The sequence below is a fragment of the Nocardioides albus genome, assembly GCF_014648255.1.
Lineage (GTDB): Bacteria > Actinomycetota > Actinomycetes > Propionibacteriales > Nocardioidaceae > Nocardioides > Nocardioides albus.
The window spans coordinates 232,862-290,532 of record NZ_BMQT01000007.1 but is presented as its reverse complement, the minus strand read 5'-3'; the positions used below and the strand labels follow the sequence as shown (position 1 = coordinate 290,532).

The window sequence follows — 57,671 nt, the reverse complement described above, 5'->3', positions numbered from 1 at the left end:
CCTTATCAAGATCAAGTCGACCCACGTGGGCCATGACGATCGAAGCGGAACCGGCTCACAGGCCCTAGCCGGGAGGCAGAACGCCATGGGATCCGCCCTTCCGCATCGTGTCGTCCGTGTTTCTGTTCACTGCAGACTCGTCGACGCCCCGCGATGACTTTCTCACCGACTGCCACACGACCGCGCCGACGATCACGACGCCTACAGCAATCAGAAACCAGGTGAACGGGCCCATTGGCCGCTCACTCCCTCACTGGGTGACGCGGTAGGCGTCGAAGACACCGGGGACGGTGCGTACCTGCTTCAAGACGGTGTCGAGGTGCTTGGAGTCGGCCATCTCGAAGGAGAAGCGGGACTTCGCGACCCGGTCGCGGGTGGTGGTCAGCTGTGCGCTGAGGATGTTCACGTGGGCATCCGAGAGGGCCATGGTGATGTCGGACAGCAGCCGGGCCCGGTCAAGTGCCTCGACCTGGATGTTGACCAGGAAGACGGAGTTGGACGTGGAGCCCCACTCGACCTCGAGCAGGCGCTCAGGGTGGGCGCGGAGCTCGGCGGCGTTGGTGCAGTCGGTGCGGTGGACGGAGACTCCCCCGCCCTTGGTGACGAACCCGAGGATGTCGTCGCCGGGCACCGGGGTGCAGCACTTGGCGAGCTTGACCCACACGTCCGGTGACCCCTTGACGATCACCCCGGCGTCGGAGCCGGCGGCGGAGACCTTGCCGTGACGCCGGCGACCGATGTTGATGGCCTCGGCGAGATCCTCGGCGGCACCGTCGTCGCCGCCGTGGTCCTCGATGACGCGGCGTACGACCGCCTGGGCGGAGAGGTGGCTCTCGCCGACCGCGGCGTAGAGCGACTCGACATCGCCGACGTCGAAGTGGTTGGCGGCCAGCATGAGCGACTCGCGCGACATCAGCCGTTTGAGGGGCAGACCCTCCTTACGCATGAGCCGGGCGATCGCGTCCTGGCCCTTCTCGATGGCCTCGTCGCGACGCTCGCGCGTGTGCCACTGCCGGATCTTGGCCTTGGCCCGGTTGGACTTGACGAAGGAGGCCCAGTCGCGCGACGGGCCCGCGTTGGGCGACTTGGAGGTGAAGACCTCGACGACGTCGCCGCTCTCCAGGGTCGACTCCAGCGGCACCAGACGGCCGTTGACGCGGGCACCGATGGTCTTGTTTCCGACCTCGGTGTGGACGGCGTAGGCGAAGTCGACGGGGGTCGCGTCAGCCGGCAGCGCGATCACGTCGCCCTTGGGGGTGAAGACGTAGACCTCGGTGCGCTTCATCTCGAAGCGCAGCGACTCCAGGAACTCGCCGGGGTCGTTGACCTCCGACTGCCAGTCCATGAGCTGCTTGACCCAGCTCATGTCGTTGTCCATCGGTCGGTCGGTGTCGACCCCGGCGCGGCCGTCCTCCTTGTATTTCCAGTGTGCGGCAACGCCGAACTCGGCACGTCGGTGCATCGCGAAGGTGCGGATCTGCAGCTCGACCGGCTTGCCCTGCGGGCCGATGACGGTGGTGTGCAGCGACTGGTACATGTTGAACTTCGGCATCGCGACGTAGTCCTTGAAGCGCCCCAGGACGGGGTTCCAGCGCGAGTGCAGGATGCCGAGGACGGAGTAGCAGTCACGCTCGTCCTCGACCAGGATCCGGATGCCGACCAGGTCGTTGATGTCGGAGAAGTCCTTACCGCCGACGATCATCTTCTGGTAGATCGAGTAGTAGTGCTTGGGTCGCCCGGTGACCGTCGCCTTGATCCGGGCCTCGTGCAGGTCGCGCTCGACCTGGTCGATGACCTGGGCCAGGAACTTCTCGCGCGACGGGTTGCGGTCCGCGACCAGGCGGACCAGCTCGTCGTACATCTTCGGGTAGAGGGTCGCGAAGGCGAGGTCCTCGAGCTCGAACTTGATGGTGTTCATGCCGAGCCGGTGGGCCAGCGGCGCGTAGATGTCGAGGGTCTCGCGGGCGCTGCGCTCCTGGCTCTTCTGCGGGACGTAGCGCAGCGTACGCATGTTGTGCAGACGGTCGGCGAGCTTGATGACCAGCACCCGGATGTCGCGCGACATCGCGACGACCATCTTGCGGATCGTCTCGGCCTGCGCGGAGTCGCCGTAGGTGACCTTGTCGAGCTTGGTGACGCCGTCGACGAGGTGGGCGACCTCCTCACCGAAGTCGCGGGTGAGCTCCTTGAGCGTGTAGGGCGTGTCCTCGACGGTGTCGTGCAGCAGCGCCGCCACCAGGGTCGGCTCAGTCATGCCGAGCTCGGCGAGGATCGTGGTCACCGCGAGCGGGTGGGTGATGTAGGGATCACCGCTCTTACGCATCTGAGTGCCGTGAAGGCGCTCCGCGGTGACGTAGGCGCGCTCCAGCAGCGTCAGGTCGGCCTTCGGGTGGTTGGACCGCACCGCCCGGAACAGCGGCTCGAGCACAGGGTTGCCCGGGTTTCCTCGGCCGCCCATCCGGGCCAGACGCGCACGTACGCTGCGGCCCGAGGGCGCGGGGCCGCTGCTCTCCCGCGCCTCGATGTTGTGCGCACGAGGTTGCGCGACGATGCGATCCTCTGCCATAGCCAGAGTCTACCGGCCGCACCCGGAGCATTGGCTAGGACGGCACCTGCATGCTGGACCTGTCAACTGACCAACAGCGAGTGCACCTGCGTGCCCGGGAGCTTGCTGCGCGGGTCGAGGAAACCCAGCTCGAGCAGCACCGAGACGCCGGCGACGATGCCGCCACAGCGCTCGACCAGCTCGATCGTGGCCGCAGCGGTGCCGCCGGTGGCGAGCACGTCGTCGATGACGAGCACCCGCTCCCCCGGCGCGACCGCGTCGGTGTGGATCTCCAGGATCGCCTCGCCGTACTCCAGCGAGTAGGAGACCGCATGGGTCTCGCGCGGGAGCTTGCCGGCCTTGCGTACGGGGACAAAGCCGACCCCGAGGTGCAGAGCGGCGGGCGCGCCGAGGATGAAACCGCGCGACTCCATGCCGAGCACCTTGGTGACGGTCGGGTTGCCGTCGGCGTCGCGGCCCGGCGCGGCCAGCGCCTCGACCACCTGGGTGAAGCCCGCGTGATCGGCCAGGAGCGGGGTGATGTCCTTGAACCCGACACCCGGCTCGGGGAAGTCGGGCACGTCGGCGACCAGCCGCTCGAGAGTCTCCTCGAGCGACCGGCCGCCTGCGCCTGTCTCAGCGAGAGTCACTTGCGCTTCGACCTGGACTCGCGCTTCGGCTGCGGGCGTCCGGCAGCACCGCTGTCGGAGACCGACCGCTGCTGGTTGGGTACGTTGCGCCCTCGGCCGGTCGGAGACGTGTTGGGGCTGGTGCCCCGGGCCACGCCCGCCTCGTGAAGGTCCTCCGACCCGGACTCGGACTCGCGCAGCTCGTCCGGCTCCTCGTCGGCCGCCACCGGCATGCCCTCGTCGAAGACGGGCACTGCGGCGTACTTGTCGGCTTCCTTCATCCGCGCCGCGGCACGCTTGTCGGCGTCGACGATGTCCTTCTCCTTCGACTTCAGGTGCACCAGCAGCGGGGTGGCGATGAAGATCGAGGAGTAGGTGCCGACGGCCATACCGACGAAGAGGACCAGCGAGATGTCCTTCAGCGAGGAGGTGCCGAGCTGGACCGCGCTGACATAGAGGATCGCGACGACCGGCAGCAGACCGATGATCGAGGTGTTCACCGAACGGACCAGGGTCTGGTTGATCGCCAGGTTGGCCGCCGAGGCGTAGGTCTGCTTCTTCTGCGACAGGTTTCGGGTGTTCTCCTTGACCTTGTCGAAGACCACCACGGTGTCGTAGAGCGAGTAACCGAGGATGGTCAGGAAGCCTGTGACCGTCGCCGGCGTCACCTCGAAGCCGATGATGGCGTAGACGCCCACCGTGATCACCACGTCGTGGAGCAGAGCGACGACGGCCGCGACCGACATCTTCCACTCCCTGAAGTAGATCCAGATGAACAGGACCACGCCGACGAGGAAGATGCCCAGCGCGAGCGCCGCCTTGGAGGCGACCCGCTGGCCCCAGCTGGGACCGATGCCGGTGCGGCTGACGTCGTCCTCGGCCACGTCGGCGGTCGTGGTGATCGCCTCCATGATCGAGTCGTCGGCCTCGGAGTTGTCCGAGATCGCCTTGGTCTCGATCACGATCGACTTGCCACCGGCCGTGCGCACGGTGGCGCCGTCGGCAGCTTCGACGTCGGTCTCACCGACGGCCGTACGCAGGTCGTCGGCCAGCTCCTGGTCGGCCTGCGCCACGGTGACGGTGTAGCGCGTGCCGCCGGTGAAGTCGATGCCGAGGTTGATGCCCTGGAGCCAGACGCCGAGGACGACCGCGACGAGCACGACAGCGGAGACGGCGTACCAGAGCATCCGACGGCCGACGAAGTCGAAGGACTTCTCGCCGGTGTAGAGCTCCTTGCCGAGCCGCGAGATGGAGAGCTTGCTCATCAGGCCTTGCCTCCGACCAGAGTGGTGCCCTTGGGGCTGGTGCCCGTGGGGACGTCGACGGTGCCGATAGCGCGCTTGTCCATGCCGGAGAGCACGTGGCCCTTGTTGAAGAAGCCCCAGGTCGCCATGAGCTTCGTCATCGGGTGGGTGAACCAGAAGAACACCAGCACGTCGATGATCGTGGTCAGCCCGAGCATGAACGCGAAGCCCTTGACCTCGTTGGTCGCGAAGACGTAGAGCACGAACGCGGCCAGGAACGAGACACCGTCGGAGGCCAGACACGTGTTACGAGCCCGCGGCCAGGCGGTGTCGACGGCCACCCGCATCGAGCGGCCCTCGCGCATGTCGTCACGCATCCTCTCGTAGAGGATGATGAAGGAGTCGGCGGTGATGCCGATACCGACGATCAGACCGGCCACACCCGGGAGGTCCAGGGTGACGCCGGCGGTCTCGCTGAGCAGCAGGATCATGCCGTACGTCATCGCACCCGCGACGATCAGCGACCCGATCACCACGATGCTCATCGCGCGGTAGTAGAGGATCGAGAAGATCACCACGAGGATCAGACCCACCAGGCCGGCCCAGAGTCCTGCGGTGAGCTGGTTGCCGGCCAGGCTCGGGCCGATGACCTTGGTCTGGATCCCGTCCTCGGGGAAGTCCAGCGGCAGCGAGCCGTACTTCAGGTTGTTGGCGAGCGCAGCCGCGGACTCCTGGGTGAAGTCACCGCTGATCTGGGCGCCACCGCTGATCCGCGAGTCGGCGGTCGGGGCGGAGATGACCTTGCCGTCGAGGGTGATCGCGAACTGCTCGCCGGTGCCGGCGATCGCGCCGGTGGTCTCGGCGAAGGCCTTGTTGCCGTCGGACTTGAAGTCCAGGGTCACGACGTAGTTGGCCTGCTGCTGCGGGATGCCGTAGGAGGCTTCCTTGATCTCGGTGCCCTCGATGACCGCAGGGGTCAGCAGGTAGGGGACGCCGTCGTCATCACAGGTCAGCAGGGGCTCGCCGGGCAGGTCCTCGACCGGGTCGGCGCCGGGCGCCGGGCAGGTGAAGCTGTTGTATCGGGTAGCCCACTCCGCCGGGGGGTTGCGCATGAAGTCGACGGCCTCGTCGACGGGGACCGTCGAGTTGGGGTCGTCCTTCTTCTCGGCGTCCTTCGACTCGGGCTTGGTGCTCGCCGAGGCGCTCGGGCTGCCCGAGGCCTTCTCGCCGGAGGCGGGCTCGACGGTCTCGCCGCCGAACGGCGCACGGGGCGACGTGCCGGGCGCGGTGCCGGCCGAGGGGTCCTGGATCATCGAGCCCGGGTCGGAGCCCGCGGCGGCGCCGCAGGGCTTCTGCGGGCTGCACGCGACCAGCCGGAAGCGGAGCTTCGCGGTCTGCCGAACGCGCTCGGCGGTCTCCTGCTGCACCTTGCCGGTGCCGGGGATGGAGACCTTGATGACGTCGTTGCCCTCGGTGGTCACCCGACCACCGGTGACGCCGCTGCCGTTGACCCGCTGGTCGATGATCGACTTGGCCTCGTCGAGGCTCTCCCTCGGGACCGATCCGCCCTCGGAGTTCTCCGCGGTCATCGAGATCTCGGTGCCGCCGCGCAGGTCGAGGCCCAGCTCGGGCTTCCAGGTGCCGGCGAACGCGATGCCGCCGAACATGATCGCGATCGCCAGGAAAAGCAGTGCGAGTGTCCGGCCGGGGCGCGCTGTCTTGCGTGCCATGTGTTGGTCAGTCCTTCTTGTCGAGGTCCACGATGACGTTGTCGGCGTCGGCCGAGGTGTCGTCGGCCGCAGCCTCGACCTCGGTCTCCTCGCCGGCCTCCTCGGCAGGCGCCTCGACGACCTTCTGGGCCACCGCCTGGCGCACCACCTGGATGACGACGCCGTCAGCGATCTCGACCTTGATGTTCGCCGTGGACTCCTCGACCTCGGCCACGGTGCCGAACAGACCGGCGGTCAGCATCACCCTGTCACCCGGCTGGAGGTTGAGCTGCAGCTCACGAGCCTGCTTGGCGCGCTTCTGCTGCGGCCTGATCAGCAGGAAGTAGAACAGGACGATGATGACGATAAAAGGCAGGAATTCCACGGGGGTTCGGCTCCGACAGTCTCAGGGGTCACCGGCAGTCGCACGGCGACGTGCAAGTCTAACCAGGGACCTGGTTGAGACTGTGACTCAGGGCTCATCCCAGAGTGTGTCCACCGACCAGGCAGCGGCCTCGGTGTTGGCGGGCACCGGCAGCCCCAGGTGGGCCCAGGCGGCAGGGGTGGCTACACGGCCCCGCGGCGTACGAGCAAGGAAGCCGGAGCGAACCAGGAACGGTTCGGCCACTTCCTCGACCGTCTCACGCTCCTCCGCGACCGCGACGGCGAGGGTGGAGATGCCCACCGGTCCCCCGCCGAAGCGGCGGCACAGCGCGTCGAGGACGGCCAGGTCGAGGCGGTCCAGGCCGAGCGGGTCGACCTCGTAGAGGTCCAGCGCCTTCTGGGCGACCTGCTGGGTGACCGTGCCGTCGGCCTTGACCTGGGCATAGTCGCGTACGCGGCGCAGCAGCCGGTTGGCGATCCGGGGCGTGCCGCGGGAGCGGCCGGCGATCTCGGCGGCGCCGTCGTCCTTGAGGGGGACGTCGAGCAGCCCGGCCGAGCGGCGCACGATCAGCTCGAGGTCGGCCGGGTCGTACAGCTCGAGATGGCCGGTGAAGCCGAACCTGTCTCTGAGGGGTCCCGGGAGCAGACCGGCTCGCGTGGTCGCGCCGACCAGCGTGAACGACGGCAGGTCGATCGGGATCGCGGTCGCGCCCGGTCCCTTGCCGATGACCACGTCGACCCGGAAGTCCTCCATCGCCAGGTAGAGCATCTCCTCGGCAGGGCGGCTCATCCGGTGGATCTCGTCGACGAAGAGCACCTCGCCCTCGTTGAGGCCGCTCAGGATCGCGGCCAGGTCTCCGGCGTGGGTGATCGCGGGACCGCTCGTGATCCGCAGCGGCGCCGACATCTCGGCGGCGATGATCATCGCGAGGGTGGTCTTGCCGAGACCGGGCGGCCCGGACAGGAGTACGTGGTCCGGGGCTCGCTCACGCTGCCGCGCCGCCTCCAGGACGAGGCTGAGCTGTTCCCGGACGCGTTGCTGGCCGATCAGCTCGTCGAGGCTCTTGGGGCGCAGCGCCGCCTCGACGGCTCGGTCGTCGCCGTCGGCCTCGGCGATCGTGAGGGACGAGAAGTAGTCCTCCTCGGCCCGGTCCAGGTCGTCCTCGTGCATGGGTCCTTATGCCTTCGAAAGAGTGCGCAGGGCCGCCCGGAGCAGCACCGAGATGTTGGCCTGGTCGCCGGCCTCGGGCTCGATCGCGGTGACCGCCTTGTCGGCGTCGCGGGCGTTGTAGCCCAGGCCGACGAGGGCCTCGGCGACCTGGTCGCGCCACGGGGCCGCTGCGGTGGCGGGCGCCGGGGCGGAGGCGGTGCCGGTCGGTGCGCCGATCCTGTCCTTGAGCTCCAGGATGATCCGCTGGGCGCCCTTCTGGCCGATGCCGGGGACCTTGGTGAGGGTCTTGGCGTCCTCGCCCGCGATGGCCAGACGGATGCCGTCGGGAGAGAGGACCGCGAGCATCGCCTGGGCGAGCTTCGGGCCGACGCCGGAGGCGGTCTGGAGCAGCTCGAACAGGGTGCGCTCGTCGGTGTCGGTGAACCCGAACAGGGTCAGCGAGTCCTCCCGCACGACCAGGCTGGCCGCGAGATCGGCCTCCTCGCCGGCGCGGAGCGTGGCCAGCGTGTTGGGGGTGCAGAGCAGCTCGATGCCGATGCCGCCGACCTCGACGACGGCGGTGGAGAGACTCACGGCGGCGACCTTGCCGCGTACGGACGCGATCATCTACGGACCCTTCCGGCCGCGGCGACCGCGGCTTCGATGCGGTTCTGGGCGCCTCCGCGCCACTGGTGGGTGATGGCCAGCGCGAGCGCGTCGGCGGCGTCGGCCGGCTTCGGCGGGGTCGGGAGGCGCAGGATCCGGGTCACCATGGCGGTGACCTGGGCCTTGTCGGCGCGGCCGTTGCCGGAGACGGCCGCCTTGACCTCGGACGGGGTGTGCAGGGCAACCGGGATCCCGCGTCGCGCGGCGCAGACCATGGCCAGACCACTGGCCTGAGCGGTGCCCATGATGGTCGAGACGTTCGAGCGCGCGAAGATCCGCTCGATCGCGACCGCGTCGGGCCGGTGCTCCTCGATCCAGGCGTCGATCCCTGTCTCGATGCTCACCAGCCGCTCCCAGACGGGAAGATCTGAGGACGTACGGATCACGCCGACGTCCACCATCGACAGCGGCCGGCCGAGCGACCCGTCGACCACGCCCATCCCGCACCGGGTCAGACCGGGGTCGATCCCAAGCACCCGCATCAGAACCTCCATCGAACGTCTGTTCGTAGCGTACCGGCATCGCTGGTCGAGCCGCCGGAGCCCCTGGGCGGAGGCGTGTCGAGCGTTGTATCGAGCTTGTCGAGATGACCAACACAGTCCTCTGTCCGCTCGACAGAACCGTGTTGGTCTCGACACGGATTCGCTCGTTCCTCACGAATCCGGCTCGACCAGCGAGGAGGTCAGGCGTCGACGGTCTCCATGACCTCGTCGGGGACGTCGGCGTTGGAGAAGACGTTCTGTACGTCGTCGAGGTCGTCGACGGCGTCGATCAGCTTGAAGACCTTCTCCGCGGCCGAGGCGTCGGCGACCGGGATGTCCATGGAGGCCACGAACTGGACCTCGGCGGAGTCGTAGTCGATCCCGGCCTCCTGCAGCGCGGTGCGGACCGCGACCACGTCGGAGGGGTCGGAGACGATCTCGAAGGACTCACCGAGGTCGTTGACGTCCTCAGCACCCGCGTCGAGGGTGGCCTCGAGGAGGTCGTCCTCGGAGACCGTCTTGCCCTCCTGCGCCTTGGCCACGACGACGATGCCCTTGCGGTCGAAGAGCCGGCTCACCGAGCCTGGGTCGGCCATGGTCCCACCGTTGCGGGTGACCGCGGTGCGCACTTCCATGGCCGCCCGGTTGCGGTTGTCGGTCAGACACTCGATGAGGAGCGCGACGCCCTGGGGGCCGTAGACCTCGTACATGATCGTGTCGTAGCTGACGCCGCCACCGTCGAGCCCACCACCGCGCTTGACCGCGCGGTCGATGTTGTCGTTGGGGACCGACTGCTTCTTGGCCTTCTGGATCGCGTCGTAGAGGGTCGGGTTGCCGGACGGGTCAGGACCGCCGGTCTTGGCCGCGATCTCGATCGTCTTGATGAGCTTGGCGAAGAGCTTGCCGCGCTTGGCGTCGATCGCCGCCTTCTTGTGCTTCGTCGTTGCCCACTTGGAGTGGCCGCTCATCTGGAAACCGTCCTTTGCCCCGCGTCGTCGCTGATGCTTGTCGTGCCGCCTCCGGAGTCGTCACAGGGCAGCAGGTGCCCATTCTAACTACGTGCGGTGCGTCACCGTCAGCAGCAGGTGTCGACGAAGAGCCGATGCAGCCGGTCGTCGGCGTTGACCTCGGGATGGAACGAGGTCGCCATGAGCTGGTTCTGGCGTACGGCGACGGGGTGCTCCCCCACGCTCGCCAGCACCTCGACACCTGGGCCGATCTCCTCGACCCAGGGCGCCCGGATGAAGACGCCGTGGACCGTCTCGGCCAGCCCGGTGACCTCCAGGTCGGTCTCGAACGACTCCGTCTGGCGCCCGAAGGCGTTGCGCCGGACCGTGATGTCGAGCCCGCCGATGGTCTCCTGGCCCTGGGCCGCATCGAGCAGCCGGTCGGCCAGGAGCACCATGCCGGCGCAGGTGCCGAGCGCCGGCATCCCGCCGCGGACCCGCTCGCGGAGCGGGTCGAGCAGCTCGAACGTACGCGCCAGGCGCCACATCGTCGTCGACTCACCGCCGGGGATGACGAGCGCGTCGCACGCGTCGAGCTCCTCCCGGCGGCGTACGGACATCCCCTTCACCCCCAGGCGGTCGAGAGCGGCGAGGTGCTCGCGGACGTCGCCTTGGAGGGCGAGTACGCCGACGGTGGTCACCAGCCGCGCTCCGCGAACTGGATCGACCTGGCGGGCTCGTCGACGTTGATGCCGACCATCGCCTCGCCGAGGCCGCGGGAGACCTTGGCGACGACGTCGGGGTCGTCGTGGAAGGTGGTCGCCTTGACGATCGCCTCGGCACGCTGGGCCGGGTTGCCGGACTTGAAGATGCCGGAGCCGACGAAGACGCCCTCGGCGCCGAGCTGCATCATCATCGCGGCGTCGGCGGGGGTCGCGATGCCGCCGGCGGTGAAGAGGACGACCGGGAGCTTGCCGTTCTCGGCGACCTCCTTGACCAGCTCGTAGGGAGCCTGGAGCTCCTTGGCCGCCACGTAGAGCTCGTCCTCGGCGAGCGCGCCGAGGCGGCGGATCTCGCGGCGGATCGTACGCATGTGGGTGACCGCGTTGGAGACGTCGCCGGTGCCGGCCTCGCCCTTGGAGCGGATCATCGCCGCGCCCTCGGTGATACGGCGCAGTGCCTCACCGAGGTTGGTCGCGCCGCACACGAACGGCACTGTGTAAGCCCACTTGTCGATGTGGTTCTCGTAGTCGGCCGGGGTGAGCACCTCGGACTCGTCGATGTAGTCGACACCCAGGGACTGCAGCACCTGGGCCTCGGCGAAGTGACCGATCCGGGCCTTGGCCATGACCGGGATGGAGACGGCCTCGATGATGCCGTCGATCATGTCGGGGTCGGACATCCGGCTCACGCCACCCTGGGCGCGGATGTCGGCGGGGACGCGCTCGAGCGCCATCACCGCCACCGCCCCGGCGTCCTCGGCGATCTTCGCCTGCTCGGCGGTGACCACGTCCATGATCACGCCGCCCTTGAGCATCTCCGCCATCCCGCGCTTGACCCGCGAGGTTCCCGTCTCGTTCATGCTTGTTGCCATGACGTGATCGTAGGTCGGGATCCGACCTACGCCATCCTCGGAAACCCCTGGTCAGGCCACTGTTCCCCAAGTGGACTGATGCCGAGTCGGCGCATCTGTCCCAGGCCGTGGGGCAGATGCGCCGGGTCGGCGGCTATTCCTGGGGCAGTTGCGCCGGGTCGGCCGTGAGGGCTTCAGCGGCCTCGGCTACCGCGCTCGGCGCGCCGGCGAGGGACCAGAGGACTCCGCCTGCCTCGACCTGGGTCGTGGTGCCGCCGGCCCCGAGGACGAGGGCGGCGCCGGGGAGGCGGTCCCAGTCGGGGACTGAATGCTGACAGAAGAGGTGGAGCCGGCCCTGGGCGATGGCGGTGAGGTCCATCGAACCGGAGCCGAGGATCCGGATCGAGGCGGCCTTGGCTGCGACACGGACGTACGCCTCGCCGGAGGGGTGCCTCAGCTTGGCCGGGTGGAGGTAGGTGGTCAGGCAGGCGAGGGCGAGCGGCGTGTCCGGCATCGCGTCGAGCCGGACTCCGTTGCGAGTGGTGGGCAGCTCGGGTCCGCCGACGTAGACCGCGTCCTCCGCCGGTGAGTAGATCGCGCCCAGGACGATGCCGTCCTCGTCAGTCAGCGCCAGAGCCGAGCACCACCAGTCGAGGCCGCGTACGAAGTTGTAGGTGCCATCCACCGGGTCGATGGTCCACACCCGGCCGGTAGCCGACTCGCGAGCGGAGCCCTCCTCCCCCAGGATGCCGTCGCCGGGGTGCTCGGTGGCGAGGCGGTCGACGATCGCCTTCTCGGCGGCCTTGTCGGCCGCGGTGACCACGTCGGAGACCGAGGTCTTGGTCTCGATCGAGTCGCCGATGCCGGCACTGCGCATCTTCGCCGCCAGCGAGCCGGCGCCGCGGACGAGCTCGGCCGCCAGGCGTACGTCTGCTTCGACCGGCGCGCTCATGCGGCTGCCTCCTCGGCGATTGCCTGCTTACGGACCGTCCAGACACGCTGGACGACGGTGATCGTCGAGGCGACCGCGAGGATCCAGAGCGCGATGTAGATGAGCAGGTCGAGGGAGAAGATGCCGGCGAAGCCGGTCAGCACGAGGACCAGGACGAGCCGGTCGGCCCGCTCGGCGATGCCGACGTTGGCGGTGAAGCCCAGAGACTCGGCGCGGGCGCGGGCGTAGGAGGTGACTGCTCCCGTCACGAGGCACCACAGGGTCAGGGCGAGATAGAGGTCGGAGTCGCCCGGACCGGCGAAGTAGAGCGCCAGGCCACCGAAGACGGCACCGTCGCCGAACCGGTCAAGGGTGGAGTCCCAGAAGGCACCGAACTTCGAGGTACGTCCCACCGCGCGTGCCATCGCCCCGTCGATCAGGTCGCTGAATACGAAGCAGGTGATGAAGATCGTGCCGGCGAGCAGCTCGCCGCGAGGGTAGAAGGCCAGCGCCCCGACCGCGACTCCGATGGTGCCGACGAGAGTCACGAGGTCGGGGCTGATCTTCAGCGCCACGAACAGCCGGACGATGGGCGCGAGGACGACTCCCTGAACGAAGCCTTTGATGTGATCCAACATGGCGCGGCCACGCTATCGGATCCCGCCGAAGCGTCACTCCCGCGCACCGAAACGTCACTCACATTCTGCCGAAGCGTCACCCCCGTCGGCCGAAACGTCAAGCCCGTCGGCCGAGGCGTCGCTCCCGTCGGCCGAAACGTCATCAACTGACGGTTCGCCCGACGGGAGTGACCTCTCGGCCGACGCGAGTGACGCTTCGCCCGACGTACCTGACGCCTCGCCCGACGTACCTGACGCCTCGATCGACGGGGGTGACGTCTCGGGCGACGGGGGTGACGTCTCGGGCGACGGGGGTGACGTCTCGGGCGACGTGCGTGACGTCTCGGCTAGGTTCCTTCGGTCAGATCGCGGACCTCGGCGTAGCGGGAGCGGACGGCGGGGTCGGGGGTGGCTTCGTACGTCTGGGTGCCCGCTAGCTCCCAGGTCGGGGGCTCCGCGCCGCCGGCGTGGGCCCAGGCGGCCTGGCGGGCGGCGCCGTCGGCAACGTACTCCCCCGGCTCGGGGACGAGGACGGGGTGGCCGAGGACGACAGGGGCGAGGCGGCGTACGGCCTCGGAGCGGGCGCCGCCGCCGACGAGGAGTACGCGGTTGACCGCGACGCCCTGGGCCTTCAGAGCGTCGATGCCGTCGGCGAGGCCGCAGAGCAGACCCTCGACGGCCGCACGCGCAAGATAGGCGGGCTCGGCGGTGGACAGCGTCAGACCGTGGATCACGCCCCGAGCCGAGGGACGGTCGGGGGTGCGCTCGCCCTCCAGGTAGGGGACGAGGACCAGGCCACCAGAGCCCGAGGGGGCCTCGAGTGCCAGCCGGGAGAGCTCCTCGTGGCTCACCCCGAGCAGCCGGGTGGTGGCGTCGAGGACCCGTGCTGCGTTGAGGGTGGCGACCAGCGGCAGGTAGCGACCGGTGGCGTCGGCGAAGCCCGCGACGGCACCCGAGGCGTCGAAGGTGGGCGTCTCCGATACCGCGCAGGCGACCCCGGACGTGCCGATGGAGACGACCACGTCGCCGGGCCGGGCGCCGACGCCGAGGGACGCACCGGCGTTGTCGCCGCAACCCGGACCGAGCAGCGCCCCGGCCGGTGTCCGCCCCGCCGACGAAGACGGCCCGAGCACCTCCGGCAGCACGACATCGTCACGTCCGAGAGCTCGTTTGAGCAGGTCGCGACGGTATTCACCGGTCACCGCCGAGTAGTAGCCGGTGCCGCTGGCATCGCTCCGATCCGTACGCAGCGCCTCCAGCCCCGGCGCACCCGCGAGCTTCCAGGTCAGCCAGTCGTGGGGCAGGCACACCGCCGCGACCCGGGCCGCGGCGTCCGGCTCGTGCTCGGCGAGCCAGCGCAGCTTGGTGGCCGTGAAACTGGCCACCTGCACCGACCCGACGGCCTCGGCCCAGGCCGCGGCACCCAGCTCGGTGTTGAGCGCGCTGGCCGCGCCGGCGGAGCGGGTGTCGTTCCACAGCAGCGCGGGACGTACGACTTCTCCGGCCTCGTCCAGGCAGACCATCCCGTGCTGCTGCCCACCGACGGAGATCGCGGCGACGTCATCGAGCCCGCCGGCCGCCTCGGCGGCCGACTCGAGCGAGATCCACCACGCCGCCGGGTCCACCTCCGTCCCCTCGGGGTGCGGCGCGGACCCGGAGCGCACCAGCGCCCCGGTCTCCGCGTCCCGGACGACGACCTTGCAGGACTGGGTCGAGGAGTCGACCCCGGCGACGAGTGGCATGCTCGGCAACCTAACCCTCTACCTAACGCAGGCCGAGGAGGTGGTCCATGGCCAGCTGGTCGAGGTGCTCGAACGCGTAGCCGTGGTCCAGCTTCTCGATGTCGTAGGTCGCCTTGCGGATGTCATCGAGCGTCTCCCCCTCGGCGAGGGTCGGCACAGACAGCTCCTCGACCTGCGAGGCCTCGAGCGCGGCCTTGACCTCCGGGTCCGCCCGGAACGCCTTGGCCCGCTCACGCAGCACGAGGTAGTTGCGCATGCAGCCCGCGGCCGAGGCCCACACGCCGTCCTCGTCCTCGGTGCGCGGCGGCTTGAAGTCGAAGTGGCGCGGGCCGTCGTAACCCTTGGTCTCCAGCAGGTCGACCAGGTTGAACGCGCCGCGTAGGTTGCCGGCGCCGAAGCGGAGGTCCTGGTCGAAGCGCGGGCCGTGCTGGCCGTTGAGGTCGATGTGGAAGAGCTTGCCGTGCCACAGCGCCTGGGCGACACCGGAGGCGAAGTTGAGCCCGGCCATCTCCTCGTGACCGACCTCCGGGTTGAGGCCGACCATCTCGGGACGGTCGAGAGAGTTGATGAAGGCGAGCGCGTGGCCGATCGTCGGCAGCAGGATGTCGCCGCGGGGCTCGTTGGGCTTCGGCTCGATGGCGAACCGGATGTCGTAACCCTGCTCGGTCACGTAGTCGCCGAGCAGGTTGACCGCCTCGCGGTAGCGGTCCAGCGCGGACGCGATGTCCTTGGCGGCGTGGGACTCCCCACCCTCACGGCCACCCCACATGACGTACGTCGTGGCGCCGAGCTCGGCGGCGAGGTCGATGTTGCGCGCGACCTTGGCGATCGAGTAGCGGCGCACCTCGCGGTCGTTCGAGGTGAAGCCACCATCACGGAAGACCGGGTGACCGAAGAGGTTGGTGGTGGCCATCGGCACCTTGAGGCCGGTCTCGTCCAGCGCAGCCTTGAGCTTGTCGATCTCCGCCTGACGCTCGGCGTCGCTCGCGTCGATCGCGAAGACGTCGTTGTCGTGGAAGGTGATGCCGTAGGCGCCGAGCTCGGCCAGCTTGTGCACCGAGTGGGCGACGTCGAGGTGAGGCCGGCTCGCCGATCCGAACACGTCCTGTCCGTTCCAGCCCACGGTCCACAGCCCGAAGGTGAACTTGTCCTCGGCGGTGGGGGTGTAATCCGTCATAGCCTTGCTTCCTCACATTAGTTCATGACTCGGACTATATGGCCACAGTGAAGCGCGACGGACGTCACATTGTCAACCCTCTCTTAGTCCATCGACGAGTCGCTTGACCCAAAGTTCATAACTTGGTCTAATCCCGTGCATGACCGCCAGAACCGAGCCCGCCCAGCATGCCGGGATGCGGGCGAGCAACCTCGCGCTCGTGCTCGGCGAGGTAGCCCGCACCAGCCCGGTCTCGCGGGCCCAGGTCGCTGCGCGCACCGGCCTGACGAAGTCGTCGGTATCCGGGCTGGTGTCCGATCTGATCTCCGCCGGCCTGCTCCAGGAGAGCGCCCCGGCCGCGACCGAGCGGGGTAGGCCCGCCACGGCGCTCAGCCTCGCTCCCGGAGGCACCGCCGGCCTCGGCCTGGAGGTCAACGTCGACTACCTGGCCGCAGTGGTGACCGATCTGACCGGCAAACCCCGCTACCACCACGTCGTACGCCGCGACAACCGCGGCCGCGACGTCGACGACGTGGTCGCCGACCTCATCGAGGTGGCCGGCACGGCCGCCCGCAGCGCCGCCTCCCAGGGTCTGCCGCTGTCAGGGGCCTGTGTCGCGGTGCCGGGCCTGACCGTCGACGGGGCCGTCGTACGCACCCCCAACCTGGACTGGGACCGGGTCTACCTCGCCGACGCCGTCCGCGAGAGCACCGGGCTCGAGGTCGACCTGGAGAACGAGGCCAACCTGGCGGCTCTCGGCGAGATGTGGTTCGGCGGTCACGAGCTCGACGGCGCTCCCCTGCGCGACTTCGTGCACGTCTCCGGCGAGATCGGCATCGGTGGCGGCATCGTGATCGGAGGCGAGGTCTTCCGCGGGGCACACGCGGGCGCCGGCGAACTCGGCCATGTCGTGGTTGCCCCCGACGGCCCGCAGTGCGGCTGCGGCGGCCACGGCTGCTTGGAGCGGATGGCCGGGCAGCAGGAGATCCTCGCCCATGCGCAGGTGGCGTCGATGACCGATCTCATCCGCGCCTGCGAGGCGGGCGATCAGGCCGCGCTGGATGCCGTCGCCGGCGCCGGGCGACACCTCGGCGTCGCGCTCGCCTCGGTCATCACCCTCCTCGACCCCACCGCGATCGTGCTCGGTGGTGCTTTCGCCACGCTCGCCCCCTGGCTCTCCGCGGCGACCTCTTCCTCGATCAGCCACCACACCGGCGCCATTACCCCGCCCAGACTGTTGGTCTCCGGACTCGGCAGCGATGCCGCCGTGCGCGGAGCGGCCGGGACCGTCGTACGCCGCGTCATCGCCGACCCCGCGGCCCATCTCGCCCGGCAAGCCGCTCAAGGTCGAAGCGTCAGTTAGGTCGGCCGAGGCGTCACGACAATGCCACCTCGGGCGACGGGGGTGACGTCTCGGGCGACGGGAGTGACGCCTCGGGCAACGCGCGTGACGCCTCGGCCGACGGGAGTGACGCCTCGCCCCGGGGTGCTAGGGCGAGACCGTTGCCGTCGTGAGCCGCTGGTCGGTCGTGCTGACCTGGTGGGCTTCGCCGGTGAAGGTGATGAGGGCTTTGTCGACGCCTGAGTCCCCGGCGGCGGAAGTTACCTCTACGTCGGAGATCTCGGCGATGCCTTCGGCTACGACCGTGGATACCTTCTCGCCGGATGAGGCGGCTACCCAGACCTCGATCTCGCCGGGCTCGACGACGCGGGTGAGGTCGCGGGCGGTGAAGGCCAGCCGGGTTGTGGGCACTTCGAAGCGCACCGTGGCTGATTCGCCCGGCTCTAGGGCGACCCGTTGGTAGCCGAGTAGCTGCGAGACCGGTCTCGCTACCGAGGCCAGCAGGTCGCGGCCGTAGAGCTGGACCACGTCTACGCCGGCCACATCGCCGAGGTTGGTCACGGTCACCGCTACCTCGAACGTGCCACCGGCTTCCACCGATCGGTCGGCCGCGAGGCCGACGTAGCCGAAGGTGGTGTAGGAGAGGCCGAAGCCGAACGGGCGTACCGGGGTCGAGTCGGCGGAGGTCACGCCGGAGGGGCCGCCGAGGATGGGGTGCAGGTAGGTGTAGGGCTGGGCTCCGGCCGAGCGCGGCAGGGTCAGCGGCAGCCGGCCGGACGGGTTGACGGCACCGGTGAGGACGCGGGCGATCGCGGGTCCGCCCTCCTCCCCCGGGAAGAAGGTCTGCAGCACCGCCGCGGGACGGGTCGGGCCGTCGAGGGCCCAGCCGATGGCGTACGGCCGACCGGTGACCAGCACCAGGACGGTCGGGGTCCCGGTGGCGACGACCGCCTCGATCAGCTCACGCTGGACGCCGGGCAGGTCGAGCGACTCGCTGTCGTTGCCCTCCCCCACGGTGCCCTTGCCGAACAGGCCCGCCTGGTCGCCGGCGACGACGACCGCGATCTCGGCACGGCTCGCCGCCTCGACGGCTGCCGCGATCCCGGTGGTGTCGGTGCCTTCGACCTCACAGCCCCGGACGGCCTCGATCTCTGCGGAACCCAGCTCGGCACGCAGCGCCTCCGCGATCGTCGGCACCTCGATGCCGAGCGCGACGTCGGGATGGTGGGCCAGGACGTGGTTGGGGAAGGAATAGCACCCCATCAGCGCCTCGGCACGGTCTGCGTTGGGACCGATCACCGCGAGGCGGGTGGCGGTCTCGGCGAGCGGGAGGATGCCGTCGTTGGACAGCAGGACCGCGGACTCCTCGGCCAGGCGACGGGCGACGTCGCGGTGCGCCGGTGTGTCCAGGTCGATGACGGTCGGAGGCTCGGCGGTGAACTGCTCGTCGAGCAGCCCGAGCTCCTCCTTCGCGGACAGCGCTCGGAGGACTGCCCGGTCGATGAGGGTCTCATCCACCTCACCCGCGCGGACCAGCGCGGCCAGCGGCTCGAGGAAGGCGTCGCCGCTGGGCAGCTCGACGTCGATCCCGGCCTCGAGCGCCATCGCTGCGGCGTGCCCGCGGTCAGCCGCGACCCCGTGCATGAGCGCGAGGAAGGCGACCGAGAAGTAGTCGGACACCACCGTCCCGTCGAATCCCCACTCCTCGCGCAGCAGCCCGGTGAGCAGCTCGGTGTGGGCCGCCAGCGGGATGCCGTCGATGTCGTTGTAGGCGTTCATCACCGACCTCGCACCCCCGTCGAGGACAGCCATCTCGAAGGGCAGCAGGAACACGTCGGCCAGCTCCCGGGGCCCCGCGGAGACCGGAGCATGGTTGCGGCCGGCCCGCGAGCCGGAGTAACCCACGAAGTGCTTCAAGGTCGCCTGGATCCCGGCGGACTGCAGGCCCCGGACGTACGCGGTCCCGACCGTCCCGACCACATAGGGATCCTCGGAGATGGCCTCCTCGGTGCGCCCCCAGCGCGGGTCCCGGATCACGTCGAGCACCGGGGCGAGGCCTTGGTGCACCCCCAACGTACGCAGCGACGAGCCGATCAGCGACGCCATCTCCTCGACGAGGTCCGGGTCGAAGGCGGCGCCCCACGCCAGCGGCGTCGGGAAGCAGGCGGCCTTCCAGGCGGCCAGCCCGGTGAGGCACTCCTCGTGGACCAGCGCCGGGATGCCGAGCCGGGTCTCGCGCAGCAGCCGCCGCTGCTCCTCCCACAGCCACCGCGCCCGCTCGGCCGGGTCGACCGGCCGGGTGCCGTAAACGCGGGTGAAGTGGCCGATCCCGTGCTCGGTGACCTCGGCGAGCCGCTCGGGCGCGCCTGCAGTCATCTCGTCGGCCAGCGGCGCGACCACCTCGTCGCCGTGGTCGATCCAGAAACCGACGAGCTGCGCCAGCTTCTCCTCGAGCCGCATCTGCGCGTGCAGCTCCTGCACCCGAGTGGATACCTGCGGCCATGCGCGCATGTGGGCGTCCGTCATCCCTTCACCGCTCCTTGCAGTCCGGAGACGATCCGGCGCTGCAGTGCCAGGAACAGCACCAGCGCGGGGATCATCGCAATCGTCGTGAACGCCAGGACACCGGCGGTGTCGGCGGAGTGCTCGGTGGAGAAGTCGGCCACCCCGAGCGGCAGCGTGCGCATGTCGTCCTGCAGCAGAAGGAGCGGCAGGATGTACGCGTTCCAGGAGGTCACGAAGGCGAGCACCGCCACCGTGATCACGCCCGGCATCGACAGCGGCAGCATGATCCGCCAGAAGACACCGATCCGTGAGGCACCGTCGATCAGGGCCGCCTCCTCGAGCTCTCGCGGCAGCGCCATCAGGAACGGCCGCAGGATGACCACCGTCAGCGGCAGCGCGAACGCCGCCTGCGGCAGGGCCACGCCCCACCAGGTGTTGCCCATCCCCAGGTCGCGGGTGACCAGGATGAACAGCGGGATCACCGCGACCGCCGCCGGGAAGAGCAGGCCCAGCACGAAGACCATGAACAGCGCCTCGCGACCCTTGAACTTGTAGCGCGCCAGCGGGTAGGCAGCCATCACCCCGAAGACCACCGCGACCAGCGTCGTGATGACCGCGATGACGGTCGAGTTCACCGCGTACGTCCAGAACGACCCGCCGCTCAGCACGCCGGAGTAGTTGGAGGTGACCCACGGGTCGGGCAGCCCGGTCGGCTTCTCGGCCAGCTGGGCGTTGGTGCGGAAGCCGCCCATCGCGCCGTAGAGCACCGGTCCGACGGTGATCGCCACGACGATCAGCGAGACCAGGTAGACAAGCACGTTGTTGCCGCCGCGCTTGCCGCGCGGCGCCAGGTTGGTCCTCACACTCATACCGCCGCCTCCTTGGTGTCACGGCGCAGCACGACCAGCTGGTAGACGAGCGCCATCACGAACGCGATCGCGAACAGGACCACCGAGGCGGCGCCTGCGATGCCGTAGTTGTGCCGGTTGGTGCCCTCGTCGATCAGGTACGTCGCCATCGTGGTCGTCGCGTCGGCGGGCCCGCCTCCGGTGAGGACCCAGATCATGTCGAAGCACTGGATCGAGCCGATCATCGACAGGAAGCACCAGGTGCGGATCGTCGGGCCGAGCAGCGGGATGCTGATCCGCCACTGCGTCTGCCACCAGCTCGCACCGTCGAGCTGTGCCGCCTCGTAGAGCTCCTCGGAGACACCTTGCAGGCCCGCGAGGAACAGCAGCACCGCCAGGCCGAGGTACTTCCAGGTCAGCACCGCGAGCACCACCCACAGAGCGACCTCGGGGGTGCCGAGCCAACCCTGCTCGGGCGGGCTGAGGCCGATGCCGTTCATGAGCGCGTCGACCAGGCCGTACTCCGGCTGCAGGAGCTGGAACCAGATGACGCCGGCGATGACCTCGGCCAGGACGTACGGGACGAAGATCAGCGTTCGCAGCACCCCCTGTCCCGCCATCTTGCGGTTGAGCAGCAGCGCGATGGCCACGCCCAGCGGAAGCTGCACGATGATCGAGCCGACCACGATGATCATGTTGTGGGCGACCGCGTCACGGAAGACGTCGTCGGCGAGCACCTCGGCGTAGTTCTCGAACCCGACGAAGTCGTCGAGCGGACCGAGGCCCTTCCAGTCGTAGAGCGAGAACCGCGCCGCTGTGATGATCGGCCAGGCGACGAACAGGGCCATCAGGGCCAGGGCCGGGGTGACGAAGAACGCGATCTCCGCCCACTTGCGCCAGCCGTCGTGAGGCCGGTGCGGCCGCTCCGAGGCGACCGCACCGGTGGTTGCTTCAGAGCTCACGAGGCGACCGTGCCTCCCGAGAACGTGCTTCGGTCCGCCATGCTCACTTCTCCTTGTCCGCGGCTTCCTGGGTCGCCGTGACGACGTCCTCAGGGGTGGCCTTGCCGGCGAACTGCAGCGCGATCTCGTCGTTCATCGCGCCGCCGATCGACTCGCCGAAAGCGGTGTCGAAGTAGAGCTGCACGAACGGTGACTCGTCGCGCACCTTCAGCAGGTCGGCCAGCGCCGGGTCCTTGACCGAGGAGCCGGCCGCCGGGATGGTCGGCAGACCCATGTCGTTCTCGGCGAAGCCCTTCTGGACCTCGTCGGAGAGCAGGTAGTTCACGAGGTCGACGGCCTTGTCGGGCGCCGCCTCGGAGACCGCCCAGGCGTCACCGCCGCCGAGCTGGGCGGTCGGGTCACCGGCGCCACCGTCGACGGCCGGGAACGGAAACCAGCCGGTCTTCTCGCCGAGTCCCTGCTTGTCCTCGGTGATGCCCTGCATCACGCCGGGCTCCCAGTGGCCGGCCAGCTCCATGGCGACTTTGCCGGTGGCCAACAGGCCGCTGGCCGAGGTCGGGCCGGTCTGCGACGGGGTGGAGAGGAAGCCCTTGTTGAACGGCTCCTTCGCCACGATCTCGTCGACGGTCTCACCGGCCTGAACGAAACACGGGTCGGAGAAGTCCAGGTCGGCGACCGCGCTCTCCAGCACGTCCTGGGAGCAGGCGCGCAGGGCGGTGTAGTACCAGTAGTGCGCGGCCGGCCAGCCGTCGCCGGCGCCCAGCGAGACCGGGGTGATGCCGGCCTTGTCGAGCTTGTCGAACGCGGCGTACAGCTCCTGCATGGTCGTCGGGGGCGCAGTGATCCCCGCCTTCTCGAAGAGCTCGGTGTTGTACCAGAACCCGACCACTCCCATGGAGAACGGCAGGGCGTACGTCTTCCCGTCGACCTGCCAGCCGGCGGCGCTGCCGCCGATCTGGTCGATGATGTCCTTGGAGTCCTCGGAGAGGTCGCGGGTGAGGCCGGCCTCGACGTGGTCGGCGAGCTCGCCGCCGCCACGCTCCATGTAGACGTCCGGGACGTCGCCGCTCTGGAAGGCGGCGTCGAGCTTGGTCAGCATGTCCTCGTGGGCGAACGCCTGGACCTTGACGTCGATGCCGGGGTTGGCCTTCTCGAAGTCCTTCGCAACCTGCTCGTAGTACCCCTTGCCGGGGTCGTTGTTGGAGTTGTGCCACCAGGTGATGGTCTTGTCGTCGCCACCGGAGTCGCCCGAGCCGCCACAACCGGTGGCGGCAATCATCAATCCGGCGCACAGCGCGGCGAGCGCTTGTGTCTTCCTCGACATCTTGGACCTCTCGTCAAAGCTCTGGATGTGTGGGGTGATGTGACTGCCGCCACAAATGTCGGGACGAGCATGGCCCCTTCCGGGGGGTAGTGTCAATCGTTGTCGATAACGTTTTCGTAGATGGTTATCGGACCTGATCCAGGTGGGCTACTGTCAGGGCATGAGCACGCTGGACCAGCCCCGCCCCCGCCGGGTGACGATCAACGACGTAGCGCGGGAGGCAGGCGTCTCGGTCGCCACCGTCTCGAAGGTGATCAACGAGCGCTACGGCGTCAGCGAGGCGACCAGCGAGAAGGTGCTCGCGGTCATCGACCAGCTCGGCTACCAGTCATCGCTGATCGCCTCGAGCCTGCGCCGCAAGTCCACCGGAGTCATCGGTGTGCTCGTCGCCGAGTTCGAGCCCTACTCCGCCGAGCTCCTCAAAGGCATCTCGGCGGCCCTGCACGGCACGGGCTACGAACTGTTGGCGCACGCCGGCCGGACCGGGGCCCACAATCACACCGGCTGGGAGCGGCGCTCGCTCTCCCGCCTCGGCCACACCCTGATCGACGGCGCAATCGTGGTCACCCCGTCGATGATCATCACCGACGAGACCACCATCCCGGTCGTCGCGATCGACCCGCACACCGGACCCGACGGCCCGATGACCGTCGACGCCGACAACGTCACCGGCGCCCGCCTCGCCGTCGACCACCTGGTCGGCCTCGGTCACCGGCGCATCGGCTTCCTCGGCGGCCGCCCCGACCTGCGTTCCGCGGGTCTGCGCGAGCAGGGCTATCGCGAGGCCCTCGATGACGCCGGCCTGAGCGTCTCCGACAAGCTGATCCGGGTGGGCGGCTACCACCCCGAGCTCGCCGAGGCACCGGCCCGCGAGATGCTCTCGCTCCCGACCGGCGAGCGCCCCACCGCCGTCTTCGCAGCCAACGACATCTCCGCGATCAAGGTCATCGAGGTCGCCGGCTCGCTCGGTCTGCGCGTCCCCGAGGACCTCTCGGTGGTCGGCTTCGACAACGTACCCGAGTCCCGCGACGCCACTCCCCCGCTCACCACCGTCGCCCAACCCCTTCACGAGATGGGCCGAGCCGCGCTCGGCCTCCTGCTCGAGCTGCTCGAGGGCAAGCACACCGAGCGCCACCTGCGCCTGCCCGCCGAGCTGGTCGAGCGCGGCAGCACCGCTCCGCCGGCCTGATCATCCCGGGGTACGACAGCCGGATCAGCCCACGGACCGACGCCCGCTGACGGGATCCGCCGCGACGATTGCCGACATGAATCGACATGTTCGAGTCGCCCTGGCGACGCTCGGAGTCGCCGCCGTCGCGGCGATTCCCCAGGCCCATCCGGCAGCGGCACAGACCGGCGACCCGATCGCCGGTGCCGTCGAGGACTTCGCGACCACGAGCGGCTACCCCGGTGTGGCCGTGGTCGTCACCGATGACGACGGGACCACCCACCACACCGACTACGGCGTCGACGCCGACGGCTCCGCGATCAGCCCGACGACACCGATGCCGATCGCCTCGGCGAGCAAGACGATCACGGCGGCAGCGGTCATGCAGCTGGTCGCCGCCGGCTCCGTCGACCTGGACTCGCCGGTCTACGACTACCTTCCGGACTTCCGGATCCACGACCCACGTGGCGCCGAGATCACGGTCCGTCACCTGCTGGAGCAGACCTCCGGGATCACCGACCTCACCCTGCGTGAGAAGAGTCTCGCGCAACCAGCGACGCTCGCTGAGGCTGAGCAGCGGGCCCGCGACGCCGAACTGGCCACCGACCCCGGGGAGAAGTACGCCTATACCAACACCAACTTCCACCTCGCCGCGCGCCTCGTCGAGGTGGTCACCGGCGAGCCGTTCGGCGACCACCTCCGGCGCAACATCTTCGAGCCCGCCGGGATGGACCGCACGACGACCATCGACGTCACCCCCGAGGACCTACCTTCCGATGTCGCCGAGGGACACGTCTACGCGTACGGCATGACCCCGTCGACCGCCGAGCCGCATCGTTTTGTGAACGGCTCCGACGGCGTCATCACCACCCCCGAGGACCTCGCCACCTGGCTCCTGGTCCAGCAGAACGACGGCGTCGCCCCGAACGGGACCCGGGTGCTTCCCGCGGGGACCGTCGCGCAGGTGCAGACGCCGCGGAAGGGTGCGGACTACGCGCTCGGCTGGGAGGTCGACCGCACCGAGGACGGCAAAGAGGTCGGCCACAACGGCATCTGGTTCACCTACACGGCTGACATACTCCTCACGAGCTCCGGGCACGGGATCGTCGTCATCGGCAACAGCGGGCTCGGGCTGGGCAACGAGGGCACCGGCGAGCTGGCGACGCGGGTCGCGGCCATCGCCGACGGCGAGACCACCGACCCGATGCCGCCGATCCGGCTGTGGACCGATCTCGTGCTCGCCGCGCTCACCCTGCTCAGCCTCGGCCTCGGCCTGCGCCGGCTCGTCCGGACCAGGGTTTGGATCGACAGGTTCGGCGACCGACGGTGGTGGGAGCTGACGGCTCGGCTGGTGCCGCGACTGGTGCCCACGCTTCTCCTGCTCGCGCTGCCGAGCCTGGTCGGGCAGGTCGTCGGAGGAGGCCGCGACATCAGCCTGCTCCAGCTCGTCTACTACTCGCCCGCGCTGATGATCTGGGCCGGTCTCGCCGCCGCGGCGAACCTGGCTACGATCGTCGCACGCATCCTCGGACTGCGCCGGCGGCGCGGAGTCGCCCTCGCCGAGTCGGCTCGTCCTGACAAGCGTCCCAGTCGAGTCGGCGCGTCCTGACATCAAATCGCCGAGTCGGCTCGTCATGACGAGCCGACTCGGCGTGTTTTTCGGTCAGAACGAGCCGACTCGGCGATATAAGGGCTACACGTGCCCTGTCGCCGACGCTCTCCTCCGGGAGAGGGCGTCGACGCTGGCCGCGACCAGGAGGACCAGGCCCGTGACCATCCAGACGGTGCCCTGGGGCTGGTCGAGCAGACCCATCCCGTTGTCGATGACGGCCACGACGGTGCCACCGATGACGGCGTCGATGACCCGGCCCTTGCCGCCGAAGAGCGAGGTGCCGCCGATGACGGCGGCGCCCACGGCGTACAACAGGGTCGTCTCGCCGCCGGTGTTCGGGTTCACCGAGTTGGTTCGGCTGGCGATCATGATGCCGGCCACCGCCGCCATGGTGGAGCAGAGGATGAAGCACGACAGGCGCACCCGGAACACGTTGATCCCGGCCCTCCTCGCCGCCTCGGCGTTGCCGCCGACCGCGTAGACGTGCCGGCCCCAGGCGGTGCGGGTCAGCGTGAAGGTGAGCAGGATCAGCAGGCCGACGATCACCACCAGCGAGACCGGCACCCCTTTGAGCGAGGTCAGCGCCGGGTTGCGGCTGCGCTCGACGGAGAGGTAGCCGACCACAGCCACCACCACGACCGTCAGCAGCCCGGTCTTCAGCGCCCACAGCAGTAAAGGCTGCACGGTGAGATTCTTGGCGCGACGGCGCGCATCGGTGATGTACGTCGAGGCCGCATAGCCCACGATGCACAAGAGGCCGAGCGCCCAGCCGAGCCAGACCGGCAGGTTGGCGTTGTTGAGGCCGTTGATGAAGTCGTTGCGGATGGGAATCGTCCCGCCCTCACCGATCATCGTCAGGAGCACACCCTGCAGCCCGAGGAACGCGGCCAGCGTGACCACGAACGACGGGATCCCCAGCCTGGCCACCAGCAGACCGATGAGCAGACCGATCAGCGCGCCGGTGAGCAGCGCCGCCAGCAGCGCCGGGATCAGCGGCCACTCCTGCCGGGTCAGGAACACGCCGAGCACCCCGGCGCACGTGCCACCGGCGAATCCCGCCGACAGGTCGATCTCGCCCAGCAGCAGCACGAAGACCAGGCCCATCGCGAGCACGGTCACCCCCGCCGACTGGCCGATCAGGTTGGCGAAGTTGAACGAGTTGGTGAACTGCTCGGGACGCAGCGACGAGAAGACCACGACCAGCGCGATCAGACCCAGCACCGCCGGCAGCGAGCCGACCTCACCACCCCTGAGCTTGGCCAGGTAGGCCCGGAAGATCCCGCCCAGCGAGTTGTCGGGCTCCGGATCCGGCGCAGCGGCGACCGTGGGGTCATCTGTATCGATACTCATGCCGCACCTCCTTCAGGAACGACGCCGGTGGTGATCGCCTGCACGACCCGCTCACGCGTCGTGGAGGCGGCGTCGATCTGCCCGACCATGCCGCCCAGATACAGGACGGCGATGTCGTCGGCGACCTCGAAGACGTCGTTGAGGTTGTGGCTGATCAGCAGGACGCCGAGGCCCCGGTCAGCCAGGCGCCGAACCAGGCGGAGCACCTGCTCGGTCTGCGCCACGCCGAGAGCCGCGGTCGGCTCGTCGAGGATGACGAGCTTTGAGTTCCACAGCACGGCGCGGGCGATCGCCACGGTCTGGCGCTGACCGCCGGAGAGGGAGGCCACCGGCGTACGCACCGATTTCAGCGTACGCACCGAGAGGCCGTCGAGCGTCTCGCGAGCGCGCTGCTCCATGGTGTCTTCGTCGACCAGCCGCAGCCGTTTCATCTCCCGGCCGAGGAACATGTTGTGGACGACGTCGAGGTTGTCGCACAGCGCGAGGTCCTGGTAGACGACCTCGATGCCGAGCGCGGCGGCGTCCTTGGGGTTGGTCACCTTCACCGGCTCTCCCTCGAAGAGGTAGTCACCGGCGTCGAAGAGATGGATCCCCGCCATCCCCTTGACCAGGGTGCTCTTGCCGGCACCGTTGTCGCCGACGAGCGCGGTGACCCGGCCCGCCTGGACCGAGAGGTCCACTCCGCGCAGGACCTGCACGGCGCCGAAGGACTTCTCGACGCCGTGCAGCTCCAGCAGCGGACTCACTGAGGCACGCCGTTCTCGGTGCACAGGTCGGCGATCGCCCCGGCGCACACCTCGGCGGCGTCGGCCTGACCGTCCTCGATGACCGTACCGACGGTCTCCTTGGTGACCCAGACGGGCTCGGCGAGCACCGACGGCACGTCCTTGCCGGCCTCGGTGTCCTCGACGGTGCCGGTGGCCAGCGCCTCGGCGGCATCCTTGTCACCCTCGATCAGCGCGATCGCCAGGTCCGCGGCGGCCTTGGCCTCGAGCGCGGTGTTCTTGTAGACGGTGCCGCACTGGAAGCCCTGCAGGATGTTCTGCAGACCCTCGACCGAGGCGTCCTGGCCGGTCACCGGGATCTTGCCCTGCGCGTTGTTGGCCTTCAGCCGGGCGACGATGCCGCCGGCCATGGTGTCGTTGGCCGAGACCACGCCGTCGATCTTTCCGTTGTTGGCGGTGTACATCTGGTCGAAGACCTTCCCGGCCTTGGTGGCGTCCCACTCCCCCGACTGGTCACCGACGAGCTTGTAGGTGCCGTCGGCGATCTTCGCCTCGAGCGCCTTCTCGTAGCCCGACTTGAACAGGGCCGCGTTGTTGTCGGTGGCCGCGCCGTTGACGTAGACGATGTTGCCGCCCTTCTTGCCGGCGGCGGTGATGCACTCGTCGAGGCCCGTGCCCATCAGCTCGCCGACCTTCACGTTGTCGAAGGAGACGTAGTAGGAGGCGCCGCCGTTGAGCGTCAGCCGGTCGTAGTCGATGCTCGTCACACCCGCGTCGGCGGCCTTCTTCAGGCAGGACGCGCCCGACTCGGAGTCGAGGTTGGTGATGATGATGACCTTGACGTTCTCGTTGATCATGCTGTCGCATAGCTGACCGAACTTTGCGGTGTCGCCCTGGGCGTTCTGGATCGTGGCCTCGAGGCCGGCGTCGGCGAACGCCTTCTCGAGGTTCGGCCGGTCCTGGGACTCCCATCGGGGAGACGTGGTCGCGTCGGGGAGGATCACTCCGACGTCGGTGCCGCCCGAGTCTCCCGAGTCGCCACCGTCATCCGAGCCTCCACATGCCACGAGCGATGCGGTCGACAGGGTCGCCACCGCTGCGACCGCGATCAGGCGGCCGATCTTGTGCGTGTTCATCGTCGAACTCCTCAGTCCTGGGTGTGATCTAAGTCACGTCGGGGTGCAACCTATCTGCTTCGGCGGTGGCGTGAAGCGGTTCTGAGGAGATCTCGATGGCAGTTCGACAACAGCCGTACGCGAACTGGTCACCAGTGCTCGTTACGGTGCGGCGTCTCACGCCCACCGACGTCCACTAGAACAGCGATCACGTGACCGCCATCTCGGATTTCCGCACGCCCCGAACCAGCCGCGACGACAGCGACCTCAACAGCCCCAAATCTGGGCAGGTCCGCTCCGGCCACATCAGCGAGATCCACGGCCTGCGGGGCGTCGCACTGGCGCTCGTGGTCGCCTTCCACCTCTTCGGCAACGGCCGGGTCTCCGGCGGGATCGATGTCTTCCTGGTGATCTCCGGCTTCCTCGCCACCCGGTCGCTGGTCGGCAAGGCCGAGCGAGGCCGGGTGAGGCTGGGCGAGCACTACGGGCGTACGTTCGCGCGCCTCGCCGCGCCCGCCCTGATCGTGCTGGCCGCGACGGCCGCGCTGATGGTCGCTTTCATCCCGCAGACGCTGTGGACTCAGACGACCCGCGAGATCATCGCGGCCGCCACCTATACGCTCAACTGGGAGCTCATCGCCAGCCAGCTCTCCTACGGCGCCGCGGGACCGTCTTCGACTCCCGTGCAGCACTTCTGGTCGCTCGCGGTGCAGGGGCAGTTCTTCCTGCTGTGGCCGCTGGTGATCGTCGGCCTCGCCCTAGTTCTCCGCGCGGTGGCCAGGGGCCTGCTGCGCGACCGGCTGTCCCTCGCTCGGGTGCTGTTCGTCCTGACCGCGGCCGCGTTCGCGGCCTCCTTCGCCTACGCGATCAAGGTCTCCGGGACCGACCAGGCGGCGGCGTACTTCAACTCGCTCACCCGCTTCTGGGAGATCGCCGCCGGCGCCCTGGCCGCGCTCGCCCTACGCCGCCTGAGCCTGCCCGAGAGGATCAAGCCGTACGTCGCCTGGACCGGCATCGCCCTGGTCCTGACCTGCGGTTTCGTGATGGACGGCGCGGACCGCTTCCCGGGACCGCTGGCCCTGTGGCCGGTCGCCGGGGCGCTGCTGGTGATGGTCGGCTCGACACCGTCGCCGCGCGGGCCGCGCCGCCTTCTGGAGACCCGTCCGCTGCGGTTCGTGGCCGACATCTCCTACGAGCTCTACCTGTGGCACTGGCCGTTGCTGATCGCCTGGCTCTACTACTCCGGCGCCGAGCGGCTCACGCTCGTCTCCGCAGCTGGCGTGCTGGTCGTCTCGATCCTGCTCGCCTGGGCGACCAACCGGCTGGTGACCCGACAGGTGCAGACGTACGTCATCCGGCCTGGCGGCCCGCGGGCTCTGGTCGCCACCTCGGCGGCCCTCGTCGTCGCCGTCGGCGTCGGCGCGAGCGGCCTGGCCGCGATCGACCACTCCGAGGACAGAGCGGTCGCGGCTGCGGCCCGGCTCGCCACCGCCGACCCGTATACGACCGAGTGCCTCGGGGCAGCCGCACTGGCGGCGAGCGCCGCCGGCGGGTCGTGCGGCAACCCCGACCTGCGCGGCGAGCTGATCCCGGCGGTCGCCGCCATCGGCGCCGACGACGACAACCGGGCAGAGTGCTGGTCCTTCGAGGAGCGGCCGGTGCGGTTCAGCGCGTGCCCGAACGGCGCGGTCGAGGGCTACGAGAAGCGGCTGCTGATGGTCGGCGACTCCCACGCGGTCGCCCCGGTCGGCGCGCTCGACCTGATCGGCGGCCAACGCAACTGGCGCATCGACGTCGCCTCCCGAGCCGCCTGCCACTGGAACGCCCGGCCGCTCGGTGGCAGCATCGCCGACAACCGCCCCGCCTGCGCGGAGTGGAACCGGCAGCTCGAGGACTACCTGCGCGCACCCGAGCAGAAGGATCTCGACGCGATCATCGTCACCCACTCCGCCCGCAAGCACACCCAGCCGCGGACCGGCGAGACACCGTACGAGTCCACCGTCAACGGCCTGGTCGAGGCCTGGAGCCACCGGCCCTCGACCGACGTCCCGGTGATCGCGCTCGTCGACAACCCGATGTTCGAGCCCGACAGCGCCGCCTATCTACGCACCACTCTGGGCTGCATCCAGCAGCACTCCCCGGAGACGGCAGGCGAGGCGTGCGGACGCCCGCGCACCGACGTGCTCGTCCAGGACCCGCACCGCGACGCGGTCGCCCATGACCCGAACGCACACCTGGTCGACCTGACCCACCTGTTCTGCGGGGACGAGGCCTGCCCGGCGGTGATCGGCAACGTCATCGTCTACCGCGACGGCAACCACATCACCGCGCGGTACGCCCGCACGCTGGCGCCCTACCTCGGCAAGGAGCTGGCCCGCATCGTCGGTTAGCGGGCGACGGCGAGCGCGTCGATCTCGACGAGCATCTCCTCGCGCGGCAGCCCGGTCATCACGGTCGTACGGCACGGGAGGATGCCGCCCTCGGCGACCCGCGAGCCGATGAACTCACCGTAGGCCTCGTTCATCGCCGCGAAGTCGTCCCGGGTCGTCAGGTAGACGCGGAGCATCAGGACGTCCTCGAAGCCGGCGCCGCCGGCGGCCAGGATCGCCTCGACGTTCTGCAGCGTGCGTACGGTCTGCGCCTTGACGTCGCCAGGGAACAGGTATTCGTTGGTGGCGGGGTCGACGGGGCCCTGGCCGGAGACCTGGATCAGGCCGCCGCGGACGACGCCTTGGGAGAAGGTGTGCGCGGGGGCAGGGGCCTGGTCGGTGGAGATGCAGATGTCTGACATGGGTTGGGTTTCCTCTCGGGTGCTCTCGGCGAGCACCGGCTACGCCCACGCCTTCGCCAGCAGGTCACGGGTGTCGGTCAGCAGTTGAGGCAGGGTCTTGGTGCGGCCGATGATCGGCATGAAGTTCTGGTCGCCGACCCAGCGCGGCACGATGTGCTGGTGCAGGTGAGCGGCGATCCCGGCGCCGCCGGCGGTGCCCTGGTTCATGCCGATGTTGAAGCCCTCGGCCTGCGAGACGCCGGCGAGGGTCCGGACCGCCTGCTTGGTCAGGATCGCCATCTCGGCGGCCTCCTCGTCGGTGGTCTCGACGTAGCCGGCGATGTGACGGTAGGGGCAGACCATCATGTGGCCCGGGGCGTACGGGTAGAGGTTGAGCACCACGAAGCAGGTCTCGCCGCGGTGGACGACCAGGCCCTCGGCGTCATCGAGCGTCGGCACCCGGCAGAACGGGCAGCTCGTCGACGAGGGGTCGCTGGGCTTGTTCTCACCGCGGATGTAGGCCATCCGGTAGGGCGTCCACAGTCGCTCCAGCCCGTCGCCCTCGCCGATCCCGTCTTGGGTGAGTACGCCGTCCATGTCTGTCACGCGGCAAACACTACTTAACCCCCGAACAGGCTCAGGTCGGCACTTCCCCCTCCCGCAGCGCGTACGCCCCAGCGACCGCTGCGGCGATCAGCACGAGCAGGCAGGCCGCCGTGATCCCGGAGAGGGCCTGCCAGGGGAACGTCAACGGTGCGCCGGGCACGTCGCGTACGACCGCCTCCCGCATCAGCCATCCGGTGAAGGCGGTGATCGAGCCCCCGACGAGCAGCGCGCCGGCGCCGGTGAACACCGTCTCCCAGAGCGCGGTCCGGCGCACCTGTGCCGGGGTGGCACCGAGGAGCCGGGCGGTGGCGGTCTGGCGGCGGCGCTGGCTCGCCCCGATCAGGACGGCGTTGATGGCCGCGATCGCGGCGTAGACCCCGGCCGGGCCGAGCATCACCCAGAGAACGACGGTGTTCATCTCGCGCGCCTCGGCCGATACCGTGCCGACCCACTCCTCGCCGGTGCTCACCTCGGCGCCGGTCTCCCGGATCGACCGTGCGGTCTCCACGACATCCGCGCCGGCGTCGGTGCGTACGAAGACCGTTCCGGTGTCGCGGGCGACCCGGTCGATGCGTGGCAGGTCGTCGGGCACGATGATGTCGCTCCACAGGTTCGGGGCGTCAGGGACGACCGCGACCAGGCGCACCTTGACGAGCCGGCCGTCGATGCGCATCCGTCGGGTCTGGCCGACCCGGCCGCCGAGGTCGGTGACGTAGGAGGCGGTGACCGCCATCGCCCGGCCGTGCAGGTCGTCGAGACTCCCCCGGGTCGCCTGCAGGCTCCGCGTGGCGGCCGCGCTCGAGACGTCGACGACTTCGACGTCCTCGGGACCGCCCCCGAACCCGACCTGAGCCGTGCGCCGTACGTCGCTCACGCCCACCCCGGGCACATCCTGGATCCGCTCCGGGCGCTCTGCCTGCTCGACGACCAGCTCCGACCTGAGCGCGGCCCGGTCGGCGCCCTCGCTCCAGTCGGCCGTCGCACCGACCGCGAGCACCATCGAGCCGGCCACCGCCATGATGGCCACCACCGGCGCCGCCACCGCGGCGGTCATCCGGCTGCTGGTGCGGGCGAGGTCGCGGGCCAGGTGCGCCGACGGGTCCCGTCCCGCCACCGCGGCACCAGCGAGGGCGGCGAGCTCGGTGTAGAGCAGGCCGCCCACCGCGTTGGCCCCGATCACCGCGACGATCGGCAGGAACATGCCCACGAGCAGGGCGAACAGCAGCGGCATCCCGGAGGCGAACACGGCGGTCGCGACCAGCGCGGCGGCCGCGGTGAGAGTGACCACCGCCTGGATCACGGTGGGCCGTCGGCGCTCGAGGACCGCGTCGCGGAGCGCTTCGACCGGCTGCGTACGTCCCGCCCGGGCGCCCGCGCGCCAGGCCCCGACCAGCGCGACCCCGACACCGCAGGAGGCGGCGATCGCCCACCCGATGCTCTGGCTCGGCATCGCGAGCAGGACCGGCGTGACCCCTGCCTGGTGCAGGACGTGCAGTACCGGCACCGTGACGGCGGTGCCGAGCAGGCAGCCCGCGACGGTGCCGACCGCCGCGACGGCGAGCGCCTCTCCGAGCAGCAGGGTCCGCACCTGGCACGGGGTGGCGCCGAGCAGGCGGAGCAGGCCGAGCTCTCGGCGCCGGGTGGCCACCACGAAACCGAAGGTCGAGGAGACCACGAAGAGCGCCAGGAAGAGCGAGATGCCGGCCATGATCCCGAACAGCGACCCGAGGTCGTCGATCTGCGTCCGGGTCTGCGGGTCGAGCCCCTCGGTGGCCGTGCCGAGCGCTCCCAGCATGTTGGTGGCGAGGGTGATCAGGGCGATGCCGCCGGCGAGGGCGACGGCTGCCCCGGCGTACGGGGGCCACGACTGGCGCAGGGTCTTCAGGCTGTGCGCGGCCAGCGAGACGACGCTCATCGCACGGGCTCCAGCTCGGCCATGCGGGCGGCGATCCGGGCGGCGTCGCTGCGCTCCATCTGCCCGACGACCTGGCCGTCGGCGAGGAACAGCACGCTGTCGGCGTACGAGGCGGCGAGCGGGTCGTGGGTGACCATCACGACCGTCTGCGCCGGCCCGTGAGTGACCGGCGCGTCGACGAGGTTCCGCAGCAGCTCGAGCACGTCACGTCCGGCGTGGCGGTCCAGCGCACCGGTGGGCTCGTCGGCGAAGAGCACCGCGGGCCGGGCGTGCAGCGCACGCGCGATGGCGACGCGCTGCTGCTGGCCGCCGGAGAGCTCCGGCGGCCGCCTCCGGGCGAGCCCGTGCAGACCGACCTGCTCGAGAGCCCCGATCACCTCGGCCCGGTTCGGGCGCCTTCCGGCGAGACGGGCGGGAAGGGCGACGTTGTCATACGCCGTGAGGGCGTCGAGCAGGTTGTACTGCTGGAAGACGAAGCCCATCATCTGTCGGCGCAGCCTCGTCAGGGTCGTCCGGTTCAAGCCGGCCAGGCCGGTACCGGCGACCTGGACGCTACCCCGGGTCGGCCGGTCGAGGCCGGCGGCGATCTGCATCAGGGTGGACTTGCCCGATCCCGACGGCCCCATGATCGCGGTGAACGTCCCGGCGGCGAAGGCATGGCTCACGCCTCGCAGGGCGTGGACCGTGCCGGAGCCGGACCGGTAGGTGCGGGTGACGTCGTCGAGCACGACGGCGGGCGGGCCGGGCGGCCGGGGCGCATGGACAGCGGCCGGGAAGGTGGCGGTCATGGTTTCCAGCAAACGCCTCGTACGCGGCGCGCACACGGGCGCGGCCGCCACGACGAGGTAGCGCGTGCGCTACCCGCCCTGGGGTGCTGAGTGCCTAGGCTCGAGAGTCATGAGACCACCACCCGACGTCTGGGCCGCGCTGCGCTCCTCGCCCTGGCGCCTGCTCGCCTCCAGCTGGCCCTGGCGCGCCCTGGCCTACCTGGCCTCCGGTGCTCTGGTCGGTCTCGTCGTCGCCGTCGCTCTGTTCCTCCTGGTCGGCGTCGGACTGCTCACCCTGATCCTCCTGGTCGGCGTGCTGGTCCTCGCCGGGATCCCGCTGCTGGCGGCGCTCGTCGCCGACGTGGAGCGGCTACGCCTCCGGCTGATCCTCCCCGAGGCCCGTCCCGGCCCGGCCGAGCCGCCGCAGCCGATCGCCTGGGGCGACCGGCTCCGGGCACTGCGCCGACTGCGGATCTCCGGGCCCGAGGTCGGCTACACGGTGCTGGTCGCCACGGTGCTGTGGCTGGTCGACGCCGTCGCGCTCAACCTGATCATCACCATCCCGGGGGTGCTCGTGCTCGCCCCGCTCCTGGTCCGGCTCGGCGGTCCCGTCGCGTTCGGCCCCTGGCAGCTCACCACGCCGGCGGAGGCCTGGATCGCAGTGGTCCCCGGGCTGGTGCTGCTGATCGCCGGCCTGTACGCCGCCACCCTCCTCGCCGCCGCCCAGGCGAGCCTGGCGCGGCTCCTGCTCGAACCGGCCCACGCCCGGCTGGCCGCGGCCGTCGCCGACCTGCGCCGGTCCCGTGTCGACCTCGTCGACGCCTTCGAGACCGAACGCAGCAGGATCGAGCGCGACCTCCACGACGGCGCGCAGCAGCGCCTGGTCGCGCTGACCATGACGCTCGGCCTGGCCGAGCTCGAGGTGCCCGAGGGCGCCGGGCTCGACCTCGTCCGGCAGGCCCACGCCCAGGCCGAGACGGCGCTGGCCGAGCTTCGCGCCACCGTCCGCGGGATCCATCCTCGGGTGCTGGTCGACCACGGCCTCACCGCTGCGGTCCGCGAGCTCGCCGACGCCGCCGGGCTGCCGGTCTCGGTCGACCTGCGGGTGGACGACCGGCTGCCGGCGCCGGTCGAGGCCGCGGCGTACTTCGTCGTCGCCGAGGCGCTCACCAACACGATCCGCCATGCCGGCGCCCACTCGGCCCGCGTCCAGGGGCAGGTCGTCGGTGACCGGCTCGTGGTCGGCGTACGCGATGATGGGGCCGGCGGCGCCGCCGTACGTCCCGGCGGCGGGCTGGCCGGTCTGGCCACCCGGCTGGCTGCCCTGGACGGCACCCTGGAGGTCACCAGCCCACCGGGCGGACCGACGGAAGTGAGGATGACGTGCCCGACCGTGCTCCCCTGAGGATCGGCCTGAGGATCGTCCTGGCCGAGGACGCCGCGCTGCTGCGCGAAGGCCTCCTCGCCATCCTCGAGCGAGCCGGCCACGAGGTCATCGCCGCGGTCGGCGACGCGGAAGCCCTGCTCGCGTTCACCGACCACACCCGCCCCGACGTGGTCATCACCGACATCCGGATGCCGCCGACCCACACCGACGAGGGGCTGCGGGCCGCCGCCGAGCTCCGCCGGCGGCACCGCGACCTGGCCGTCCTGGTGCTCTCGGCGTACGTCGCCGACGCCTACCTCGCCGAGCTCCTGGACACCACCGGTGGCGGCGGCATCGGCTACCTGCTCAAGGACCGGGTCGGCCACGTCCGGGACTTCCTCGACAGCCTGGACCGGGTGGCCGGCGGGGAGACCGTCGTCGACCCCCAGGTCGTACGCGGCCTCCTCAGCCGGCACCAGCCCGACGGTCCGCTCGACGTGCTCTCCGAGCGCGAGCGTGAGGTCCTGGCCCTGATGGCCGAGGGGCGCACCAACGGCAGCATCGCCGCCGCGCTGTTCGTCTCCGAGGCCGCCGTGCGCAAGCACGTCGGCAACATCTTCGCCAAGCTCCGGCTCGACCCCACCACCGACCGACGCGTCTCCGCCGTCCTCGCCTACCTGCGCGAGGCGTAGCGGATCGGCGTGAGGATCAGAAGGTGATCCCCCGGGCAGCGAACCGGTCACGGACCAGATCGGCGGCCGCCTGGCCGTCGCGAGCAGCCGCTGCGGCGTACGTCTCAGCGGCCGCGGCCTGGAAGCTGGTGTCCGGGGCGTAGGAGAACTGGGAGTAGATCAGCGTGGTGTCCCAGTCGCGGGTGGAGAGACCGAGCGCTTCGTAGCCCTCGCGGATCTCCCACAGCGCCTGGCTCCAGATCTGGCCGTCGTAGTGCACCTGGTTGCGGCGGTCCTCGAGGGTCAGGTCGAGGTCGAAGCTGCGGATGCAGTGCGGTGCGGCGGTGTAGGAGGCCGAGTCCCAGTCCATCGGGCAGGCCGGGTTGGCGGCGACCGGCCAGCCGAACTCCGAGGCGGCGTCGAGCCCGACGGTCACGGCGAGGTAGTCGCCGAACGACTCCCCGATCGCGCCGGCGTCGAGGCTGCCGCCGTAGCCGGGCACCTGGTCGGCGTGGACGGCGTGGCCGTACTCGTGGACGATCACCTCGGCGTCCTCGGCGTCGTCGACCCCGCCCTTGCCCAGCCGGATCCGGAAGGGCTTGTCGGTCTGGTAGGAGTTGTCGCCGCCGTACTGGTTGATCTTGACCGAGAACGGCTCGTTCAGGACGCCCGGGAGCGTCTCGCCGAAGCCGAGCGTGTGCAGGTAAGTCTGCGCGCGGGTGACCCAGAAGTAGCCCATGACCTGCTCGAACTGGTCCTGGTGGCGGTTGTAGGAGTAGCTGTTGGTCGAGGAGTACGCCGGGGTGCCGGTGCTCGACTCGACGACGGCGTAGTCGCCGCGCAGGTAGCCCGAGCCGTCCAGGTGGGTCAGCGGCACCTGGGCGTAGGCGCTGGCCGGGACGGCGCTCGCGGCGTCCTTCTGGTCGGTCAGACTCTGGTCGTTGCTGGACTGGATCGGGTTGACCATGAAGACGCTGGCGGTGCCCTCGGAGGAGCCGCTGCCCGGGGCCGCTGTGGCTGGGCTCAGCGGGACGGCGAACGCGGCGGTGGCCGCCAGGCCCGCGGTGACGGCGATCGAGATTCGGTGCTGGTACGACATGTCTTCTCCTGGGCTGCGCGGCTGGAGCGATACCCCGCCAGGTTATCCGCTGTCGTACGACGGGCCAGCGGTTCGCACGACCCGGACCAACAATTTCTTTAACCTCGTTGTCTCCTCCGGCCACGCTTTCCGACGCCGTCCGTGTGGCACTGTGCAGAGATGGGGGAGACATTCAAGGATTCCGACGAACCGAAGACCAAGCTCACGCGCGGCATCACGACCTGGCTGTTGTTCTTCTTCATCGTGGGCGACACCCTCGGTGCGGGGATCTACACCCTGGTCGGCAGCATGGCCCAAGATGTCGGCGGCGCCATCTGGTTGCCGTTGATCCTGGCGCTGATCCTGGCGCTCCTGACGGCCGGCACCTACGCGGAGCTGATCACGAAGTACCCACACGCCGGCGGCGCGGCGAGGTATGCGGAGCGGGCGTTCAACAAGGACTACGTCACGTTCCTGATCGGCTTCTTGATGTTGTCCTCGGGAATCACCACGTCCGCAGCGCTGGCCAACGCCTTCGCGGGTGACTACCTCCAAGACCTGGTCGACCTCCCGCAGGGGCCGGTCACGCTTGTCTTCATCGGGCTGCTGGTGGTGATCAACCTCCGCGGCGTGCGCGAGTCGATGATGGCCAACGTCGGCGCGACGCTGATCGAGATGACCGGCCTGATCATCATCATCGTGGTGGCCGCCATGGTCTTCGGCAACGGCGACGGAGACGTGTCTCGGCTGACCACCTTCGCCGACGGCGTCACACCGCTGCAGGGTGCCTTCGCGGCGACCGTCACAGCGTTCTTCTCGTTCCTCGGGTTCGAGGCCGCAGCCAACATGGCCGAAGAGGTCAAGCACCCCAGCCGCGCCTACCCCCGAGCGTTGTTCGGCGCCATCCTCACCGCCGGTGTCGTCTATCTGGCGATCGCCATCGGCGCGTCCATCGTCGTGCCCACCGAGCAGCTGGCCAGCTCCGAGGCTCCGCTCCTCGAGGTGATCACCGCCTCCGGCTTCGGTTTCCCGTCCTGGCTGTTCTCGCTCATCGCCCTGATCGCGATCGGCAACGGCGCGCTGCTGTTCATGGTGATGGCGAGTCGCGCCACCTACGGACTGGCGGAGGCGAACCTGCTGCCGCGGATGTTCGGCCAGGTGGCACCGACACGGCGGACCCCATGGGTGGCGATCCTCGTGGTCGGAGCAGCCACCATGGCCATGAGCTTCATCGGCGACGTCGGCACCCTGGCCGACACCACCGTGCTGCTGCTCGTGCTGGTGTTCATCTCGGCGAACATCTCGGCGCTGGTGCTCAAGAAGGACGTCGTCGCACACGACCACTTCACGGCACCGAGGATCGTCTCGATCCTGGCACTCATCGCCAGCGTGGCGTTGCTGACCCAGCAGAGCGCGGTGACGTGGATGATCAGCGGCGGCTACATCATCCTCGGAACGATTCTGTTCTTCATCGCCCGTGCGGCCCGCAATCGGGAGATCGACGAAGAGGATGTCGAGAAGCTGACTCGCGATCTGGACTGATCGGTCCCACCGGTGAGTCGGGCTCAGATGGCCAACGTCTCCTGGGAGAGCAGCTCCTCGAGAGGAAGGTCGGGGTCGAGCTCGATCCCGAAACCGCGGGCATGGCCGTCGATGACGAACCAGATCGACTGGGCGGTGAGCCGCTCCAGGGTCTCGGCGGGCAGACGTTCGCCGGTGCGGGTCAGCCACCGGCGTACGGCACCGAAAACCGCGCCGACCAGGCCGTAGATCAGCGGGTCGAGGGCCTCGGCCTCCTCCTCGGTGGGTTTGCCCCCGAGGGCGATGACGGCGGTGCCGACGATCGCCGAGATCCGGCCGGCGAGCTGCTCCATGCCCTGCTGCAGCGGACCGTCGTCGCCACCGTCGATGTCATGGTCGGCCGCGAGGTGGAGCGCAGGATGGGCCCTGGCCCACCGGACGTAGGTGCCGATGACCCGCTCGATGATCTGCGGCACGGTGCCGTCGAGCGTGATCCCGGGCAACAGGTCGGACCAGAGCCCGTCGAGGATCGCCTGCTGCACGGCGCGGTCGAGGTCGGCTCGGTCCTCGAAGTGGCGGTAGATGACAGTGCGCGACAGACCGGCGCGCACCGCGATCTGCTGCACCTGCACGTCGGCGCCGGGCTCACCGGCCTCGATCACCGCGATGGCGGCATCGATGATCTGCTGACGGCGCTGCTCGTTGTGCTTGCTCCACCGGTCCTGCCGACCGTCGCGCTTCTCCCCGACCATCCGCGCCACCCCCCTGCTCCCGTGCTGCATGTTTCGCGTCGGCGTCGAGAGCGACTCAGCGCTCCTTGCGACGTCGAAGAGAGTATCGGGGTTTCCGCGACTTCGCGGCGATGCCCCGCATCTCCTCGACGTCGGTGATCTTCACCCGCGGGCGACCCGCCTCGGCGCCGCGCCGCTTCTCCTCACGGTCGATCGCCTGCCAGCCGGCCAGGTCGACCATGCCGGGCTGCCGGCCGCGTACGACCGCAGTGATCTCCCCGGCGTCACCGACCGGGGCGGGGATCCGGTCCGCGTCGAGGTCGTCGAGGAGCTGATCGACCGTCTCCTCGGCGTCGGACTTGTTGGTGCCGATGAAGCCGTTCGGGCCGCGCTTGACCCAGCCGGCCACATAGACGCCCGGGAGCACCCGGCCGCGCTCGTTGGGGACGGTCCCGGTCGCGGCGTCATAGGGAAGATCAGCCACGGGCAGGCCCTTGTAGCCGACCGCGCGCAGCAGCATCCCGGTCTCGAGGACCTCGGTCTCGCCGGTGGGGACCGCGCGGACGACACCGTTCTCGTCGCGCTCGAGGCGGTTGCGGCCGACCTCGACCCCGGTGACCCGCTCGGTGCCGAGCACGCGCACCGGCGAGCTGAGGAACCGAAGCACGACCGTACGCAGCTCCGGACGCACCTCGCGGCCCGAGATCTCGCGCAGCAACCGGGTGGTCGTCTCGCCTCCGGCGAGCGCCTCCTCGAGCGGAAGGTCGCCGGTGTCGACCGCGACGTTGACGCCGGCGTGGCCCATCAGCCCGACCAGCTCCGGCACGGTGAAGGCCGCCTCCCCAGGCCCCCTGCGCCCGAGGACGACCACCTCCCGCACCGCACTCTCGCGCAGCACCGCCAACGATCCGTCGGCGACGTCCGTGCTGGCCAGCCGCTCGGGATCCTCGGCCAGGATCCGGGCACAGTCGAGCGCCACGTTGCCGTTGCCGACCAGGACGACCCGCCCCGATCCGATGGACTCCGCGTCGAGGTGGACGGGCAGGTCCTGCTTGTCCGGATGGCCGTTGTACCAGCCCACGAAGTCGGTCGCGCTGAGCGAGCCGGGCAGGTCGTCGCCCTCGATCCCGAGCGCCCGGTCGCTCGCCGCGCCGACGGTGTAGACCACCGCGTGATAGCGGGCGGTCAGCTCAGCGTGGGAGACGTCCTTGCCGACCTCGACACCCAGGAAGTAACGGAATCCCGGCTGCGACTCGACCTGCGCGAAGAGCTTCTCGACCTGCTTGGTGTTCTGGTGGTCAGGCGCGACGCCCGCCCGGACCAGGCCGTACGGCGTCGGCAGCCGGTCGAAGACGTCGACGTTGATCTCGGGGTGCTTGAGCAGCTCGTCGGCTGCGTACATCCCCGCCGGCCCGGCGCCGACGACCGCGACCCGGAACGGTCCGGTGCGGGTCAGCCGACGCTGCGGGTGGACCAGGGCGAGCGGGGTGCGGTCCTTGTGGGGGAAGACCTCGAAGTACTCCGCGTTGATGGCCAGGAACGGCTCCTGCGCGGCGGTCAGGGTCGTGTGCGGCACGATCGCGTCGGCCGGGCAGGCCGTGACGCAGGCGCCGCAGTCGACACAGCTCTTGGCGTCGACGTAGAGCATCTCGGCCTCACCGAAGCCGGGCTCGCCCGGGGCGGGGTGGATGCAGTTGACCGGGCAGGCGACCACGCAGGAGGCGTCTGCACAGCACGACTGGGTGACGACGTGAGGCACGTGTGACTACCGTTCTAGGCCGTTTGGATGTGATCAGTAGGAGGCCGCGCGCGGCTCGGCACGGAAGCGCGAGGCGCGCCCGTCGATGCCGGTCAGCTTCCACAGCAGCTTGGCCGGACCCTTGCGGATGCCGAGGTTGTCGGCCAGGAGGCGTACGTCACCGAAGAGGTCACGCAGCAGCTTCTCGGACTCCTCCGACTTCCACCAGATCTCGCGGGCGACCGCGTCCGGGATGCCCATGTCGTAGCGCGCCTGCTTGCTCGGGACCATGATCACGTCGCAGAGCAGTCGCATGATGACCGGGAAGATGTAGGCCAGCAGGGTCTTCTTCACCCGGCCGAGCTCGGGCACGTGCTGCTCGAGGTACTGGTGGGCGAAGCCGATGTGGCGGGCCTCCTCGGCGATGTGGATCTGCATGATCCGGTTGGCCGCGGGGTGGCTGCCGCCGGAGCGCATCGCGCCCTTCTGCAGGTGGTCGATCGGCTCCTCGCCGGCGAGGATCCCAGTGAAGAACGCCTCCGGGAAGAACGCGCCCGCCGAGGCCATGAAGGGCACCAGGACCTTGAAGTAGGTCGGCGCACCCGCCACGTCGGGGTTCACCCGGTTGACGAACTCCTGGAACATCTGGGTGTGGTGGGTCTCCTCGGTCACCTCGTGAGTCGCGTAGCGGAACTCCGGGTTGTTGTTCTCCGACCACACCAGGTGGTTCATCACGCCACCGATGAGCAGCTGCTCGAACTGCAGCCCCACCTTGGCGACCTGAGCCCAGCGGTACATCCCGATCTCGATCTGGCGCTCCTTGGACAGCGCCTTGTACCACGGGTGGGCACCGATCTCGTCGGCGTCGTTGAGGATCCAGCGCTCGTCGTCCGGGCGCACCTCCAGCTCGGCGGAGTCCCAGTCGATGTCCTTGAACGGGTCGAAGTGGACCTCCACCGAGGCCTCCGACAGCGTGCGGAGCGTGTCGAGGTAGGCCTGCTTGCCCTGGCGGACGTATCCGACGGACTTCTCATCCTGAACGGCGGTCATGACGATCGCTCCTTTGCACCGTTGAGTTCTGCGTTGAACCACTGACTACGTGACCCACGTTACCCGGACACGTGTCCCGATAACAAGAGTACGCGCGACATGCCGTCACATTTAAAGATGAGGCCCAGGGCCCACCGCTGGTCGAGCCGCGAGCGCCAGCGAGCGTGTCGAAACCAACACAGTCCTTTCGAGCGCCGAGGAGACGGTGTGGTCGTCGCGAGGCGATCGTGGGCGCTGCCCGCGCAGCGGGTGACCGCTTCGACCCATGAATGGGAGTGCGACGCGCCGGGAGTTCGGCGTGTCGCGGCCTGCGCACGGTTTCGGATGGTCGCCGTTGCTAGGTCTACGCGTCTGGGCTCGCTCCGTAGAGGAGCTTCATCCTCTCGTCGATGTCCAGCGCGAGCCGCTCGGCGTCCACGGCGAGCTCCAACTCGCCCGCATTGCGAAGCTTCTCAGCACCGGTGGTCATGTACCAGCGTTCGAGCTGACCCCCGGCGTCGTCGATCTGGTCGATCCCATCGAGCGGGTCATTTCCGTGGGTAAGGTCGCACAGCCAGTCCTTGCTGAGCGCTACGAAGTGCGCGGTCGCGATGTCGCCCCGCGGCCACGAGTCGAGTGCTGCGGCGAGATCGGCCGTGATGGCGACGTACGTCTCGAAGGCCTTCTCGACGGTGTGATTGGGCTCGCTCACGACGATCAGGTCGTGCCACCATGCTTCGACGAACCTGCGCACGGCGCTGGACTCGCGCTCGGGCCACGACCGCCATCCACCACGAGCCAGCGCGTGCTGTTCAGGCCAGGCGACATGCACCGTTCCCGCCGCCATCCCTCGCGCCAGTTGGGGAAGAATTCTACGCAGGAGTGCGTCGTGATCTTCTACGGACCACGGATTCTTGTACGTCACTGACTCCAGGAACTGCGAATGCAGTGACGTGTCCGGCCGGGACAGCTCCACCGCCCAAGCCTCGGGGTAGCAGTGCAGACAGACGTTGTCAGTGGCACAGGTACGCCCGGCGAACAACGCGTCCACCTCGGTCAGCGCCTCCTGCAGCTCTTGAGCCACTGGGCTACTCCTCAAAACAGTCGCGGTGTGCTGCCAGGAGTGCGCTCGAGCGCACTCCTGGCAGCACACCGCGACGTGGTCAGACTTGCTCGTGCGACTCCACGGCGGCGACGATCCGGGCGATGGCCTCGTCGACCGGGATGCCGTTCTCTTGGCGGCCGTCGCGGTAACGGAAGCTGACCGCGCCCTTGTCGACGTCCTCGCCACCGGCGATCAGCATGAACGGGATCTTCTGGAGCTGGGCGTTGCGGATCTTCTTCTGGAAGCGGTCGCTCGACTCGTCCACCTCGACGCGTACGCCTGCCTTCTTCAGCTTGCCGGCGATGTCGTAGACGTAGTCGTTGAACGCATCCGCGACCGGGATCATCTCCACCTGGACCGGGGCGAGCCACGGCGGCATGGCGCCGGCGTAGTGCTCGACGAGCACGCCGAGGAACCGCTCGATGGAGCCGAACTTGGCCGAGTGGATCATCACCGGCTGCTGGCGGGTGCCGTCGGCGGCCTGGTACTCCAGGTTGAACCGGTCGGCGGAGGGCTGGTTGAAGTCGTACTGCACCGTGCCCATCTGCCAGGTCCGGCCGATCGCGTCCTTGGCCTGGACGGAGATCTTCGGGCCGTAGAACGCCGCGCCGCCCGGGTCGGGCACGAGGTCGAGACCAGTCTCGGACGCGACGTCCTCGAGGATCTTCGTGGCCTCGGCCCAGTCCTCGTCGCTGCCGACGAACTTGTCCTTGTTGGCGTCGTCGCGGGTCGACATCTCCAGGTAGAAGTCGTCGAGACCGAAGTCCTTGAGCACGGTGAGCATGAAGTCGAGCAGGTGCTTGACCTCGGCCGGGGCCTGCTCCTTGGTGCAGTAGGAGTGGGAGTCGTCCTGGGCGAAGCCACGCACGCGGGTGAGCCCGTGGATGACGCCCGACTTCTCGTTTCGGTAGACGGAGCCGAATTCGAACAGGCGCAGCGGCAGCTCGCGGTAGGAGCGCCCGCGGGAGCGGTAGATCAGGTTGTGCATCGGGCAGTTCATCGCCTTGAGGCGGTAGTCCTGGCCGTCCACGTCCAGCGCCGGGAACATGCCGTCGCCGTAGTAGGGCAGGTGGCCCGAGGTGTGGAAGAGCTGCTCACGCGCGATGTGCGGGGTGCCGACGTACTCGAAGCCGTGCTCGATGTGCTTGGCGCGTACGTAGTCCTCCATCTCCCGCTTGATGATCCCGCCCTTGGGGTGGAAGACCGGGAGGCCGGAGCCGATCTCGTCCGGGAAGGAGAACAGGTCGAGCTCGCGGCCGAGCTTGCGGTGGTCGCGGCGCTCGGCCTCCTCGATCCGGGTCAGGTGGGCCTCGAGCGCCTCCTTGGACTCCCAGGCGGTGCCGTAGATGCGCTGGAGCTGCTTGTTCTTCTCGTCACCGCGCCAGTACGCCGCGGCGGACCGCATCAGCTTGAAGGCCGGGATCCGCTTGGTGGTCGGCAGGTGCGGGCCGCGGCACAGGTCCTTCCACGCGATCTCGCCGTTGCGGTCGAGGTTGTCGTAGATGGTCAGCTCGCCGCCGCCGACCTCGGCGCTGGCGCCTTCGGCAGCATCGGCAGCCGAGCCCTTGAGTCCGATCAGCTCGAGCTTGTAGGGCTCCTCGGCCAGCTCGACGCGGGCGTCGTCGTCGGTGGTGACCCGGCGGGAGAACTTCTGGTTGGCCTTGATGATCTTCTTCATCCGGGACTCGATCTTGACCAGGTCCTCGGGCACGAACGGGGTCTCGACGTCGAAGTCGTAGTAGAAGCCGTCGGTCACCGGCGGGCCGATCCCGAGCTTGGCCTCCGGGAAGAGCTCCTGGACCGCCTGGGCCATCACGTGCGCGGTCGAGTGGCGCAGGATGTTGTGACCGTCCTCGGAGTCGATCAGGACGCCCTCGACCTCGACGCCGTCGACCAGCTCGTAAGCGAGGTCCTTGAGATCCTCGCCGACCCTGGCCGCGATCACGTCGGGGTTGTCCGCGAAGAGCTCCCACGCCTTCGTGCCCGTAGTGACCGTCCGCTCCTCGCGCCCGTCGGGGGTGAGTACGGCGATCTTGATCTCGGACACGGTTTCTCCTGGCATCGTTCGGGTGGTCTACGGCGACACCGATCGTATCCAGATGGCGGCGCACAACGTGCATCAAGCACCGTCGGACACCACCCGGAGCGGCTTGGAGATCGCACGGGTGGCGCGCAGCAGCGGCCCTACCCGTGCGATCTCTTACTCATAGCGCCAGACGGTGTGCTTGTCGTTGACGAAGATCTCGCCCTCTCCGCCGGCTACCTCGACATCCTGGCCGGGATCGTCTTCCGTCGCCACCGACTCGACGTCATCGAGCATGAGCGTCCACTCCGGCTCGTCACTGCCCCATTCCCGATATCCGATGGTGGCACCGTCGACGGTGTAGACACCTTCGTCCAGCGTGTAGGCGACGTTGTCGTAGCCGCTCTCGACCAAGGCGCCGTCGACGTCGTAGAGGCCGCCGCTGGACCTCTGCAGCGTCATCTCCTCTCCGTCGACCTCGACGACCTCGACCGCCAACCACCCGAAGCCACCTTCGACGATCTCGAGGCTCCCTGCCTCGCCCTCCGCGCCGTAGATCGGGAAGGGCGGCTTGGGACCCGCCGACTCACCTGTGGTCTCGTCGTAGGAGTACGCCTGCGAGACTGCGTACCTGTCGCCGGCGACGCTCATCACCTCACCGGAGGTGTTCTCGGTCCACAGGCTCTTGCCTGACTCCGGGTCGAAGGCGAACAGACTGCCGGACGCCACCAGGACGAGGTCGTCGTTGGCGTGGAGGCGGAGCAGATAGTCCTCTTCCAGACCTTCGGCATGGCCCGCAGGCAGCTCGGTGCTCCACTCCTGCTCGTCGCTGTCCTCGGCGAAACGAGTCAGCTGGTCGCCGTCGAGGACGAAGGTCGCGTCGTCGGCGTAGGCGAATTGCTGCCCGGTGATGCTCCAGTCCTCGTCCTTGCTCGTGGGATCGAGCTTCGCCAGCTTGTCCCCGGTGCGGACCATGTAGTCGCCGTCCTCGGCGATGCCGTGGAGACTGACATCTGGATCGGTGTTCTCCCAGACGACCTCGCCGTCGTAGTCGAACACGACATCACCGCTGTCGCTGTCGCTGCCCTCGCTGGAGGCGATGGCGACGTACCAGCTCGCTGTGATCAGCTTCTGGTCCTCGTAGACGGTGATGTAGTTGTAGGGGTGGCGCTCGTCGCGCCAGAGCTCCTTGCCGTCCTCGTCGAGGGCGACCACCCCGCGCTCCTCGCCATCCAGCGTGACCAGGTTGAGCCCCGGCCCCGGATAGACGTGCGAGATCGGCTTGTCGGACTCCCACGACCAGGTCTGGCTCGGCTCAGTCGTCACCGGCCCCGCGGTCGGCTCCTCGTCGTCGTCACGCAGGAGCAAGAACGCGGCCGTGCCGATGCCGGCGACGAGGAGCAGCGTCACGCCGACGGCGAGACCGATCCACAGGCCGGTTCGCTTTCGGGGTCCCGGCGCAGGGAAGCCCGGCGGAGGACCTCCCGGTGCCGCCCAACCGGCAGGCGGTGGCGGTGGCGGGGTCCAGCCAGCAGCCTGAGGAGGGGGCGGGGGCGGCGGAGTCCATGAGCCAGGCACCTGAGTCGGTTCGTCGTGAATGCCTGGCGCGGGCGGACCGAGTTGCTGGGCCCCGCAGGTGGGACAGACGGTCGCACCAGCAGCAAGCCGCGTACCGCAGCGCGGACAGGTCGGATCGGGCATCTGGCTCATGGTTTCATCATGAATCAGATGAGTACGCTCCTTTACTTACGAAACGCGCGATTCGCTCGTGAATCCTTGCCGGATGGAGGTCGTCCTGATGGTGAGGAGCCAGCAGCCGCATGCGACCCGACGTACGTGGTCCGAGGTGAAGCAGTAGGGGCATCCGACTAGACTTCCGATGCCCCTGGCGACGTCCCTCCCCGTCTCGATGTGAAAGGCCTCGTGCTCCCCACCACCGGCCCCAAGTCCCGTCTCATCGCCCCGTCCCGCCGGATCATCCGGCTGAAGCGGCGCACGTCGATCGCCGTCGCGCTCATCACCCTGGGCCTCGGCGCCCTGGCGATGCTGCTACCGGCCACCGTCGTGGCACAGCAGGCCGCCGACCGGTGGAACAGCGGGCAGTGGGCGGAGGTGAGCGTGGTGGAGAGGTGCGAGTTCGACGGCGGCACGGGCGACATCACCTCCTGCCAGGGCCGGTGGCGCCTCGACGGAGAGCAGGTCACCGGGAGCATCCACGGCACGCTGCGCGACATCGGCCGGGACCCCGACCCGTCGAAGGCGACCTTCCGGATGTGGGTGGTCGGCACCGACGCCTACGGAGAGCATGCGATCAACCCGTGGCCGGCCCGCATCATCGGGATGGGCCGCGACCCGGTGCTCTGGGGCGGGATCGCGCTCACGGTGCTCGGGCTGGTGGTGCTGCCGACGCGGCGGGCATGGCTGAGTACGCCGGGCGAGGAGACGCTCAGCGAGGACCTCGGCATCCGGCTGAGCACCCACCCGGCGCACGGACGGGCGTGGCTGGTGCCCGTCGGGCTCGTCGTCGGGCCGGCGCTCATCGGGTTCGGTGCGTGGATCGCCACCCGGCCACACCTGCCGACCGTGATCATGATCGGCGGTGGCCTGGTCGCGCTCACCGGGCTCACCATCGGGTTCCGGCTGACCTGGCTCGGCCTACAGCGCCCCCTCGCGGTCGACATCGGGCTCTACGAAGGCGGCCTGGTCCTGGAGTATGCGCGGCACACCGACGTCATCCTCTGGGAGGACGTGACCAGCATCGACACCGGTGTCGTCGACGAGCGCCGGGCCAACCCACGCATCGACGTCACCCTTCACCTGGTCACGGGCGCCGCTCTGCGGCTGCCACGGGTCGACCACCAGCACTCGTTCACCGCGCACCTGCACCGGATCGCCGACGACGGACCGCTGCCGACAGGTTGAGGTAGCGTCGGCGCCGATGAACCAGATGCGCGCAACCGTGGTCCACAACGGCGAGCTGTCGGTGCGGTCGGTGCCGCGTCCGGAGCCCGGGCCGGGTCAGCTGCTGATCAGGGTGCTCCGCGCCGGGATCTGCGGCTCCGACCTGCATGTCCGCGAGCACAGCGACGAGCTCAACCAGGTCGTCACCGAGATCGGCTACACCACCGCGATGACGCCCGAGCAGGAGATCGTCCTGGGGCACGAGCTTCTCGGCTCGGTCGTGGCCTACGGACCACAGACCCGTGGCCGCTGGAAGCCGGGCACCTCGGTGACGGCGCTGCCGGTGCTGCGTACGGACGGGGCGGTCCACATGGTCGGTTTCGACGTCGACTCCCCGGGCGGCTTCGCGGAGTACTGCGTCGTCCAGGAGGCCTTCACCTTCCCGGTGCCCGACGACGTCTCGCCCGACCGGGCCGTTTTCACCGAGCCGCTGGCCGTCGCCCTCCACGCCGTACGTCGCGGGGCGGTCTCCGCACGGCGGCCGGCCGTGGTCATCGGCTGCGGCCCGATCGGGCTGGCCGTCATCCTCATGCTCAAGGCGCAAGGGGTGAAGACGGTGGTCGCCTCCGACCTCTCCCCCGCGCGTCGTGCGCTGGCGGTGGAGTGCGGTGCCGACGTGGTCGTCGACCCGCGCGAGTCCTCCCCGTGGGACGCCTACCGACAGCGTGGTCCGGTCACGTCGCTGCCCGACTACCTGAGCTTCGGGATCGACGCGATGCAGCTCGTGCGCCGCATCCCGCTGCTGCCCTGGGAGACGGTGCTGCTCAACGCCGACCGCCTCGGGCAGTCGCCGACCGGACCGGTGGTCTTCGAGTGCGTCGGTGTGCCGGGGATGCTCGAGCAGATCATGACCGCCGCCCCGCTGCACACGCGTGTCGTCGTGGTCGGAGTGTGCATGGAGCCGGACACGATCCGGCCCGCCGTCGCGATCCACAAGGAGATCGACCTCCGGTTCGTCTTCGGCTACGACCCGGCGGAGTTCGCGCGCACGCTGGAGCTGATCGCCGGTGGGAAGGTCGACCCGTCGCCGCTGCACACCGGCACCGTCGGGCTCGACGGGGTCGCCCAGGCGTTCTCGGACCTGGCCGACCCGGAGACGCACGCGAAGATCCTCGTCGACCCTTGGGCGTAAGCGCAGACCTGGTGTAGCCGACTCGGCGCGTAATCATCTAGACCCCGGGAGAGACCGAGGATTCTGGTGGACGGGTCACCTACCCGTAGTATCTATCTCAACAGCGGCCCGTTCCGGTCTTGCCCCCGGCCGCTCTCGCCGAACTCTGGACTCGGTAACTCATCTATGGCGAGACACCTCGCTTATGAAAAGTTGACTTCTCCTTGTCTCAGCAGAGCTTCAGCGCGCTTGGCGTGCCCGCAGACCTTTCCGCCGTTCTGACCCACCACGGCATCACGACCCCCACACCCATCCAGGCCGCGACGCTGCCCGACTCCCTCGCCGGCCGCGATGTCCTCGGCCGTGGGCGGACCGGGTCCGGCAAGACGTACGCCTTCCTCGTCCCCCTCGTCGCCCGCCTCGCGGCCGGCCCGAAGGCGAAGCCCGGCAAGCCGCGGGCACTCGTGCTCGCGCCGACCCGTGAGCTCGTCCGGCAGATCGAGGAGGCGCTTCGTCCGCTCGCCGCCGCGGCCGGCCTCAGCATGCAGACCGTCTTCGGCGGCGTCGGCCAGAACCCCCAGGTCGTCGGACTGCGCAAGGGCGCAGACGTCGTGCTGGCCTGCCCAGGCCGGCTCGAGGACCTGATCGCGCAGCGTCACGCCGACCTGTCCTCGATCGAGATCACCGTGCTCGACGAGGCCGACCACATGGCCGACCTCGGCTTCCTGCCCGCCGTTCGCAGGCTGCTGACGATGACCCCGAAGGGCAGCCAGCGCCTCCTGTTCAGCGCGACGCTCGACAAGGGCGTCAACGTGCTGGTCAAGCAGTTCCTCCAGCAGCCTGTGATCCACGAGGCCGACTCCGCCCAGTCGCCGGTCGCCGAGATGGAGCACCACGTCCTCCACCTCGCCGCGCGTGAGCACCGCATCCAGGTGCTCGCCGACCTGGCCGCCGCGCCAGGCCGCACCGTCGTCTTCACCCGCACCAAGCACGGCGCCAAGGGCGTCGCCCGCCAGCTCGGCCGCGCCGGCATCCCGGCCGTCGAGCTCCACGGTGACCTCTCCCAGAACGCCCGCGTCCGCAACCTGGACGCCTTCCACTCCGGCCGGGCGACCACTCTCGTGGCCACCGACATCGCCGCCCGCGGCATCCACGTCGACGACGTCACCCTCGTGGTCCACGCCGACCCGCCCGCCGAGCACAAGGCCTACCTGCACCGCTCGGGGCGTACGGCCCGCGCCGGTGCCTCCGGCACCGTGGTCACGCTGATGCTGCCCGACCAGGTCAAGGACGTACGCACCCTGACCCGGGCCGCCGGGATCAAGCCGACCACCACGCGCCTCGACGGTCCCAGCCACCCGATCCTCGTCGAGCTGGCTCCGGGCGAGCGCAACCACCCCGGGCCGTTCGTCCCGGTCGCCGCTCAGCAGCCTCCCCGCCGCCCCGCCGGCGAGGGCACCGGCAACCGGAAGAGCCGCCCCGGCTCGCGCGCCCGCAAGCGTCAGCGCACCACCGGCGCCCGCTGATCCACCTGACCCGCTGGTAGGGCCGCGAGCGCAGCTCGCGCGCCGACCAGCGGGACCGAGAACATCCGGGTAACAGTTCGCCGGATCGGTCATGCGGGGCCGGGTATCGCCTTACTCTCCGCCCATGACTCGGAGGGCGAACATCGCCATCATCTGCGGCGGCCTGGTGCTGCTCGTCCTCATGGGGGCGGGGTGGTTCTTCGTGTTCCAGGACACCACGAACTCCTACGACCCGGAGGAGAAGTCGAGCGAGCCGCCGTCGGCCGCCGCGGCGACGAAGGCCGCGCAGGCGTTCCTCGACGGCTGGGCGCGCGACAAGCCGGCCGAGGCCGGGGCGCTCACGGACGCGGCCGACTCCGCGACGGCAGCGCTCCAGTCGTACGCCGACGACCTCGGTCTCACGAAGATCGCGTTCAGCGGGCTGGCGGTGCGCGAATCGTCGCCGGACGGCACGACCACGGTCGAGTTCGACGTGGTGGCGAACGTGGCCGACGGGCGGTGGGCGTACCCGAGCGCGCTCGGTGTCGTCCAGGACGAGGACGGCTACACGGCGGTGCGGTGGGACCACACCGTGCTTCACCCCGAGCTCGCAACCGGCCAGTCGCTGGCCGCCGGTGAGCTCACGGACGAGTTCATGACCGCCCGGCCGGCCACCGCCGACGGGCGGAAGAACCTGCAGGACTTCCCGTCCCTGGTCGACATCGCCGCGTCCATCCGGGACGACGCCGACGGGGACGGCGGCAGGCCCGGCCACGGCGTCGCGATCGTCGACTCCGCCGGCACCCAGGTCAAGACGCTCGCGGTGCTGTCCTCGTCGAAGGCTCCGGCGATTCGTACGACCATCGACGCCCGCCTCCAGGCGGCCGCCGAGAAGGCGGTCGAGAACCCGGTGCTCGACGGGATGCCGGCCGGGGTCGTGGCGCTGGACTGGCGCACCGGGCACATCCTGGCGATCGCCTACTCCGGGGACAGCGGCAACATCGCGATCAACGCGGTCAAGGCGCCGGGATCGACGCTGAAGATCGTCTCCGCCGCTGCCCTCTTCGACCTCGCGGGGCTGCACCCCGGCAGCGCCGCCCCGTGCCCGGACTCGGTGCTCGCCAACGGGCAGACCTTCGGCAACGACCCCGGCGTCAGCCCCGACGAGGGTGCCACCGTCGCGGAGGCGTTCACGGTCTCGTGCAACACCGCGTTCATCAAGGACGGCTTCAACCACCTGGTCAACGACGGCGACGCCTCGGCGCTCCACCGGGAGGCGACCGAGGTGTTCGGGATGGGGTCGTGGTCGATCGGCGGCGGTGTCGGCACGCGTGACCCCTCCATCCCGGCGGACGTCGAGGGCGGCGATCAGGCCGCCCAGTTCATCGGCCAGGGCAAGGTCACCGCCACCCCGCTGTTCATCGCCTCGATCGCCGCGACGGTGGCCAACGGCGGGTTCGAGCAGCCGATCATCATGAAGAACCAGCCGCAGGCGAAGGCTCCCCGCCCGATCTCCGCACGCACCGCGGGCTACCTGCGGACCATGATGGCGGCGGCGGCCGCGCACGGCTCGGCTGCTCCGCGTGTCGGCGATCTCCCCGGCGTCGGCGCCAAGACCGGCACCGCGGAGGAGGGCGACCGCACCAACGGCTGGTTCACGGCGTACGACGACCGCATCGCCGTCGCCGCTCTCGTGGAGGGCGGCAGCTCCGGCGCGGACTCGGCAGGCCATGTCGTACGCGACGTGCTGACCGCCGACTGACCGGCCCCGTGACTCCGACTTCAGACTGAGGACTGTGCCGGTCCCTGGAACTAGGGTTACCGGGTGACTTCGCATGACACCACCGGTTCGCCCGGCCGGCTGGCGACCTTCTTCGCGACCGACGACGACTGGGAGCGGGAGGGCTCGATCTCGGCCGGCGACTGGCTGGTCGGGGCGACCGTGCTGGTCGCCAGCGTGGTCACCCTGGAGCTGATCCGCGGGGTCGGGACGCTCGACTCCAGCGAGGCACCGATCTGGGTCGAGTGGGCGGCGGTGCTCATCGGTGCGGCGCTGCTCGTCTTCCGGCGGCGCTTCCCGCTCACGGTCGCACTCCTGGCCGGTCTCCACATGTTCGTCACCGGGGTGTGGCTCCCGATGGTGATGGGTCTGCTGCCCATGCAGATCATCTACTTCCTCGCCTTCTTCGCCGGAGCGGCCTGGGCGCGGCGCAGGCGGGACATGGTCGTCGTGATGGGACTGATCACGCTGTTCATGTTCGCCTGGATCGCCTGGCAGTTCGCCGTCGGCAGCGGTATAGACGAGATCCGTGAGTCGACCGCGGACGCGGAGGGCTCCTCGCTCATCGGCCCGGTGACCGCCTACGTGCTGCTCACCACGGTCATCAACCTGCTCTACTTCGCCGGTGCGATCGTCGGCGGCCAGGTCGCCTGGCGCGGCGCGCGCCAGAAGGCCGAGCTCGCCCAGCAGGCCGCGACCATCGCGGCCCAGTCCGGACAGCTCCAGCGGCGCGCCGTGATCGACGAGCGCCTGCGCATCGCCCGCGAGCTGCACGACGTCGTCGCCCACCACGTCGCGGTCGTCGGCGTCCAGGCCGCGGCCGGGCGAAAGCTGCTCGAACGTGGACGTCCCGGTGACATCGAGGGCGCCGCCGAGGCGCTCGGCAACGTCGAGACCTCCGCACGCGAGGCGGTCACACAGATGCGCTCGCTGCTCGGCACCCTGCGCGACCCGGCGAGCGACCCGGGGACGGACAGCTCCGACATACGCCGCCCCGAGCCCCGTCTCGAGGACCTGCCCGCGCTCCTGGACGAGGTGCGAGACAGCGGGCTGCGGGTCGACTACGAGGCCGTCGGCCCGGTCGATGAGCTGACGACACCGCTGGCGCACTCGGTCTATCGCATCGTCCAGGAGGCGCTGGCCAACGTCCGCCGCCACTCCACCGCCGACCGCGCCCAGGTCGTCCTCCGCGTCGACCGCTCGGCGGCAGCGCCGTACGCCGAGGTCGAGATCACCGACAACGGCCGGCCCCGACACGGCACCTCTGGCAGCGGACTGGGCCTGCTGGGCGTACGCGAGCGGGCAGCCATCCGGAAGGCGGAGGTCGACATCGGGCCCAGGGCCGTGCAGGGTTTCCGGGTGCGGGTCAGATTCCCGCTCGACTCTCCTGTCCTCTCGACGGGAGCGGCGCGATGATCCGGGTGCTGATCGCCGACGACCAGCAACTGGTGCGCTCGGGGTTTCGTCTCATCCTCTCGTTGGAGGATGACATCGAGGTGGTCGGCGAGGCCTCCGACGGTGCCGACGCGATCGCCAAGGCGCGCGAGCTGCAACCCGACGTGGTGCTGATGGACGTGCAGATGCCCGGCACCGACGGCATCGAGGCGACGCGTACGGTGGTCGCCGAGGGGCACGCCAAGGTGATCATCCTGACCACCTTCGACCGCGACGACTACCTCTTCGACGCGCTCGCGGCCGGAGCCAGCGGATTCCTGCTCAAGAACGCCGACCCCGACTCGCTGGCCGAGGCGGTGCGCGCGGCCGCGGACGGTCACGCCCTGCTGGCTCCGGAGGTCACGATGCGCGTGATCGGCCGGGTGACCCGCGCCGACCCGCCCTCGCCGAAACGACCGCAGCCACCACGCGAGCTCGCCCTGCTCACCGCCCGTGAGCGCGAGGTGCTCCTGCTGATCGGCGAGGGCCTGAGCAACAACGAGATCGCTCGCCGGCTCTTCCTGACCGAGGCGACCGTGAAGACGCACGTGTCGGCTTGTCTGGCCAAGCTGCAGCTGCGCGACCGCGTACAGATGGTCGTCTTCATCCATCGCCACGGGCTGCTTACCGCTGCCCCTCCTCAGGAGTGAGCACGGGTTCATCCTCACGACGGATCCGCCGGGCGCGGCCCTGAAATAGCGTGAGTCTCGTTCGTTTCCGAAACAGAGGAGAATCGATGCTCGAGGTCAGCGGGCTGACCCGCCGCTTCGGCGACATGGTCGCCGTCGACGACGTGTCCTTCCCGGTCCCGTCCGGTGGGCTCACCGGGTTCGTGGGCGGCAACGGTGCCGGGAAGACCACCACCATGCGGATGATCATGGGGGTGCTGGCCGCCCATGCCGGCACGGTCTCCTGGCAGGGCCACGCGGTGACCCGTGCGGACCGGCGCCGCTTCGGCTACATGCCCGAGGAGCGCGGTCTCTACCCGAAGCAGCCGATCCTGGACCAGCTGGTCTACCTGGCTCGGCTCCGCGGCATGAGCGCCGCCGACGCGCGCCGGGAGATCACCGTGCTGCTGGAGCGGTTCGGTCTCGGCGGGCGCACGAAGGACCCGCTGGAGAAGCTGTCCCTCGGCAACCAGCAGCGCGTGCAGATCATCGCCGCGCTCGTCCCGGCTCCGGCGGCGCTGGTCCTCGACGAGCCCTTCTCCGGGCTCGATCCCGACGCCATCGACGCGATGGCCGACCTGCTGCGTGAGCACGCTCGCGACGGCGTACCCGTCGTCTTCTCCTCTCACCAGCTGGACCTGGTCGACCGGCTGTGCGACCGGCTCGTCGTCATGGCCCGTGGACGCGTGGTCGCTCAGGGGACGGGTGAGGAGCTGCGCGCCGACGCCTCGCTGCGCTACCGGCTCGTGCTCGGTGGCGACGCCGGCTGGGTACGCGACGTCCCGGGCCTCCACGTCCGCGACGTCTCCGGGCCCGAGGCCGAGGTCGAGGTCCTCGCCGAGGGCGCCGAGCAGAAGCTGCTCGCCGAGGCCACCTCCCGCGGGAGCGTGCTCGACTTCCACCGCGTCGTACCCCGCCTGTCCGAGATCTACCGGGAGGTCACCGCATGAGGACGCAACCTGTCTGGCAGATCGTCGCGCGCCGCGAGATCGCCGTCCGCGTCACCGACAAGTCGACCATCATCGGCACCGTGATCATGCTCGCCGTGATCGTGGGCGCCCTCGGCTTCGCCGCGTGGAGCGAGAGCCGGGAGAAGACGTACGAGGTCGCCTACTCCTCGACGACGTCACAGGCCATGGTCGAGGGCATCGCCGAACGGTCGACCGAGATCGACGAGAAGGTGCACATCGAGCCCGTCGCCGTCGACGACGCGGACGCCGCCGAGCACGCGCTCGAGGAGGAGCAGATCGACGCGTACCTGCATCCGGACGCGGACGGTTGGACTCTGCTCACGCTCGCGGAGGCCGACTCCGAGCTGCGCGGCGTGGTCGAGCAGGCGGTCGAGGCGATCGTCCTCACCGGGAACGCCGAAGCGGCGGGCACCAGCGCGGCCGAGCTGACCAAGGGCTCGGCGGTCGCGCTCGACCAGATCGAGGGCGACAGCGAGCTGACCGCGATCCGCTGGGTGGTCGGCTACGCGCTCGCGATCGTCTTCTACTTCGCCTCCATCATGTTCGGGATGACGCTGGCCAACAGCGTCGTGGAGGAGAAGCAGTCGAGGATCGTGGAGATGATCGCCGCGGCCGTGCCGCTGCGGCAGCTTCTCGCCGGCAAGATCATCGGCAACGCCGTCATCGCCGTCGGGCAGATGCTCATCTACGTGGCCGTCGGACTGGTCGGGTTGAGCCTGACCGACTTCAGCTTCGCGCTGCCGGCGCTGTCAGGCGCGATCGGCTGGTTCGTGATCTTCTTCCTGGTCGGATTCGTGGTGCTCTCGACCCTGTGGGCGGTCGCGGGCGCGCTCGCCTCCCGCACCGAGGACCTGCAGTCCTCCTCGACCCCGATCACGATGCTGCTGATGGTGATGTTCTTCGGCGCCCTCTACCTCGACGGCGTCGGCGAGGTGATCGGTTCCTACATCCCGCCCCTCTCGGCGGTCCTGATGCCGATGCGCCTGGTCGACGGGACCGCCGCCTGGTGGGAGCCGATCATCGCCCTGGTCCTGCTCCTCGCCTTCGGCGTGGCCCTCGTACGTCTCGCCGAGCGCCTCTACAGCCGCGCCCTGCTCCAGACCGGCGGCCAGCTCTCCCTGAAGGCTGCCTGGCGACTGGAGGAGTAGCCGAAGCGTCACGTACGTCGGCCGAAGCGTCATCCCCGTCGGCCGAG

The 57,671-nt window shown here is 69.6% G+C and carries 48 protein-coding genes; 15 read left to right on the top strand and 33 right to left on the bottom strand.

Translation table 11 applies throughout. From position 1 onward, the window contains the following. Positions 1 to 250: 250 nt before the first annotated feature. From IEY84_RS16705 to xylA, 15 genes are all read right to left on the bottom strand, one after another. On the bottom strand, positions 251 to 2,566 hold the full coding sequence (locus IEY84_RS16705) for a RelA/SpoT family protein (RefSeq protein WP_221209218.1): 2,316 nt from the start codon (positions 2,564 to 2,566) through the stop codon (positions 251 to 253). A 62-nt stretch (positions 2,567 to 2,628) separates the two neighbouring features. Then, positions 2,629 to 3,195 (bottom strand): adenine phosphoribosyltransferase, encoded by a 567-nt coding sequence (locus tag IEY84_RS16700; protein WP_183550677.1) that lies wholly within the window; start codon positions 3,193 to 3,195, stop codon positions 2,629 to 2,631. Further along, positions 3,192 to 4,439: a protein translocase subunit SecF gene (secF, locus tag IEY84_RS16695; protein WP_183550680.1), complete on the bottom strand. Its 1,248-nt coding sequence runs from the start codon at positions 4,437 to 4,439 to the stop codon at positions 3,192 to 3,194. The genes IEY84_RS16700 and secF overlap by 4 nt, the downstream gene beginning before the upstream one ends. Then, positions 4,439 to 6,148 (bottom strand): protein translocase subunit SecD, encoded by a 1,710-nt coding sequence (gene secD, locus IEY84_RS16690; RefSeq protein ID WP_183550682.1) that lies wholly within the window; start codon positions 6,146 to 6,148, stop codon positions 4,439 to 4,441. The genes secF and secD overlap by 1 nt, the downstream gene beginning before the upstream one ends. Before the next feature lie 7 nt (positions 6,149 to 6,155). Beyond that, positions 6,156 to 6,512 carry a preprotein translocase subunit YajC gene (yajC, locus tag IEY84_RS16685; protein ID WP_183550684.1) on the bottom strand — a complete coding sequence of 119 codons (357 nt, stop codon included), beginning with the start codon at positions 6,510 to 6,512 and terminating at the stop codon, positions 6,156 to 6,158. Positions 6,513 to 6,599: 87 nt separating this feature from the next. Beyond that, on the bottom strand, positions 6,600 to 7,682 hold the full coding sequence (ruvB, locus tag IEY84_RS16680; RefSeq protein WP_183550686.1) for a Holliday junction branch migration DNA helicase RuvB: 1,083 nt from the start codon (positions 7,680 to 7,682) through the stop codon (positions 6,600 to 6,602). Between the two features lie 6 nt (positions 7,683 to 7,688). Continuing rightward, on the bottom strand, positions 7,689 to 8,288 hold the full coding sequence (gene ruvA, locus IEY84_RS16675; protein ID WP_183550688.1) for a Holliday junction branch migration protein RuvA: 600 nt from the start codon (positions 8,286 to 8,288) through the stop codon (positions 7,689 to 7,691). Continuing rightward, complete coding sequence (ruvC, locus tag IEY84_RS16670; RefSeq protein WP_183550690.1) at positions 8,285 to 8,809, bottom strand: crossover junction endodeoxyribonuclease RuvC; 525 nt, start codon at positions 8,807 to 8,809, stop codon at positions 8,285 to 8,287. The genes ruvA and ruvC overlap by 4 nt, the downstream gene beginning before the upstream one ends. A 200-nt stretch (positions 8,810 to 9,009) precedes the next feature. Further along, positions 9,010 to 9,777, bottom strand: a complete 768-nt coding sequence (locus tag IEY84_RS16665; protein WP_183550692.1) for a YebC/PmpR family DNA-binding transcriptional regulator — start codon at positions 9,775 to 9,777, stop codon at positions 9,010 to 9,012. Positions 9,778 to 9,884: 107 nt separating this feature from the next. Beyond that, a complete protein-coding gene (gene pdxT / locus IEY84_RS16660) occupies positions 9,885 to 10,457 on the bottom strand; it encodes a pyridoxal 5'-phosphate synthase glutaminase subunit PdxT (RefSeq protein ID WP_183550696.1) in 573 nt (190 codons plus the stop codon). Further along, positions 10,454 to 11,350 carry a pyridoxal 5'-phosphate synthase lyase subunit PdxS gene (gene pdxS / locus IEY84_RS16655; RefSeq protein WP_183550699.1) on the bottom strand — a complete coding sequence of 299 codons (897 nt, stop codon included), beginning with the start codon at positions 11,348 to 11,350 and terminating at the stop codon, positions 10,454 to 10,456. Before pdxS ends, pdxT begins: the two co-directional genes overlap by 4 nt. Positions 11,351 to 11,483: 133 nt before the next feature. After that, positions 11,484 to 12,281, bottom strand: coding sequence for an inositol monophosphatase family protein (locus tag IEY84_RS16650; RefSeq protein WP_183550702.1), 798 nt, complete (start codon positions 12,279 to 12,281; stop codon positions 11,484 to 11,486). Continuing rightward, positions 12,278 to 12,898 carry a phosphatidylinositol phosphate synthase gene (gene pgsA / locus IEY84_RS16645; protein WP_183550705.1) on the bottom strand — a complete coding sequence of 207 codons (621 nt, stop codon included), beginning with the start codon at positions 12,896 to 12,898 and terminating at the stop codon, positions 12,278 to 12,280. Before pgsA ends, IEY84_RS16650 begins: the two co-directional genes overlap by 4 nt. Before the next feature lie 326 nt (positions 12,899 to 13,224). Then, complete coding sequence (gene xylB, locus IEY84_RS16640) at positions 13,225 to 14,619, bottom strand: xylulokinase (RefSeq protein WP_183550708.1); 1,395 nt, start codon at positions 14,617 to 14,619, stop codon at positions 13,225 to 13,227. Between the two features lie 22 nt (positions 14,620 to 14,641). Further along, complete coding sequence (xylA, locus tag IEY84_RS16635) at positions 14,642 to 15,796, bottom strand: xylose isomerase (RefSeq protein WP_183550711.1); 1,155 nt, start codon at positions 15,794 to 15,796, stop codon at positions 14,642 to 14,644. Between the two features lie 139 nt (positions 15,797 to 15,935). Here xylA and IEY84_RS16630 point away from each other — a divergent pair, with 139 nt between their 5' ends. Next, complete coding sequence (locus tag IEY84_RS16630) at positions 15,936 to 17,138, top strand: ROK family transcriptional regulator (RefSeq protein ID WP_183550714.1); 1,203 nt, start codon at positions 15,936 to 15,938, stop codon at positions 17,136 to 17,138. A 126-nt stretch (positions 17,139 to 17,264) separates the two neighbouring features. Here the strand turns inward: IEY84_RS16630 and IEY84_RS16625 are convergent, their stop codons facing one another. The 4 genes from IEY84_RS16625 to IEY84_RS16610 are packed head-to-tail and all read right to left on the bottom strand — an operon-like array spanning position 17,265 to position 22,756. After that, positions 17,265 to 19,643: a beta-xylosidase/alpha-l-arabinosidase gene (locus IEY84_RS16625; RefSeq protein WP_183550717.1), complete on the bottom strand. Its 2,379-nt coding sequence runs from the start codon at positions 19,641 to 19,643 to the stop codon at positions 17,265 to 17,267. After that, entirely contained in the window at positions 19,640 to 20,491 is an 852-nt protein-coding gene (locus tag IEY84_RS16620) for a carbohydrate ABC transporter permease (RefSeq protein WP_183550720.1), read from the bottom strand. Before IEY84_RS16620 ends, IEY84_RS16625 begins: the two co-directional genes overlap by 4 nt. Further along, positions 20,488 to 21,432 carry a carbohydrate ABC transporter permease gene (locus tag IEY84_RS16615; RefSeq protein ID WP_183550723.1) on the bottom strand — a complete coding sequence of 315 codons (945 nt, stop codon included), beginning with the start codon at positions 21,430 to 21,432 and terminating at the stop codon, positions 20,488 to 20,490. Before IEY84_RS16615 ends, IEY84_RS16620 begins: the two co-directional genes overlap by 4 nt. A 43-nt stretch (positions 21,433 to 21,475) precedes the next feature. Then, positions 21,476 to 22,756 carry an ABC transporter substrate-binding protein gene (locus IEY84_RS16610; RefSeq protein ID WP_183550726.1) on the bottom strand — a complete coding sequence of 427 codons (1,281 nt, stop codon included), beginning with the start codon at positions 22,754 to 22,756 and terminating at the stop codon, positions 21,476 to 21,478. A 160-nt stretch (positions 22,757 to 22,916) separates the two neighbouring features. On the opposite strand from IEY84_RS16610, the gene IEY84_RS16605 reads away from it, so the two are divergent. Together IEY84_RS16605 and IEY84_RS16600 are read left to right on the top strand one after the other, a co-directional pair. Next, a complete protein-coding gene (locus IEY84_RS16605) occupies positions 22,917 to 23,945 on the top strand; it encodes a LacI family DNA-binding transcriptional regulator (RefSeq protein ID WP_183550729.1) in 1,029 nt (342 codons plus the stop codon). Between the two features lie 76 nt (positions 23,946 to 24,021). Next, positions 24,022 to 25,533 carry a serine hydrolase domain-containing protein gene (locus IEY84_RS16600; protein ID WP_183550732.1) on the top strand — a complete coding sequence of 504 codons (1,512 nt, stop codon included), beginning with the start codon at positions 24,022 to 24,024 and terminating at the stop codon, positions 25,531 to 25,533. Positions 25,534 to 25,617: 84 nt separating this feature from the next. On the opposite strand, the gene IEY84_RS16595 is transcribed toward IEY84_RS16600, so the two are convergent. From IEY84_RS16595 to IEY84_RS16585, 3 genes are read right to left on the bottom strand one after another with little or no spacing between them, the layout of a single operon-like run. Further along, positions 25,618 to 26,886, bottom strand: a complete 1,269-nt coding sequence (locus IEY84_RS16595; RefSeq protein WP_183550735.1) for a sugar ABC transporter permease — start codon at positions 26,884 to 26,886, stop codon at positions 25,618 to 25,620. Beyond that, positions 26,883 to 27,632: an ATP-binding cassette domain-containing protein gene (locus IEY84_RS16590; protein WP_183550738.1), complete on the bottom strand. Its 750-nt coding sequence runs from the start codon at positions 27,630 to 27,632 to the stop codon at positions 26,883 to 26,885. Before IEY84_RS16590 ends, IEY84_RS16595 begins: the two co-directional genes overlap by 4 nt. Continuing rightward, positions 27,629 to 28,747 carry a sugar ABC transporter substrate-binding protein gene (locus tag IEY84_RS16585; protein WP_183550741.1) on the bottom strand — a complete coding sequence of 373 codons (1,119 nt, stop codon included), beginning with the start codon at positions 28,745 to 28,747 and terminating at the stop codon, positions 27,629 to 27,631. The genes IEY84_RS16590 and IEY84_RS16585 overlap by 4 nt, the downstream gene beginning before the upstream one ends. A gap of 191 nt (positions 28,748 to 28,938) precedes the next feature. Between IEY84_RS16585 and IEY84_RS16580 the strand changes: the two genes are divergently transcribed. Next, entirely contained in the window at positions 28,939 to 31,116 is a 2,178-nt protein-coding gene (locus IEY84_RS16580; protein WP_183550744.1) for an acyltransferase family protein, read from the top strand. On the opposite strand, the gene IEY84_RS16575 is transcribed toward IEY84_RS16580, so the two are convergent. The 4 genes from IEY84_RS16575 to IEY84_RS16560 are packed head-to-tail and all read right to left on the bottom strand — an operon-like array spanning position 31,113 to position 34,805. After that, entirely contained in the window at positions 31,113 to 31,517 is a 405-nt protein-coding gene (locus tag IEY84_RS16575) for a RidA family protein (protein ID WP_183550747.1), read from the bottom strand. The two genes, IEY84_RS16580 and IEY84_RS16575, sit on opposite strands and share 4 nt — an antisense overlap. Positions 31,518 to 31,556: 39 nt before the next feature. Further along, positions 31,557 to 32,093: an HIT family protein gene (locus tag IEY84_RS16570; protein ID WP_183550836.1), complete on the bottom strand. Its 537-nt coding sequence runs from the start codon at positions 32,091 to 32,093 to the stop codon at positions 31,557 to 31,559. 40 nt (positions 32,094 to 32,133) lie between these two features. Beyond that, entirely contained in the window at positions 32,134 to 34,017 is a 1,884-nt protein-coding gene (locus IEY84_RS16565) for an FtsX-like permease family protein (protein WP_183550750.1), read from the bottom strand. Further along, complete coding sequence (locus IEY84_RS16560; RefSeq protein ID WP_183550753.1) at positions 34,014 to 34,805, bottom strand: ABC transporter ATP-binding protein; 792 nt, start codon at positions 34,803 to 34,805, stop codon at positions 34,014 to 34,016. The genes IEY84_RS16565 and IEY84_RS16560 overlap by 4 nt, the downstream gene beginning before the upstream one ends. Positions 34,806 to 34,914: 109 nt before the next feature. Between IEY84_RS16560 and IEY84_RS16555 the strand changes: the two genes are divergently transcribed. Both IEY84_RS16555 and IEY84_RS16550 read left to right on the top strand, forming a co-directional pair. Continuing rightward, positions 34,915 to 36,189 carry a sensor histidine kinase gene (locus tag IEY84_RS16555; protein ID WP_183550756.1) on the top strand — a complete coding sequence of 425 codons (1,275 nt, stop codon included), beginning with the start codon at positions 34,915 to 34,917 and terminating at the stop codon, positions 36,187 to 36,189. Beyond that, positions 36,168 to 36,842 (top strand): response regulator transcription factor, encoded by a 675-nt coding sequence (locus IEY84_RS16550; protein WP_183550759.1) that lies wholly within the window; start codon positions 36,168 to 36,170, stop codon positions 36,840 to 36,842. Before IEY84_RS16555 ends, IEY84_RS16550 begins: the two co-directional genes overlap by 22 nt. A gap of 16 nt (positions 36,843 to 36,858) precedes the next feature. Here the strand turns inward: IEY84_RS16550 and IEY84_RS16545 are convergent, their stop codons facing one another. Further along, entirely contained in the window at positions 36,859 to 37,920 is a 1,062-nt protein-coding gene (locus tag IEY84_RS16545) for a M36 family metallopeptidase (protein ID WP_183550762.1), read from the bottom strand. A gap of 159 nt (positions 37,921 to 38,079) precedes the next feature. Here IEY84_RS16545 and IEY84_RS16540 point away from each other — a divergent pair, with 159 nt between their 5' ends. Beyond that, complete coding sequence (locus tag IEY84_RS16540; RefSeq protein ID WP_183550766.1) at positions 38,080 to 39,441, top strand: APC family permease; 1,362 nt, start codon at positions 38,080 to 38,082, stop codon at positions 39,439 to 39,441. Between the two features lie 23 nt (positions 39,442 to 39,464). On the opposite strand, the gene IEY84_RS16535 is transcribed toward IEY84_RS16540, so the two are convergent. From IEY84_RS16535 to IEY84_RS16510, 6 genes are all read right to left on the bottom strand, one after another. After that, the gene (locus tag IEY84_RS16535) at positions 39,465 to 40,172 is read right to left on the bottom strand and encodes a TetR/AcrR family transcriptional regulator (RefSeq protein ID WP_183550769.1); all 708 of its coding nucleotides are present in this window, start codon (positions 40,170 to 40,172) and stop codon (positions 39,465 to 39,467) included. A 55-nt stretch (positions 40,173 to 40,227) separates the two neighbouring features. Further along, on the bottom strand, positions 40,228 to 41,910 hold the full coding sequence (locus IEY84_RS16530) for an FAD-dependent oxidoreductase (protein WP_183550772.1): 1,683 nt from the start codon (positions 41,908 to 41,910) through the stop codon (positions 40,228 to 40,230). A gap of 33 nt (positions 41,911 to 41,943) precedes the next feature. Continuing rightward, the gene (locus tag IEY84_RS16525) at positions 41,944 to 42,939 is read right to left on the bottom strand and encodes an AurF N-oxygenase family protein (protein ID WP_183550775.1); all 996 of its coding nucleotides are present in this window, start codon (positions 42,937 to 42,939) and stop codon (positions 41,944 to 41,946) included. 343 nt (positions 42,940 to 43,282) lie between these two features. Next, complete coding sequence (locus IEY84_RS16520; RefSeq protein ID WP_183550778.1) at positions 43,283 to 44,002, bottom strand: hypothetical protein; 720 nt, start codon at positions 44,000 to 44,002, stop codon at positions 43,283 to 43,285. A 79-nt stretch (positions 44,003 to 44,081) separates the two neighbouring features. Further along, positions 44,082 to 46,085, bottom strand: a complete 2,004-nt coding sequence (gene thrS / locus IEY84_RS16515) for a threonine--tRNA ligase (protein ID WP_221209219.1) — start codon at positions 46,083 to 46,085, stop codon at positions 44,082 to 44,084. A 138-nt stretch (positions 46,086 to 46,223) separates the two neighbouring features. Further along, positions 46,224 to 47,456: an outer membrane protein assembly factor BamB family protein gene (locus IEY84_RS16510; protein WP_183550784.1), complete on the bottom strand. Its 1,233-nt coding sequence runs from the start codon at positions 47,454 to 47,456 to the stop codon at positions 46,224 to 46,226. Positions 47,457 to 47,969: 513 nt separating this feature from the next. On the opposite strand from IEY84_RS16510, the gene IEY84_RS16505 reads away from it, so the two are divergent. The 8 genes from IEY84_RS16505 to IEY84_RS16470 all read left to right on the top strand — a co-directional run bounded on the left by IEY84_RS16505 (position 47,970) and on the right by IEY84_RS16470 (position 57,624). After that, positions 47,970 to 48,968: a hypothetical protein gene (locus IEY84_RS16505; protein WP_183550787.1), complete on the top strand. Its 999-nt coding sequence runs from the start codon at positions 47,970 to 47,972 to the stop codon at positions 48,966 to 48,968. 16 nt (positions 48,969 to 48,984) lie between these two features. Further along, a complete protein-coding gene (locus IEY84_RS16500) occupies positions 48,985 to 50,139 on the top strand; it encodes a zinc-binding dehydrogenase (RefSeq protein WP_229788745.1) in 1,155 nt (384 codons plus the stop codon). A gap of 233 nt (positions 50,140 to 50,372) precedes the next feature. Beyond that, positions 50,373 to 51,644 (top strand): DEAD/DEAH box helicase, encoded by a 1,272-nt coding sequence (locus IEY84_RS16495; RefSeq protein WP_229788743.1) that lies wholly within the window; start codon positions 50,373 to 50,375, stop codon positions 51,642 to 51,644. A 124-nt stretch (positions 51,645 to 51,768) separates the two neighbouring features. Next, entirely contained in the window at positions 51,769 to 53,385 is a 1,617-nt protein-coding gene (locus IEY84_RS16490) for a penicillin-binding transpeptidase domain-containing protein (protein WP_183550794.1), read from the top strand. 63 nt (positions 53,386 to 53,448) lie between these two features. Further along, the gene (locus tag IEY84_RS16485) at positions 53,449 to 54,819 is read left to right on the top strand and encodes a sensor histidine kinase (protein WP_183550797.1); all 1,371 of its coding nucleotides are present in this window, start codon (positions 53,449 to 53,451) and stop codon (positions 54,817 to 54,819) included. After that, positions 54,816 to 55,487: a response regulator gene (locus IEY84_RS16480; RefSeq protein WP_183550800.1), complete on the top strand. Its 672-nt coding sequence runs from the start codon at positions 54,816 to 54,818 to the stop codon at positions 55,485 to 55,487. Before IEY84_RS16485 ends, IEY84_RS16480 begins: the two co-directional genes overlap by 4 nt. An 86-nt stretch (positions 55,488 to 55,573) precedes the next feature. Continuing rightward, on the top strand, positions 55,574 to 56,455 hold the full coding sequence (locus tag IEY84_RS16475; protein ID WP_183550804.1) for an ABC transporter ATP-binding protein: 882 nt from the start codon (positions 55,574 to 55,576) through the stop codon (positions 56,453 to 56,455). Continuing rightward, positions 56,452 to 57,624 (top strand): ABC transporter permease, encoded by a 1,173-nt coding sequence (locus IEY84_RS16470; RefSeq protein WP_183550808.1) that lies wholly within the window; start codon positions 56,452 to 56,454, stop codon positions 57,622 to 57,624. Before IEY84_RS16475 ends, IEY84_RS16470 begins: the two co-directional genes overlap by 4 nt. Positions 57,625 to 57,671 lie beyond the last annotated feature (47 nt).

Bases quoted from the DNA above. Each gene is read 5' to 3' on its own strand.
- IEY84_RS16705 (WP_221209218.1), bottom strand. From the start codon at position 2,566: ATGGCAGAGGATCGCATCGTCGCGCAACCTCGTGCGCACAACATCGAG.
- secF (WP_183550680.1), bottom strand. From the start codon at position 4,439: ATGAGCAAGCTCTCCATCTCGCGGCTCGGCAAGGAGCTCTACACCGGC.
- secD (WP_183550682.1), bottom strand. From the start codon at position 6,148: ATGGCACGCAAGACAGCGCGCCCCGGCCGGACACTCGCACTGCTTTTC.
- ruvB (WP_183550686.1), bottom strand. From the start codon at position 7,682: ATGCACGAGGACGACCTGGACCGGGCCGAGGAGGACTACTTCTCGTCC.
- ruvA (WP_183550688.1), bottom strand. From the start codon at position 8,288: ATGATCGCGTCCGTACGCGGCAAGGTCGCCGCCGTGAGTCTCTCCACC.
- ruvC (WP_183550690.1), bottom strand. From the start codon at position 8,809: ATGCGGGTGCTTGGGATCGACCCCGGTCTGACCCGGTGCGGGATGGGC.
- IEY84_RS16665 (WP_183550692.1), bottom strand. From the start codon at position 9,777: ATGAGCGGCCACTCCAAGTGGGCAACGACGAAGCACAAGAAGGCGGCG.
- pdxS (WP_183550699.1), bottom strand. From the start codon at position 11,350: ATGGCAACAAGCATGAACGAGACGGGAACCTCGCGGGTCAAGCGCGGG.
- IEY84_RS16650 (WP_183550702.1), bottom strand. From the start codon at position 12,281: ATGAGCGCGCCGGTCGAAGCAGACGTACGCCTGGCGGCCGAGCTCGTC.
- pgsA (WP_183550705.1), bottom strand. From the start codon at position 12,898: ATGTTGGATCACATCAAAGGCTTCGTTCAGGGAGTCGTCCTCGCGCCC.
- xylB (WP_183550708.1), bottom strand. From the start codon at position 14,619: ATGCCACTCGTCGCCGGGGTCGACTCCTCGACCCAGTCCTGCAAGGTC.
- xylA (WP_183550711.1), bottom strand. From the start codon at position 15,796: ATGACGGATTACACCCCCACCGCCGAGGACAAGTTCACCTTCGGGCTG.
- IEY84_RS16630 (WP_183550714.1), top strand. From the start codon at position 15,936: ATGACCGCCAGAACCGAGCCCGCCCAGCATGCCGGGATGCGGGCGAGC.
- IEY84_RS16625 (WP_183550717.1), bottom strand. From the start codon at position 19,643: ATGACGGACGCCCACATGCGCGCATGGCCGCAGGTATCCACTCGGGTG.
- IEY84_RS16620 (WP_183550720.1), bottom strand. From the start codon at position 20,491: ATGAGTGTGAGGACCAACCTGGCGCCGCGCGGCAAGCGCGGCGGCAAC.
- IEY84_RS16610 (WP_183550726.1), bottom strand. From the start codon at position 22,756: ATGTCGAGGAAGACACAAGCGCTCGCCGCGCTGTGCGCCGGATTGATG.
- IEY84_RS16605 (WP_183550729.1), top strand. From the start codon at position 22,917: ATGAGCACGCTGGACCAGCCCCGCCCCCGCCGGGTGACGATCAACGAC.
- IEY84_RS16600 (WP_183550732.1), top strand. From the start codon at position 24,022: ATGAATCGACATGTTCGAGTCGCCCTGGCGACGCTCGGAGTCGCCGCC.
- IEY84_RS16595 (WP_183550735.1), bottom strand. From the start codon at position 26,886: ATGAGTATCGATACAGATGACCCCACGGTCGCCGCTGCGCCGGATCCG.
- IEY84_RS16585 (WP_183550741.1), bottom strand. From the start codon at position 28,747: ATGAACACGCACAAGATCGGCCGCCTGATCGCGGTCGCAGCGGTGGCG.
- IEY84_RS16575 (WP_183550747.1), bottom strand. From the start codon at position 31,517: ATGTCAGACATCTGCATCTCCACCGACCAGGCCCCTGCCCCCGCGCAC.
- IEY84_RS16570 (WP_183550836.1), bottom strand. From the start codon at position 32,093: ATGGACGGCGTACTCACCCAAGACGGGATCGGCGAGGGCGACGGGCTG.
- IEY84_RS16565 (WP_183550750.1), bottom strand. From the start codon at position 34,017: ATGAGCGTCGTCTCGCTGGCCGCGCACAGCCTGAAGACCCTGCGCCAG.
- IEY84_RS16560 (WP_183550753.1), bottom strand. From the start codon at position 34,805: ATGACCGCCACCTTCCCGGCCGCTGTCCATGCGCCCCGGCCGCCCGGC.
- IEY84_RS16555 (WP_183550756.1), top strand. From the start codon at position 34,915: ATGAGACCACCACCCGACGTCTGGGCCGCGCTGCGCTCCTCGCCCTGG.
- IEY84_RS16545 (WP_183550762.1), bottom strand. From the start codon at position 37,920: ATGTCGTACCAGCACCGAATCTCGATCGCCGTCACCGCGGGCCTGGCG.
- IEY84_RS16540 (WP_183550766.1), top strand. From the start codon at position 38,080: ATGGGGGAGACATTCAAGGATTCCGACGAACCGAAGACCAAGCTCACG.
- IEY84_RS16535 (WP_183550769.1), bottom strand. From the start codon at position 40,172: ATGGTCGGGGAGAAGCGCGACGGTCGGCAGGACCGGTGGAGCAAGCAC.
- IEY84_RS16525 (WP_183550775.1), bottom strand. From the start codon at position 42,939: ATGACCGCCGTTCAGGATGAGAAGTCCGTCGGATACGTCCGCCAGGGC.
- thrS (WP_221209219.1), bottom strand. From the start codon at position 46,085: ATGCCAGGAGAAACCGTGTCCGAGATCAAGATCGCCGTACTCACCCCC.
- IEY84_RS16500 (WP_229788745.1), top strand. From the start codon at position 48,985: ATGAACCAGATGCGCGCAACCGTGGTCCACAACGGCGAGCTGTCGGTG.
- IEY84_RS16490 (WP_183550794.1), top strand. From the start codon at position 51,769: ATGACTCGGAGGGCGAACATCGCCATCATCTGCGGCGGCCTGGTGCTG.
- IEY84_RS16480 (WP_183550800.1), top strand. From the start codon at position 54,816: ATGATCCGGGTGCTGATCGCCGACGACCAGCAACTGGTGCGCTCGGGG.
- IEY84_RS16475 (WP_183550804.1), top strand. From the start codon at position 55,574: ATGCTCGAGGTCAGCGGGCTGACCCGCCGCTTCGGCGACATGGTCGCC.
- IEY84_RS16470 (WP_183550808.1), top strand. From the start codon at position 56,452: ATGAGGACGCAACCTGTCTGGCAGATCGTCGCGCGCCGCGAGATCGCC.